This window comes from Bartonella sp. TT29SHDZB (genome assembly GCF_042193395.1).
GTDB lineage: Bacteria > Pseudomonadota > Alphaproteobacteria > Rhizobiales > Rhizobiaceae > Bartonella.
The window spans coordinates 57,672-115,342 of record NZ_JBHILQ010000005.1; the positions used below are offsets into that span (position 1 = coordinate 57,672).

Annotated in this window: 49 protein-coding genes (2 of these 49 cut by a window edge); 18 read left to right on the forward strand and 31 right to left on the reverse strand. The window is 37.2% G+C overall.

What is annotated here, in order from left to right:
• Together hslU and hslV are read right to left on the reverse strand one after the other, a co-directional pair.
• Positions 1-663 carry the 5' portion of an ATP-dependent protease ATPase subunit HslU gene (hslU, locus tag ACFIJJ_RS04045; RefSeq protein ID WP_375623021.1) on the reverse strand. 648 nt of this gene lie to the left of the window's left edge, so only the first 663 of its 1,311 coding nucleotides appear in the window; the start codon lies at positions 661-663; the stop codon falls past the left edge of the window.
• Entirely contained in the window at positions 664-1,245 is a 582-nt protein-coding gene (gene hslV, locus ACFIJJ_RS04050) for an ATP-dependent protease subunit HslV (RefSeq protein WP_375623019.1), read from the reverse strand.
• Positions 1,246-1,465: 220 nt separating this feature from the next.
• On the opposite strand from hslV, the gene ACFIJJ_RS04055 reads away from it, so the two are divergent.
• The 4 genes from ACFIJJ_RS04055 to ACFIJJ_RS04070 all read left to right on the forward strand — a co-directional run bounded on the left by ACFIJJ_RS04055 (position 1,466) and on the right by ACFIJJ_RS04070 (position 5,977).
• Complete coding sequence (locus ACFIJJ_RS04055) at positions 1,466-2,455, forward strand: asparaginase (protein ID WP_375645994.1); 990 nt, start codon at positions 1,466-1,468, stop codon at positions 2,453-2,455.
• Between the two features lie 122 nt (positions 2,456-2,577).
• The gene (gene coaA / locus ACFIJJ_RS04060) at positions 2,578-3,576 is read left to right on the forward strand and encodes a type I pantothenate kinase (RefSeq protein ID WP_273790598.1); all 999 of its coding nucleotides are present in this window, start codon (positions 2,578-2,580) and stop codon (positions 3,574-3,576) included.
• 13 nt (positions 3,577-3,589) lie between these two features.
• Positions 3,590-4,957: a M17 family metallopeptidase gene (locus ACFIJJ_RS04065; protein WP_375623015.1), complete on the forward strand. Its 1,368-nt coding sequence runs from the start codon at positions 3,590-3,592 to the stop codon at positions 4,955-4,957.
• A gap of 165 nt (positions 4,958-5,122) precedes the next feature.
• Positions 5,123-5,977 (forward strand): NlpC/P60 family protein, encoded by an 855-nt coding sequence (locus ACFIJJ_RS04070; RefSeq protein ID WP_375645996.1) that lies wholly within the window; start codon positions 5,123-5,125, stop codon positions 5,975-5,977.
• A gap of 1,457 nt (positions 5,978-7,434) precedes the next feature.
• On the opposite strand, the gene mutT is transcribed toward ACFIJJ_RS04070, so the two are convergent.
• The 3 genes from mutT to ACFIJJ_RS04085 all read right to left on the reverse strand — a co-directional run bounded on the left by mutT (position 7,435) and on the right by ACFIJJ_RS04085 (position 10,290).
• The gene (gene mutT / locus ACFIJJ_RS04075; protein ID WP_375623010.1) at positions 7,435-7,848 is read right to left on the reverse strand and encodes an 8-oxo-dGTP diphosphatase MutT; all 414 of its coding nucleotides are present in this window, start codon (positions 7,846-7,848) and stop codon (positions 7,435-7,437) included.
• Between the two features lie 124 nt (positions 7,849-7,972).
• Positions 7,973-9,205, reverse strand: coding sequence for a bifunctional glutamate N-acetyltransferase/amino-acid acetyltransferase ArgJ (gene argJ / locus ACFIJJ_RS04080; RefSeq protein ID WP_375623008.1), 1,233 nt, complete (start codon positions 9,203-9,205; stop codon positions 7,973-7,975).
• Between the two features lie 131 nt (positions 9,206-9,336).
• Positions 9,337-10,290 carry a peptidylprolyl isomerase gene (locus ACFIJJ_RS04085; protein WP_375645999.1) on the reverse strand — a complete coding sequence of 318 codons (954 nt, stop codon included), beginning with the start codon at positions 10,288-10,290 and terminating at the stop codon, positions 9,337-9,339.
• 434 nt (positions 10,291-10,724) lie between these two features.
• Here ACFIJJ_RS04085 and secA point away from each other — a divergent pair, with 434 nt between their 5' ends.
• The 4 genes from secA to prmC all read left to right on the forward strand — a co-directional run bounded on the left by secA (position 10,725) and on the right by prmC (position 16,032).
• Positions 10,725-13,442: a preprotein translocase subunit SecA gene (gene secA, locus ACFIJJ_RS04090; protein ID WP_375646001.1), complete on the forward strand. Its 2,718-nt coding sequence runs from the start codon at positions 10,725-10,727 to the stop codon at positions 13,440-13,442.
• Complete coding sequence (locus tag ACFIJJ_RS04095; protein ID WP_375623002.1) at positions 13,381-13,878, forward strand: Fur family transcriptional regulator; 498 nt, start codon at positions 13,381-13,383, stop codon at positions 13,876-13,878. The genes secA and ACFIJJ_RS04095 overlap by 62 nt, the downstream gene beginning before the upstream one ends.
• A 214-nt stretch (positions 13,879-14,092) precedes the next feature.
• The gene (gene prfA, locus ACFIJJ_RS04100) at positions 14,093-15,169 is read left to right on the forward strand and encodes a peptide chain release factor 1 (RefSeq protein WP_375646003.1); all 1,077 of its coding nucleotides are present in this window, start codon (positions 14,093-14,095) and stop codon (positions 15,167-15,169) included.
• Complete coding sequence (prmC, locus tag ACFIJJ_RS04105) at positions 15,166-16,032, forward strand: peptide chain release factor N(5)-glutamine methyltransferase (RefSeq protein WP_375646005.1); 867 nt, start codon at positions 15,166-15,168, stop codon at positions 16,030-16,032. The genes prfA and prmC overlap by 4 nt, the downstream gene beginning before the upstream one ends.
• Here the strand turns inward: prmC and nrdF are convergent.
• The 4 genes from nrdF to nrdH are packed head-to-tail and all read right to left on the reverse strand — an operon-like array spanning position 16,029 to position 19,769.
• On the reverse strand, positions 16,029-17,003 hold the full coding sequence (gene nrdF, locus ACFIJJ_RS04110) for a class 1b ribonucleoside-diphosphate reductase subunit beta (protein ID WP_375622996.1): 975 nt from the start codon (positions 17,001-17,003) through the stop codon (positions 16,029-16,031). The genes prmC and nrdF overlap by 4 nt on opposite strands.
• Positions 17,004-17,014: 11 nt before the next feature.
• Positions 17,015-19,165, reverse strand: coding sequence for a class 1b ribonucleoside-diphosphate reductase subunit alpha (gene nrdE / locus ACFIJJ_RS04115; protein WP_375646006.1), 2,151 nt, complete (start codon positions 19,163-19,165; stop codon positions 17,015-17,017).
• Positions 19,147-19,545: a class Ib ribonucleoside-diphosphate reductase assembly flavoprotein NrdI gene (gene nrdI / locus ACFIJJ_RS04120; RefSeq protein WP_375646008.1), complete on the reverse strand. Its 399-nt coding sequence runs from the start codon at positions 19,543-19,545 to the stop codon at positions 19,147-19,149. Before nrdI ends, nrdE begins: the two co-directional genes overlap by 19 nt.
• Positions 19,545-19,769 carry a glutaredoxin-like protein NrdH gene (gene nrdH / locus ACFIJJ_RS04125; protein WP_005774163.1) on the reverse strand — a complete coding sequence of 75 codons (225 nt, stop codon included), beginning with the start codon at positions 19,767-19,769 and terminating at the stop codon, positions 19,545-19,547. The genes nrdI and nrdH overlap by 1 nt, the downstream gene beginning before the upstream one ends.
• A 681-nt stretch (positions 19,770-20,450) precedes the next feature.
• Here nrdH and ACFIJJ_RS04130 point away from each other — a divergent pair.
• The 3 genes from ACFIJJ_RS04130 to ACFIJJ_RS04140 are packed head-to-tail and all read left to right on the forward strand — an operon-like array spanning position 20,451 to position 23,001.
• Positions 20,451-21,203, forward strand: a complete 753-nt coding sequence (locus ACFIJJ_RS04130) for an ABC transporter ATP-binding protein (protein WP_375646010.1) — start codon at positions 20,451-20,453, stop codon at positions 21,201-21,203.
• 3 nt (positions 21,204-21,206) lie between these two features.
• The gene (locus tag ACFIJJ_RS04135; protein WP_375622989.1) at positions 21,207-22,076 is read left to right on the forward strand and encodes a metal ABC transporter permease; all 870 of its coding nucleotides are present in this window, start codon (positions 21,207-21,209) and stop codon (positions 22,074-22,076) included.
• A gap of 10 nt (positions 22,077-22,086) precedes the next feature.
• Positions 22,087-23,001, forward strand: coding sequence for a metal ABC transporter solute-binding protein, Zn/Mn family (locus ACFIJJ_RS04140; protein WP_375646013.1), 915 nt, complete (start codon positions 22,087-22,089; stop codon positions 22,999-23,001).
• A 612-nt stretch (positions 23,002-23,613) separates the two neighbouring features.
• On the opposite strand, the gene ACFIJJ_RS04145 is transcribed toward ACFIJJ_RS04140, so the two are convergent.
• The 7 genes from ACFIJJ_RS04145 to ACFIJJ_RS04175 form a co-directional block, all read right to left on the reverse strand.
• Complete coding sequence (locus tag ACFIJJ_RS04145; protein ID WP_375646015.1) at positions 23,614-24,660, reverse strand: sn-glycerol-3-phosphate import ATP-binding protein UgpC; 1,047 nt, start codon at positions 24,658-24,660, stop codon at positions 23,614-23,616.
• Between the two features lie 2 nt (positions 24,661-24,662).
• On the reverse strand, positions 24,663-25,514 hold the full coding sequence (gene ugpE, locus ACFIJJ_RS04150) for a sn-glycerol-3-phosphate ABC transporter permease UgpE (RefSeq protein ID WP_375646016.1): 852 nt from the start codon (positions 25,512-25,514) through the stop codon (positions 24,663-24,665).
• A 10-nt stretch (positions 25,515-25,524) separates the two neighbouring features.
• Positions 25,525-26,409, reverse strand: a complete 885-nt coding sequence (gene ugpA, locus ACFIJJ_RS04155; protein WP_375622981.1) for a sn-glycerol-3-phosphate ABC transporter permease UgpA — start codon at positions 26,407-26,409, stop codon at positions 25,525-25,527.
• A 95-nt stretch (positions 26,410-26,504) separates the two neighbouring features.
• A complete protein-coding gene (gene ugpB / locus ACFIJJ_RS04160; RefSeq protein WP_375622979.1) occupies positions 26,505-27,839 on the reverse strand; it encodes a sn-glycerol-3-phosphate ABC transporter substrate-binding protein UgpB in 1,335 nt (444 codons plus the stop codon).
• A 754-nt stretch (positions 27,840-28,593) separates the two neighbouring features.
• Positions 28,594-29,316: a glycerophosphodiester phosphodiesterase gene (locus ACFIJJ_RS04165; protein ID WP_375646019.1), complete on the reverse strand. Its 723-nt coding sequence runs from the start codon at positions 29,314-29,316 to the stop codon at positions 28,594-28,596.
• A 169-nt stretch (positions 29,317-29,485) separates the two neighbouring features.
• On the reverse strand, positions 29,486-31,042 hold the full coding sequence (gene guaA, locus ACFIJJ_RS04170) for a glutamine-hydrolyzing GMP synthase (protein ID WP_375646043.1): 1,557 nt from the start codon (positions 31,040-31,042) through the stop codon (positions 29,486-29,488).
• A 132-nt stretch (positions 31,043-31,174) separates the two neighbouring features.
• Positions 31,175-32,461, reverse strand: a complete 1,287-nt coding sequence (locus ACFIJJ_RS04175; protein WP_375646021.1) for an RsmB/NOP family class I SAM-dependent RNA methyltransferase — start codon at positions 32,459-32,461, stop codon at positions 31,175-31,177.
• Positions 32,462-32,971: 510 nt separating this feature from the next.
• On the opposite strand from ACFIJJ_RS04175, the gene ACFIJJ_RS04180 reads away from it, so the two are divergent.
• Positions 32,972-33,118 carry a hypothetical protein gene (locus ACFIJJ_RS04180; RefSeq protein WP_375622973.1) on the forward strand — a complete coding sequence of 49 codons (147 nt, stop codon included), beginning with the start codon at positions 32,972-32,974 and terminating at the stop codon, positions 33,116-33,118.
• A 176-nt stretch (positions 33,119-33,294) separates the two neighbouring features.
• On the opposite strand, the gene guaB is transcribed toward ACFIJJ_RS04180, so the two are convergent.
• The 3 genes from guaB to ACFIJJ_RS04195 form a co-directional block, all read right to left on the reverse strand.
• Positions 33,295-34,794 carry an IMP dehydrogenase gene (guaB, locus tag ACFIJJ_RS04185; protein WP_375646024.1) on the reverse strand — a complete coding sequence of 500 codons (1,500 nt, stop codon included), beginning with the start codon at positions 34,792-34,794 and terminating at the stop codon, positions 33,295-33,297.
• A gap of 150 nt (positions 34,795-34,944) precedes the next feature.
• Positions 34,945-36,516 (reverse strand): phospholipase D family protein, encoded by a 1,572-nt coding sequence (locus ACFIJJ_RS04190; RefSeq protein WP_375622969.1) that lies wholly within the window; start codon positions 36,514-36,516, stop codon positions 34,945-34,947.
• A gap of 401 nt (positions 36,517-36,917) precedes the next feature.
• Positions 36,918-38,303 carry a sigma-54-dependent transcriptional regulator gene (locus ACFIJJ_RS04195; RefSeq protein ID WP_375622967.1) on the reverse strand — a complete coding sequence of 462 codons (1,386 nt, stop codon included), beginning with the start codon at positions 38,301-38,303 and terminating at the stop codon, positions 36,918-36,920.
• Between the two features lie 253 nt (positions 38,304-38,556).
• On the opposite strand from ACFIJJ_RS04195, the gene ACFIJJ_RS04200 reads away from it, so the two are divergent.
• A complete protein-coding gene (locus ACFIJJ_RS04200) occupies positions 38,557-38,916 on the forward strand; it encodes a hypothetical protein (RefSeq protein ID WP_375622965.1) in 360 nt (119 codons plus the stop codon).
• 275 nt (positions 38,917-39,191) lie between these two features.
• Here the strand turns inward: ACFIJJ_RS04200 and ACFIJJ_RS04205 are convergent, their stop codons facing one another.
• Both ACFIJJ_RS04205 and ACFIJJ_RS04210 read right to left on the reverse strand, forming a co-directional pair.
• Positions 39,192-40,184 (reverse strand): SIS domain-containing protein, encoded by a 993-nt coding sequence (locus ACFIJJ_RS04205; RefSeq protein WP_375622963.1) that lies wholly within the window; start codon positions 40,182-40,184, stop codon positions 39,192-39,194.
• Positions 40,185-40,186: 2 nt separating this feature from the next.
• Positions 40,187-41,113: a UTP--glucose-1-phosphate uridylyltransferase gene (locus ACFIJJ_RS04210; RefSeq protein ID WP_375622961.1), complete on the reverse strand. Its 927-nt coding sequence runs from the start codon at positions 41,111-41,113 to the stop codon at positions 40,187-40,189.
• Between the two features lie 266 nt (positions 41,114-41,379).
• On the opposite strand from ACFIJJ_RS04210, the gene ACFIJJ_RS04215 reads away from it, so the two are divergent.
• Both ACFIJJ_RS04215 and ACFIJJ_RS04220 read left to right on the forward strand, forming a co-directional pair.
• Positions 41,380-42,636 carry a lytic murein transglycosylase gene (locus tag ACFIJJ_RS04215; RefSeq protein ID WP_375646026.1) on the forward strand — a complete coding sequence of 419 codons (1,257 nt, stop codon included), beginning with the start codon at positions 41,380-41,382 and terminating at the stop codon, positions 42,634-42,636.
• A 14-nt stretch (positions 42,637-42,650) separates the two neighbouring features.
• Entirely contained in the window at positions 42,651-43,727 is a 1,077-nt protein-coding gene (locus tag ACFIJJ_RS04220) for an SGNH family hydrolase (RefSeq protein ID WP_375622957.1), read from the forward strand.
• A gap of 163 nt (positions 43,728-43,890) precedes the next feature.
• Here ACFIJJ_RS04220 and ACFIJJ_RS04225 read toward each other — a convergent pair whose 3' ends face one another.
• Positions 43,891-45,915, reverse strand: a complete 2,025-nt coding sequence (locus tag ACFIJJ_RS04225; protein WP_375646027.1) for a M3 family metallopeptidase — start codon at positions 45,913-45,915, stop codon at positions 43,891-43,893.
• A 619-nt stretch (positions 45,916-46,534) separates the two neighbouring features.
• On the opposite strand from ACFIJJ_RS04225, the gene mgtE reads away from it, so the two are divergent.
• The 3 genes from mgtE to ppa all read left to right on the forward strand — a co-directional run bounded on the left by mgtE (position 46,535) and on the right by ppa (position 51,405).
• The gene (mgtE, locus tag ACFIJJ_RS04230) at positions 46,535-47,911 is read left to right on the forward strand and encodes a magnesium transporter (RefSeq protein ID WP_375646030.1); all 1,377 of its coding nucleotides are present in this window, start codon (positions 46,535-46,537) and stop codon (positions 47,909-47,911) included.
• Between the two features lie 1,068 nt (positions 47,912-48,979).
• The gene (gene typA, locus ACFIJJ_RS04235; protein WP_375646032.1) at positions 48,980-50,806 is read left to right on the forward strand and encodes a translational GTPase TypA; all 1,827 of its coding nucleotides are present in this window, start codon (positions 48,980-48,982) and stop codon (positions 50,804-50,806) included.
• Positions 50,807-50,874: 68 nt separating this feature from the next.
• Positions 50,875-51,405 (forward strand): inorganic diphosphatase, encoded by a 531-nt coding sequence (gene ppa, locus ACFIJJ_RS04240; RefSeq protein ID WP_375646036.1) that lies wholly within the window; start codon positions 50,875-50,877, stop codon positions 51,403-51,405.
• A gap of 43 nt (positions 51,406-51,448) precedes the next feature.
• Here the strand turns inward: ppa and ACFIJJ_RS04245 are convergent, their stop codons facing one another.
• The 9 genes from ACFIJJ_RS04245 to ACFIJJ_RS04285 all read right to left on the reverse strand — a co-directional run.
• Positions 51,449-51,772, reverse strand: coding sequence for a DUF167 domain-containing protein (locus tag ACFIJJ_RS04245; RefSeq protein WP_375622947.1), 324 nt, complete (start codon positions 51,770-51,772; stop codon positions 51,449-51,451).
• Positions 51,773-51,794: 22 nt separating this feature from the next.
• Complete coding sequence (locus tag ACFIJJ_RS04250) at positions 51,795-52,088, reverse strand: YggT family protein (RefSeq protein ID WP_375622945.1); 294 nt, start codon at positions 52,086-52,088, stop codon at positions 51,795-51,797.
• Between the two features lie 351 nt (positions 52,089-52,439).
• Positions 52,440-53,000 (reverse strand): invasion associated locus B family protein, encoded by a 561-nt coding sequence (locus tag ACFIJJ_RS04255; RefSeq protein ID WP_375622943.1) that lies wholly within the window; start codon positions 52,998-53,000, stop codon positions 52,440-52,442.
• A gap of 100 nt (positions 53,001-53,100) precedes the next feature.
• Positions 53,101-53,628, reverse strand: a complete 528-nt coding sequence (locus ACFIJJ_RS04260; RefSeq protein WP_375622941.1) for an RNA pyrophosphohydrolase — start codon at positions 53,626-53,628, stop codon at positions 53,101-53,103.
• 39 nt (positions 53,629-53,667) lie between these two features.
• Positions 53,668-54,978, reverse strand: coding sequence for a S41 family peptidase (locus tag ACFIJJ_RS04265; protein ID WP_375622939.1), 1,311 nt, complete (start codon positions 54,976-54,978; stop codon positions 53,668-53,670).
• A complete protein-coding gene (locus ACFIJJ_RS04270; protein WP_375623103.1) occupies positions 54,968-56,212 on the reverse strand; it encodes a murein hydrolase activator EnvC family protein in 1,245 nt (414 codons plus the stop codon). The genes ACFIJJ_RS04265 and ACFIJJ_RS04270 overlap by 11 nt, the downstream gene beginning before the upstream one ends.
• A 133-nt stretch (positions 56,213-56,345) precedes the next feature.
• Complete coding sequence (gene rlmH / locus ACFIJJ_RS04275) at positions 56,346-56,828, reverse strand: 23S rRNA (pseudouridine(1915)-N(3))-methyltransferase RlmH (RefSeq protein WP_375622937.1); 483 nt, start codon at positions 56,826-56,828, stop codon at positions 56,346-56,348.
• A gap of 1 nt (position 56,829) precedes the next feature.
• Complete coding sequence (gene rsfS, locus ACFIJJ_RS04280; RefSeq protein WP_375622935.1) at positions 56,830-57,216, reverse strand: ribosome silencing factor; 387 nt, start codon at positions 57,214-57,216, stop codon at positions 56,830-56,832.
• Positions 57,217-57,325: 109 nt separating this feature from the next.
• Positions 57,326-57,671 carry the 3' portion of a nicotinate-nucleotide adenylyltransferase gene (locus ACFIJJ_RS04285; RefSeq protein ID WP_375622933.1) on the reverse strand. It continues 248 nt past the right edge of the window, so 346 of the gene's 594 nt are visible here — the last part of the coding sequence; its start codon lies off the right edge, out of view; its stop codon occupies positions 57,326-57,328.

A 57,671-nucleotide genomic window follows, 5' to 3' on the forward strand; every position in this document is an offset into this window, starting at 1 on the left:
ATCATCAATGAGCGGTTTAAAAGAATCCTTTACTGTCGTTTTACGGACTTTTGTACGACTGCCCATTTTGCCCAAAATATCTGATAAATTCATAATACCCATTTGTGCCCCAGGCATACCAGGAATATCAAAGGTTGAAGCACTATTGCTATTATTATCGGCTACTTCAATTTCAATCTCTTTCTCATCCAATTCACCTTCACGCAATTTTTTACGAAAACTATCACGGGTAGCAGGACTTGCTGTTTTACCAACAAGGGCGTCTAGAACGCGCTCTTCAGCATTCACGTGAGCCTTTTCTTTTATTTCATCCCGTTTCTTTTCACGTACAAGAGAAATGGCAATTTCAACAAGATCTCGAATAATTTGCTCAACATCACGTCCCACATAACCAACTTCAGTAAATTTCGTCGCTTCTACTTTCACAAAAGGTGCTCCAGAAAGTTTTGCTAATCGACGTGCGATTCCTGTTTTACCAACACCTGTTGGCCCTATCATTAAAATATTTTTTGGCATAACTTCTTCACGCATCGGCTCATCAAGCTGTTGCCTACGCCACCGATTGCGCAGTGCAATAGCTACAGAGCGTTTGGCATCATTTTGGCCAATAATAAAACGATCAAGTTCTGAAACAGTCTCACGAGGGGAAAATACAACACACATTTAAATAGCTTTCTCTAAAGAAGATAATTCTGCATCCAATGTTTCAATCGTAAAATGATCATTGGTGTAAACACAAATTTTAGCGGCAATAGCCATAGCTTTACGAGCAATAGTTTCTGCATCCAAATCCAAGTCCATGAGTGCCCGCGCAGCCGAAAGAGCAAAATTTCCTCCAGAGCCAATTGCCATAACCCCATCTTCTGGTTCTAAGACATCACCAAGCCCTGTTAGAGCCAAAGTTACTTTCTTATCAGCCACGAGCATCATCGCTTCAAGACGACGCAAATAGCGATCTGTTCGCCAATCTTTTGCAAGTTCTACACATGCACGCATAAGCTGATCAGGATATTGCTCAAGCTTTGTTTCCAATCTCTCCAGTAATGTAAAAGCATCTGCCGTAGCACCTGCAAAACCAGCAACAACCACTCCGCTTTTTCCAAGACGACGGACTTTACGTGCATTGCCTTTCATAATCGTTTGTCCAAGAGAGACCTGACCGTCGCCAGCCATCACAACTTTGCCACCTTTTCGTACCGTAATAATCGTTGTACCATACATTATATCTGGCTTATGTTCTGTCATAAGGAGACTCCTTAATATTAACTTTACTTTTTAATATTGATTTCTTTTCATACAATGTAAAACTCAATTACTATTGTCCTATTTAAGAACATATACAGAAAAACACAATGATTCAGCATAACTCAATTTTTTAAAATTGAAAAAATGATATCATTGTTGTCAATGTAAATTACTGCTAAATAGCTTTATTTAAACAGTTTGTACCCTTTAGAGGAAAATTATGAAAAAAATAGCCATAGGAACCTTAGGTGGAACAATTGCAATGACTGCTGATAGTTCTGGCCATATGCAACCGACTTTAACCTCAGATAACCTCATAAAAAATGTTCCTAATTTAAATGACGTTGCTGATATTCATGCACAAACATTAATACAAATGCCAAGTGGATCTTTATCTTTTAAAATTCTTTTTGAAATAATCGCTTGGGCAAAACAACAAATAAACGCTGGTGCAGAAGGTATTGTTTTAACGCAAGGTACTGATACTCTGGAAGAAACAGCTTTTTTTCTTTCTCTTTACTGGAAGGAAGCTGAACCACTCATTATAACTGGTGCTATGCGTATGCCTCATGAAGCAGGCGCTGATGGACCAGCTAATATTTTAGCAGCAACTCGTGTCGCGGCAGCCCCACAAAGTCGTAACAGGGGCGTTCTCGTTGTCATCAATGACACAATTCATTCACCTTATTGGCTGTATAAAAGCCATACCGTCAAAATTGAAACATTTCAATCAGGCCTCGCAGGTATTTTGGGAACTATTTTAGAAGGAAAACTCATTTATTTTAATGATCGAAAATTTTTCCCAAAAACGTTTGATCTTCCCCAAAATCACGATCATCAAATTGCACTCCTCTATTCCTCTTTATCATCTGATGCACAATTAATGAGATTCTGCCTTGAAAGTGGGTATTATGCTGGGCTTGTTATAGCTGGTTTTGGTTCAGGACACTGTAGTTTTCAAGAAGCAGACCTTGTACAACAATATGCACAAAAAATACCAATTATTATTGCTAGTCGTTGTTGTAATGGCTCAACAACTCGTATAACTTATGGCTATAAAGGCTCAGAAATCGATATGATTGCTTCTGGTGCTCTCATGTCTGGTTATTTATCAGCTGTAAAAGCGCGTCTACTTTTATGGGCTTTTTTGGCGCAAGGGTACTCATTAGAACAAATCCGTGCAAACTGGAATGACTGGACTATAAGTTAATGAAAAATGATCTATTATCTTAAAAGAAGAGAGCATGCAAAACAAAATTTATTTGAAAATAAAGCCGCTCATCTGTCTGCTCTTAATCAATTGCTGCTGCAAAAAAATCTCGACAAATACAAATGATTGATACGACTATACAAAAAATTAATCAGAAAGATAATCTGGTCAAATCCGTTTCTGACCGATATTCACCCTATCGTGTTTTTACTGCACAAGAATGGTCAGAGTTTCGTGAAGACACACCTCTTACTTTGACTTTTGATGAAATTAAGCGTTTACGCTCTATTGATGATCCTATCGATCTTAAAGAAGTCCAACGCATTTATCTTTCTTTATCGCGTCTGTTATCATGCCATGTTGAAGCAGTACAGGAACTTTTTCACAAACGTCAGCAGTTTCTCCATCAAGAAGAGAGTAGAAAAACGCCCTTTATTATTGGAATTGCTGGTTCTGTAGCTGTAGGAAAATCAACCACGGCTCGCATTCTTCAAGAACTGTTGAAACGTTGGACATCTAGTCTTAAAGTTGATCTAATCACAACGGATGGTTTTCTCTATCCTAACGCAATCTTACAGCAAAAAAATCGTATGAATCGTAAAGGATTTCCTGATTCCTATGACATTAAAAAACTGCTGTGCTTTCTTTCGGCTATAAAAGCAGGTATCGGAAATGTCCGTGCCCCACTTTACTCACATATGACCTATGATGTTCTAGAAAATCAGACAATTACCATTGATCGTCCTGATATTTTAATTGTTGAAGGTATTAATGTATTACAGGTCAGTGATCTTCCTAAAGATGGAAAAGCTATTCCTTTCGTATCAGATTTTTTTGATTTTTCAATCTATGTCGATGCCGAAACAGAAGTCATTCGTCACTGGTATTTGGAGCGCTTTAAACGTTTGCGTAAAACAACTTTTCAAAATCCTGAATCCTATTTTCACCGTTATGCCCACCTCAATGAAAAAGAAGCCTCAAAAATCGCTGAGGATCTTTGGCAAACGATTAATTTAAAAAATTTACAGGAAAATATATTGCCAACACGACCACGGTCCAATCTCATTCTACGAAAGGGAAAAAATCATTTGGTCGAATATGTCGCACTTAGACGACTATAAGGATCTCATAACTATGCAGCACCACCATATTCATTTTACCTCAACGCGTATCGATAACAGTTGCCCTATCATCTTGGTAAACCAAAGAAGTCTTGCTAACTTATCACTTGATGCATCAACAACAGCATGGATAAAAGTTAATGACTTTACTGGCAAAGCAGGACAAATACTCTTTGTTCCTCACGAAACGGGGCATTTAAAAAAAGTTTTATTTGGAATTGGCGATGGTAACGATCCTTTTATCACAGGAGTTCTTGCTCAAAAACTTCCTGCTGGTCAATGGCATTTAGAAGGTACAACCTCTGATGAAATAAATACCTATCTTGGATTGGCATTTGGTAGCTATCAATTTAATCGCTATCGTCAAAATTCTTCTTTCAAATCATTATCCATCCATGTCAATGAGGCCGTTGATCTTAATGAACTCCAACGAATTTATGAAGCTGTCTTTTTCGTCCGTGATCTCATTAATATTCCAGCCAATGATATGAACACTGACGCTCTCGAAGAAGAAACTCGCCAACTAGGGAAAATTTATGGTGCTCATGTCCAAAGTATTTGTGGAGATGATCTCTTAACCCATAACTTTCCAATGATTCATGCCGTGGGACGAGCAGGCAGTACTGCACCACGATTGATTGAGTTACTCTGGGGGCAAGAACATCATCCTAAAATAACGTTGGTGGGCAAAGGCGTAACTTTTGATACTGGAGGACTCGATATTAAATCAGCCAATAACATGTTGCTTATGAAAAAAGACATGGGGGGTGGGGCAAACGTTTTGGGATTGGCTAAACTTATCATGGATGCAAAATTGCCTTTCCGTCTCCGTGTTTTGATTCCAGCCGTAGAAAATGCAATTTCTGCGAATGCTTACCGACCAGGCGATATTCTCAAAAGTCGTAAAGGCTTAAGTGTTGAAGTAGGCAATACAGATGCTGAAGGGCGACTTGTTCTTGCCGATGCACTCACCTATGGTGATGAAGAAAGTCCACAATTCATGCTTTGTATGGCTACTTTAACAGGGGCAGCCCGTATAGCATTAGGACCAGATCTTCCCGCATTTTATTGTAATGATTCAATATGGGCACAACAAATTTCTGAATCTGCTCATGCTGTCTTTGATCCTCTTTGGCAAATGCCCCTTTGGAAACCTTACCAAGAGATGTTATCATCACCAATTGCTGATCTTAACAATGTAACTGGAAATAGCTTTGCTGGTTCTATAACAGCTGCTTTATTTCTTAATTCTTTTGTTGAAAAAGCTGAACATTTTGCGCATTTCGACCTTTATGGGTGGGTTCCAAAAGAAAAACCAGGGTACCCTATTGGTGGATCAGCACAAACTATTCGTGCCCTTTATAATATTTTTAAAAAATGAATTTTGACACAAAATATCCACAAAAATGGACAATTTTGCAATTTCAAGAACAATTGCTATCGTTTTAAACTGTGTTCTTAGTTGTGTTTGAAGATAGAAACCTTACCAATAGAGTTTCCATGAGTTTATTTAAAGGTGAGAAACAAAAAAATGGAAAGCAAAAAGATGAACTCTAAAGACCCAAGACTCCATGCATTCAGAGATGATCTAGCAGATCAACGTCTTGAAACAGAAATTACCGCTCAGCGCTTTGTTCAAGGTGAAAAAAGACGCGTTAATACAGCGGTTGCTGGACTTTTTAAAGAAAATAATAAAAAAAGTGAAAGACAAACAGAATGCTTATTCGGAGAAGAACTTCTCATTTTTGAACAAGGGGAAACAATGTCGTGGGGACAATCACTCAAAGATGGTTATGTTGGTTATATTGATACAAAAGTTCTTTGTACATCAACCATAAAACAAACGCATGTGGTTTCGGTACCACGCACATTTAAATATTTACAAGCTGACTTACATGGACCGATAGAGTTCCCTTTATCTATGGGAAGCAAAGTCAGTGTTGCTGATGAAATTGAAATCCGTGACACACGGTATTCTATTCTTGAAAATGGAACAGCAATCATTACGAACCATCTCAGCCCCATTGGACGCGTATATGAAGATTATGTTACGGTTGCAGAAACCTTTATCCGTACACCTTATCTTTGGGGTGGGGTCAGCGGTTTTGGAATTGATTGTTCAGGACTCATCCAACTCTCGATGATGATGACCGGTCAAATAGTTTTACGTGACACTGATATGCAGCAAAAAACTATAGGCAAGCTTCTTACAGACACTGATAAACTTCAACGAGGCGATTTGATTTTTTGGAAAGGTCATGTTGCTATTATGGTTGATCATGAAAATATTATTCATGCAAGTGGTTTTTCTATGGACGTTATGATCGAGCCATTGGAACAGGCAATTACGCGTATCGCTAAAAAAAATCAATATCCCATCGCAAAACGCCGTCCAATTTAGGAGACTTAATATATACCTCTTATAAAAAATTAATTGAATGTTTTTATTATACAATAAATTGATTTATAAGGATAATTATCCATCATTCACTCTGCGTCAAGCATTTTAAATATCGTAAAATTCTCTTATTTCAAATCTGTTTTTATGTTGAATCAATCAAAATCGCTTGCCTGTTTATCGCAAGCGAAATTGATGTATAAATAAAAATATCCCTTCTGAATGCTCTCAAATACCAAGAGCTATCATAATAACATTGGGACCAGCTTACTCCTTCATAAGCGTAAAGATGGTGGTGCTCAATGGCTTTATCGTTATACCATTCAGGCGCCAGTGCGAAATGGACTTGGGTACTTTAAGAAATGCCTTTTTAAAACAATCTCATAAATATGCAACGCAATAGCGTTCTGTATTATATGAGGGGTGTGCCCCCATTGTTCGAAAAGAGCATTTTTGATCTTTTCTTAAAGCTCATATCCAATATTCATTTAGAAGTCTTTATTAATATTCGCCTATCTTTAAATAGTGTAAAGACTCATCAACAGGCTTACTGAATAATATGTATTAAAATATCATACAGTTAATTATAATCATAAACTCGTATGACACCATTTGAATCAGCGTTTTCGATATTATCATATTTCACTGTTTCAAACACCTTTATTACAAACCAATAGAGAAATGAGCGTATTCTTTTCAAAAAAAATGAAGATTGCACAATTCCTTATATTTTTATCTCTTCCATTCTGAATGAAATATATAAACTTCATAAAACACTCTCACATTAATTTGTATTTCTCATTTATATACTTAAGTCAGATAGCTTTTTCCTCATCTCTCATACTATAATACAATCCCCTAAGTACTCTTCTCTTCATGTTTTTCTTTTATATTTAATAGTTCATTAGCCATATATTTTATTCAGTTTAAAATTATTTTTCACATTACATACTACTCTTTTTATGAGTACGTTATTGAATTTTTTTGATTGAGAAACAATAGAGCATCAAGAGAAATAATGAAACGATAATGTATAATTATCAATCATAAGCTATTATGAAATAAATACTCCTAATATTTTTCGGTGCATCCAAGACAATCTCTCAATGATAATCGCAAAAAGTATAAATCCATTATCTACCACCATTTTTATGCTTATGAAGCGTACAAAGGAACCATTATACACTTTTGCCCATTCTCAATATTGCGATACCCCCTAGTTGTTGGAGAGCGTTTTTTCAGCACGTATTTTATTTTTTTCTTAAATAACTTTATCCACATGACCCTCTCCGCTTGGAACGGGCAAAAGAATGGTTTTGATTAATTTAACATAAAACAGATTTGAAATGAGAAAAATTTTTACGACTCTGAACTTCCTCATTCAACATGAAAATTTAAAATTATCATTTTAAATCAATATATTGAATTATATTTAAACAATATTTGCTTCTTATAACACATTAAAGAAGATGATTTTTCAATACCTGAACCAATGGTTTATCAGCATTAGGCATAGGGTATTTATCAAGATCATTAATAAAAACCCATTCTAAATTTTGCCCTTCTCGTCCTTGCGCAACGCCCTCATAATGGTAACAAAGATACAATGGCATTAAGAGATGAAATGTTTCATAGCTATGGCTCGCAAACGTTAAAGGGTGTAAATTATTTGGTTGAACATAAATACCAAGCTCCTCTTCTAGTTCACGAATCAATGAAATTTCTGGAGTTTCACCTTGCTCAACCTTTCCACCAGGAAACTCCCATAAACCAGCCAGTGATTTTCCTTCAGGACGCTGTGTAAGCAAAACACGATTATTCTGATCGAACAATGCGCATGCAACAACAAGAAGAATGGAACTTTTTATACACATATCACTCCCCAATAGGGAACATAAAGATAACTGTCTTTTCTATCATATCCCCTCTGCTCCTAAAAGAGCTCACATACCCCATTTTCTCTGAAAATAATAAGTTGTTAAATATAAAGTGCATTCGTTAACTTCTATAATCGCTGTTGATCATAACGTACTCTTTTGTTAAATCGCAAGACCAAACTGTCGCCGTACCATTACCCAAACCGATATCAACACGAATTGTTATGTGTTTACTTTGCATATAAGTACCTATTGCTTCTTCACAATACTCAGGATCTCGTTCGCCATTAATCGCCAAACGATGTTCACCAAACCAAATCGTTAACAGATCACGGTCTACTTCAACACCTGCCTTACCCACTGCCATAACAACCCGCCCCCAATTGGCATCTTCACCGGCAATTGCTGTTTTTACAAGGGGTGAATTTGCAATTGAGAGAGCAATCGTTTTTGCAGCATCGTTTGTTGTAGCACCAATTACATTAACTTCAATTAAATGACGAGCACCTTCACCATCACACACCACTTGTAACGCAAGCTCATGCAAAAGTGCACTCAAGTGCTTTGAGAACACTTCATAACGCGGATCTGTTTTACATCTAATGCAAGGAAAATTTTCTTTTCCTGTCGCAAACATCATGAGTGTATCTGAGGTTGAGGTATCGCTATCAACCGTGATTGAATTGAAAGAGCTCTGAACCGCCTCTGACAACATGGATTGGAGTGCATCCGAAGAAATGGTAGCATCACTAACCACAAATGACAGCATTGTCGCCATATCGGGTGCAATCATACCAGCACCTTTTGCAATTCCATTAATGGTAACATGCTCTCCCCCACAGTCAAAAGTGCACGTAGCAAGTTTTGGAAATGTGTCCGTTGTCATTATGGCTTTTGCAGCTTCCAACCAATTTCCCTCTTCTGCTGTCTCTGTCATACTGGGTAACAGATTGACAATACCCGATGCATCCATTGGCTCACCAATAACACCCGTAGAAGCTATAAAAATTTCATCTTCTCTAACCTTTAAAGCGTTCGCTGCTGCACAGATGATTGCATTGGTTGTGTGCTTTCCTTTGCTTCCTGTAAAAGCATTTGCATTTCCAGAATTCACAATAACCCCCCTCGCAACCCCATGAGGAAGCGATGCACGACAATGCTCTACAGGGGCAGATGGACATTTTGAACGGGTAAAAACACCGGCCACACTCACTGGTTTATCGAATATGATGAAAAGAAGATCTGTACGATTTTTATATTTAATCCCAGCTTCAGCTGTTGCTATCCGTACACCAGATAAAGGAGAAAGCTCCTGGATCTTTTGAGGCGACAAAGGAGAAATTTTCAAAACCACAATATGCTTTCTATAAAAACGAATGAAATGATTGCAGATCAATAACCTCTCATAGAAAACTGCTAGTTTTTTTGAACAAAACTAACCTAGCAAATTATCTATTAAAGAGGCTATCCACCTATTTTTCCTAGCTACTCCGTATCTTCTTCATCGGATGTCTCATCGGGAAGTAGCGTCCCATTTTGATGAAGCGATTCCATGATTTTTGTAACATTAGGATCAGGGTATTTCACATCTATCTTGCTACGCAAATCAACAATCAGTTCTTGATAGCGCTTTTTTATCAGCTGTGTCCGCAACATCTCTTTAACATCATCAAATGCAGGCGGTTGTTTTACACGACGATCTTCTAATTTAATAATATGCCAACCAAAAGGACTTTCAACGGGTTGTTTCGTGTATTCGCCAACTTTCAAACCAAATGCTGCATCTTCAAAAGGCTTGACCATTTGACCATGGCTAAAATAACCAAGATCACCCCCAACGGCAGCAGAACCATCTGTTGAACTTTTCTTTGCAATCTCTTCAAAATTTTCGCCTTTATTCAAATGCTTAATGATAGCTTCTGCCTCTTTTCTCGTTTTGACCAAAATATGACGCGCTTTAACCTCATCCTCTTTAGGTAAAGCCGCAACTTCTTGCTTATAAAGAGCTTCCAAATCAGTGTCCGATATTTTGTCAACAATCGCCTGTTTAAAATAAAGCTGCTGAAGAACATTGTCACGCATGACTGCCATACGTTTATCGTAAGCTTCTGTCTTATCAAGACCTTTGCTTCTTGCTGCTTTTGCAAGTGCCTGCATATCTAAATAAGCTTTTAGAACCATCATACGGCGTTGTTCATCAGGAAAACGTGCTAAATTAGGATTTATTTCAAGCGCTAAATCATCTAATTGGCCTGCTGTAATATTTTTCCCATCAATAATCGCCATAATATGAGAAGGAGAAACGGATTTTTCAGAAGCTTTCTCTAAAGTCTTTAAATCATTCGACGATGAATTCAAACCTTCTTGGGCTTTCACCCCTAAACTTGTACTTGCCAATAAAGTTGATGCTAAAAACAGCGTGATAAAGTTAAATTTCATAAATATACTCCTTAAAAATGAAGGCAGGTTCAAGATTCCAATTTTCTTTACCATAACACTTTAATCTTTAAACATAGAGAAATAAATTGGTAATTTATTTCAAAAAAGTATAAAATTGTCCTTTTATCTCAGTTTCTCCAATCCTATCTAATGCAGATGAAAAACATGATAATAGAGAAAAATGACATATTGTATCTTAAATTACTTTGTATTGTATCAATTAAATAGCATACTTAAAGTTGACATAGAGCGCTTAGCCTCTTATCTCTACTTTACAATTAAAGTGGAAAATTGCACACCAGCAAGTATAATGGTACCATCTGCATTTCATGATGTCTCTAATGATATCAGATAACTTGAAAAAAATGTAGAGTATGGGGAAAGCGTATGAATTACCCAACAAGAGTGACAACAATTAAAAGAAAGGGCCAGAGATGGTCAGTTTAGGTGTTTTTGCCCGTAAGTTTTTTGGTTCTGCTCATGAGCGACATCTCAAAGCACTCCGCCAAAAAGTTGCACAAATTAATGCTTTGGAAGAACAATTCGTAAAATTAAGTGATGAGCAGCTTTGCCAAAAAACAGATGCCTTTCGTAAACGTCTTCGTGAAGGTGAAAGTGTTGATTTGCTCTTACCAGAAGCTTTCGCAACTGTTCGTGAAGCCGCAAAACGTGTTTATGACATGCGTCCTTTTGACGTACAACTTATTGGTGGAATGGTCCTTCACGACTGTGGCATAGCTGAAATGCGTACAGGTGAAGGTAAAACATTAATGGCAACTCTACCAATTTATCTCAATGCATTGGAGGGTAAAGGCGTTCATGTTGTGACAGTAAACGATTATCTCGCTAGTCGTGATGCTGAAACAATGGGAAAAATTTTTAGTTTTCTAGGACTTACAACGGGCGTGATTCTTCATGACCTTGATAGTGATGCCCGCCGAGAGGCCTATGCATGCGACATCACCTACGCCACAAATAATGAACTAGGTTTTGATTATTTGCGGGATAATATGGCCTTCGATCGTAGTCAAATGGTCCAACGTGGACATCATTACGCAATTGTCGATGAAGTTGATTCGATTCTTATTGATGAAGCCCGTACCCCCCTTATTATTTCTGGTCCTCTAGAAGATCGTACTGACTTCTATAACCTTATTGATACATTTATTCCTGCCTTAACTCCAGAGGACTATGAAATAGACGAAAAACAAAAAACAACGACCTTTACCGAAGTTGGTACTGAAAAAATTGAAAAACTGCTTGAACAAGCTGGGCATCTTAAAGGTGAAAGTCTTTATGACATAGAAAATGTCGCTATCGTTCATCATGTCAATAATGCTCTAAAAGCCCATAAACTGTTTGCTCGCGATAAAGATTACATTGTTCGCAATGATGAAATCGTTATTATTGACGAATTTACAGGGCGAATGATGCCTGGGCGACGTTATTCTGAAGGACTTCATCAAGCTTTAGAAGCTAAAGAGCATGTTGCTATTCAACCAGAAAACCAGACACTTGCTTCCATCACTTTCCAAAATTACTTCCGTATGTATAGAAAATTATCTGGCATGACTGGAACGGCAACAACAGAAGCCGAAGAATTCAGAAATATTTATGGTCTTGACGTTGTTGAAGTCCCTACAAATTTGCCAATACAACGTATTGATGAAGATGATGAGATTTATCGAACAGCAGAAGAGAAATATCGAGCAATTGTGCGTGATATCCGTCAAGCACACGAAAAAGAACAGCCTATTCTTGTTGGAACAACCTCTATTGAAAAGTCAGAACAATTGGCAGAGCGTTTGCGAAAAGAGGGCATTACCGGTTTTAGAGTCTTAAATGCTCGCTATCACGAGCAAGAAGCATACATCATTGCGCAAGCAGGAGTTCCTGGAGCTCTCACCATCGCAACCAACATGGCGGGACGCGGTACGGATATACAGCTTGGTGGTAATGTTGAAATGCGCATCCGGCAAGAGTTACAGGATATCCCTGAAGGTCCAGAGCGCACAGCTAAAATTGAAGAAATCAAAAAAGATGTTCAGAAGCTTAAAGAAAAAGCTTTAGCAGCTGGAGGGCTTTATGTTATCGCTACTGAACGTCATGAAAGCCGTCGTATTGATAACCAGCTTCGTGGACGTTCTGGTCGCCAAGGTGATCCTGGTCGCTCAAAATTCTTTCTCTCTCTTCAAGATGATCTTATGCGTATCTTTGGCTCTAACCGTATGGATGGTATGCTGCAAAAACTTGGATTGAAAGAAAATGAAGCCATTATCCATCCATGGATTAATAAAGCCCTTGAAAAAGCACAAAAAAAGGTCGAAGCACGAAACTTTGAAATTCGTAAAAATCTGCTAAAATATGATGATGTCATGAATGATCAACGCAAGGTTATTTTTGAACAGCGTATGGAGGTCATGAACGCAGATGATTTAACAGAAATGATCCATGAAATGCGCGATGAAGTCGTAGAGGATCTTGTAGAGGCCTATATTCCTTCAGGGACATATTCTGAAAAATGGGATGCAAAAACTCTCGAAGAAGAGCTTCAACACCTCTTTAATCTTGAGCTTCCAGTGGAAGAATGGGCAAAAGAAGACGGAATTGCCGAAGAGCAAATTCTAGAGCGTATCTCAGATGCTGTTACAAAACTTGAAAATGAGCGTACTGAACGTTACTCTCCAGAAGTTATGGCTTATTTTCACAAAGCAGTATTGCTCGAAACTATTGACACGTTATGGCGTGAACATCTGGTAAGTCTAGATCATTTGCGTTCTGTTGTTGGTTTTCGTGGTTATGCTCAACGGGATCCACTCAATGAATATAAGACAGAATCTTTTGAACTCTTTCAAAGTATGTTGAAAAATTTGCGCAAAATTGTCACTTCTAAACTTATGCGCTTTGAAATTATTCAACACTCCACAGAACCGACCATGCCTGAGCAAACTGATGCTGCTTCTTCTATCTTTAATGATCAAAGTCAAGAAAATGGTCCCACCTTATGGGCAAGATCACAAGAAAATAGATTTGTTAATCCACAAGATCGTGACCCTAATGATATAACCACATGGGGAAAAGTTGGACGTAATGAGCGTTGTCCTTGCGGTTCAGAGAAAAAATACAAACACTGTCATGGAACCTTTGTTTGAAAAGCAAACTATGCAAATGAATAAAAAGCGAAATTATGAGCAAGAATTGCGCACAGCTGGTTTAAGAGTAACACGCCAACGACGTATTATTCTTGATATTTTGAATGATACAAATGATCATCCCAATGCATTTGAAATTTTTCAGCGTGCAAACAAAGTGGATTCGAGTATTTCACTCTCGACGGTTTATCGAACCATGAAAACATTAGAAGGAAATGGAACAATCCATCGGCATACTTTTAGTGGTGGTCCATCTCGTTTTGAACAAGCAGATGGGCAACATCATGATCATCTCATTGATATAGAAACAGGACAAGTTATCGAGTTTCATTCTGATGTTATTGAAAAACTGCAAGAGGAAATTGCAAAATCCCTTGGCTATGATATTATTAATCATCGCCTTGAGCTTTACGGAAAAAAACTCTTAAAAAAATGATTATATATCATTAGATAAAAGACCTCTGGCAAATCAAATTTTATAAAAATTTACCTTTAAAATATAATAGTTTTCATTGGCAAAAAAAAAAAATTGCTTTATTACCTCTTTTTGTATGATGCTATGCGGTAATTCATTGCCAATATTATAACAAAAAATCATTGCAACAAAATACTATAAAAATTGTATTATGAAAAATTAGGCCAATATTATCATGGTTTCTTTGCCACAAGATCGTATGAGACAGCTTGAAAAGCGCTTTGAAATAATTGAAAGCCAAATGACGACGAATCCAAATGCTGAAACATATGTCAAATTAGCTTCTGAATATGCAGAACTACAACCCGTTATTGCCTCTATACGCGCATTAAATGCTCTTTACGAAGAGATTACAGAATTAGAAACGATTATCAACGATAAACAAACAGATATAGAGATGCGTAATCTTGCCCAAGAAGAGCTACCATCGTTATATAAAAAAGTAGAGCAATTTGAAAAAGAACTCCAAATTCTGCTTTTGCCTAAAGATGTTGCTGATGAAAAAAACGCTATTGTTGAAATTCGAGCAGGAACGGGTGGATCAGAAGCAGCACTTTTTTCCGGTGATCTTTTCCGCATGTATGAACGTTATGCCCATGCTCACAATTGGAAAGTAGAGGTTATTTCAATCAGTGAGGGGGAAGTTGGTGGATATAAAGAGATTATTGCTACCATTTCAGGAAAAGGAGTCTTTTCTAAATTGAAATATGAATCAGGGGTTCATCGTGTGCAACGTATCCCCGAAACAGAGACAGGTGGACGTATCCATACATCTGCTTCTACCGTTGCTGTGCTTCCAGAGGCTGAAGAAATTGATATCGATGTTCGTCCTGAAGATATTCGTATCGACACAATGCGTGCATCTGGAGCAGGAGGACAGCATGTTAATACAACGGATTCAGCTGTTCGTATCACGCATATTCCAACAGGAATTATGGTCGTACAAGCAGAAAAATCACAACATCAGAACCGAGCACGAGCCCTTCAAATTTTACGGGCACGCTTATTCGATATCGAACGACAAAAAGCGGAAAGTGAACGTTCAGCTTCCCGTAAAAGTCAAGTTGGTTCTGGTGATCGTTCAGAACGTATTCGTACCTATAATTTTCCACAAGGACGCGTCACGGATCACCGTATTAATCTAACCTTGTATAAGCTTGATCGCATTCTAGAGGGAGATCTTGATGAGCTTATTCATGCACTCATCTCAGATCATCAAACAACACTGCTGATGGAAATGGATAATAATTGAGTAAATATTCTTTCAAGAATGTCATCCAGCAAATGCAAGAAAAATTGCGCACGAAAGGAATTGCTGAAGCCAATCTCGATGCGAAAATACTCGTTGAATGGATAACAGGAATAAATGCTGCTGAAAGAATTTCTCAACCAGATATGCATCTATCTTCTGAGCATATTATACAAATAGAACAAGCTTTACAACGGCGTATTGCAGGCGAACCCGTCTACCGTATTATAGGAGCACGAGAATTTTATGGTATATCTTTTACATTGTCTCAAGAGACGTTAGAACCACGCCCTGATACAGAAACGCTGATAGATCTTGTTCTCCCTTTTCTCCAAAAACAGGTCGAAAATTCAAGAAGAACAACATTCCTTGATATGGGAACAGGAAGTGGCGCCATTGCCATTGCACTCCTTAAACAAATTCCCCAATCCTATGCGGTGGCAGTCGATATTTCTGAAGATGCCCTTAAAACAGCGAAAAAAAATGCAAAAAATGCTGAAGTAGCACACCGCTTCACACCTCTTCTTAGCGACTGGTTTGATTCTGTCGCAGATCGCTTTGATTTCATTATTTCCAATCCACCTTATATTCCCGCAAAAGATATCAAAAAACTTGCAAAAGAAGTGCGCTTATATGATCCATTGCGCGCTCTGATAGGAGGGGAAGATGGTCTTGATTTTTATCGAAAACTCGCCCATGAAGCAGCCAACCACTTAAAAGAAAACGGCTATGTCGCTGTTGAAATTGGTTTCTCTCAAGAAAATGAAGTTTGCAATCTGTTTGAAAAAAATGGTTTTCAATGTTTAGAAGTGCGCAAAGATCTCTGTGGGATACCTCGCGCTCTTCTGTTTACATGCAAATATTAAAATTCCCAATCATCATCCGTAGTAGCAACCGCCTTACCAATGACATAAGAAGAACCAGCCCCTGAAAAAAAGTCATGATTTTCGTCAGAGTTTGGTGATAAAGCTGCCAAAATAGCGGGGTTAACATGACAAACCTCAGGTGGGAAAAGAGCTTCAAAACCCAAATTCATTAAAGCCTTGTTTGCATTATAATGGAGAAAAATTTTAACATCTTCCGTCAATCCAAGTGCATCATAAAGATCTTCAGTATATTTGCACTCGATATGATAAAGGTCAAAGAGCAAGTTAAAAGCAAAATCTTTAATTTCTTGCTTTTTGGCTTCATCAAGCTTTGCAAAGCCTAATTGGAATTTATAACCTATATAATAACCATGAACAGCTTCATCACGAATGATCAGTCGAATGAGATCTGCTGTATTGGTTAACTTAGCTCGGCTGGCCCAATACATTGGTAAATAAAAACCAGAATAAAATAAAAAGCTTTCCAGTAAAGTAGAAGCAATTTTTTTCTTGAGTGGATCATTTGCTTCATAACGTTCAAGTACTAATCTAGCCTTTTTCTGCAAATGAATATTTTCTTCCGACCATCTAAATGCATCATCAACTTCTACCGTCGAGCAAAGGGTTGAAAAAATAGAGGAATAAGAACGTGCATGAACCGCTTCCATAAATGCAATATTCGTTAAAACTGCCTCCTCATGCTCTGTTATCGCATCAGCCAACAGTGAAATGGCTCCTACAGTATTTTGAATTGTATCGAGAAGCGTTAATCCTGTAAAAACACGAATTGTTAGCTTGCGTTCTTCATCCGTTAAGCTTGACCATGAGGGAATATCATTGGAAAGCGGAACCTTTTCAGGCAACCAAAAATTTCCAGTTAAGCGGTTCCATACTTCAAGATCTTTCTCATCATGTAATCTATTCCAATTAACAGCACACACAACAGGATTTTTGGTTGTAATCTTGGTCATACGATGATCTCCTATAAACTACACGAAACACAGCCATCTACTTCTGTTCCACTCAATGCTACTTGCCGTAATCGTACATAGTAAATACTTTTTATCCCCTTTTTCCAGGCATAAATTTGTGCGCGATTAATATCACGTGTAGTAGCCGTATCAGGAAAAAATAATGTTAATGAAAGACCTTGATCAACATGCTGTGTTGCCGCAGCATAGGTATCTATAATTTTTTCAGGGCCAATCTCATAAGCATCTTGGTAAAAATTCAAATTCGTATTATCCATATAAGGAGCGGGATAATAAACGCGCCCAATTTTTCCCTCTTTGCGAATTTCGATTTTTGAAGCAATCGGATGAATAGAGGAAGTGGCATGATTAATATAGGAGATAGATCCCGTGGGAGGAACTGCCTGTAGATTGCGATTATAAAGCCCGTACTCAACAACTAAATCCTTGAGTTCCTGCCAATCCTTTTGACTTGGAATAACAATATTGTTCCGCTCAAAAAGCTCTTGCACAAGCGCAAATTGCGGTTTCCATTCTCTTTCAATATATTTCTCGAAAAAACGTCCATCTGCATAAGCTGATTTTTCAAACCCTGCAAACATTTCTTGACGTTCGCGCGCAATTAAATTGGAAGCACGTATGGCGTGATATGTCACAATATAAAAATAGATATTGGTAAAATCAATCGCTTCTGGAGACCCATAATAGATCTGCTCACGCGCTAGAAACCCATGCAAATTCATTTGTCCCAAACCAATCGCATGACTTTCAGCATTGCCTTTCGCAATGGAAGGCACACAATCAATATTGCTCATATCCGAAACAGCAGTCAGAGCGCGAACAGCAGATTCCACGGTCTGTCCAAAATCAGGACTTTCCATTGCTTTGGCAATATTCATGGATCCAAGATTACAGGATATATCACTTCCAATCGTGCGATAAGTTAAATCTGTCTCCAGTTCACTCGCCTCACTCACCTGCAAAATTTCTGAACATAAATTGCTCATACTTATGCGCCCAGCTATCGGATTCGATCGATTAGCAGTATCCTCAAATAAAATATAGGGATAGCCCGACTCAAATTGAATTTCCGCTAATGTCTGGAAAAAAACGCGTGCACTTATTTTCTTTTTACGAATCTTTGCATTATCAACAAAAGAACGATAATGCTCCGTTAAAGAAATATCGCTAAAGGGCTTACCTGTCACACGCTCGATGTCATACGATGAGAAGAGATACATATCCTCATTATTCCGTGCAAGCTCAAAAGTAATATCAGGAATAACAACACCAAGCGAAAGCGTTTTAATTCTAACTTTTTCATCAGCATTTTCACGCTTTGTATCCAAAAACTTCATAATATCTAAATGATGAGCATGCAAATAAACAGCTCCAGCCCCCTGACGTGCCCCAAGCTGATTGGCGTAAGAAAAAGAATCTTCCAAAAGTTTCATCACTGGTAAAACACCTGAGGACTGATTTTCTATTTGCTTAATTGGCGCTCCAGCTTCCCGCAAATTCGTTAAACAAAGCGCCACACCTCCACCACGTTTTGAAAGCTGCAAAGCCGAATTAACCGCACGACCTATCGATTCCATATTATCTTCAACACGTAGCAAAAAACACGAAACCAATTCACCTCGTTGTTTTTTCCCAGCATTTAAAAATGTCGGTGTTGCCGGTTGAAAACGTCCTGTAATAATTTCATCCACAAAACTTTCAGCAAGAGCTTTATTCCCTTGTGCCAAATATAAAGCCACAAGACAGACACGATCTTCATAACGTTCAAGATAACGTTTCCCATCAAAAGTCTTCAGTGTATAGCTGGTATAGTACTTAAATGCGCCTAAAAAGGTAGGAAAACGAAACTTAAATGCATAAGCACGTTTAAAAAGCTTTTTAATAAAAGAAAAATCATAAAGCTCAAATAAAGCTTTTTCATAATAACCTTCTTCTATTAAGTAATCTATTTTTTCCTTCAGGTTATGAAAAAAAACTGTATTTTGATTAACATGCTGAAGAAAATATTGCCGTGCAGCAAGCCGATCCATATCAAATTGAATATGACCATTTTCATCATAAAGATTAAGCATTGCATTCAACGCATGATAATCTGTAATCTGATCCGATTTCTGCGATTGTCCTATACCAATTGTTTCCAAAATCTTTCCAATCCCTTTTTTACATAAATAACGTCTTCATCAGTTCCACGCAGCTCAAAACGATAAAGGCAAGGTACACAACATTTTTCAGCAATAATTTTACTTGCTAAATTATAATAGCGACCAAAATTACGATTCCCACCGCCAATAACACCACAAATTAATTTTCGGTTCTCAGCTTCATCAAGAAACTGGACAACGGCTTTCGGCACGGCCCCTCTTCCTTCGCCATCTGCATATGTAGGAACAACCAATACATAAGGTTCACCAACCAATGCAGAAGGCTTTCTTTTATCAATTTTGAAGAGTCGTTGACCAAGCTGCGAGACAAAATGTTCTGTATTACCCGTTGCACTCGAATAATAAACAATAAGCCCCATTAAGCACAAAGACCACTAATCATATCTGGTCTAAAACCAGACCAATGATTTTCACCACAAACAACGACAGGAACCTGACGATACCCCAGAGATTGAACAAAACTGTATGCTTGTTCATCACAAGAAATATCAACAACACGATAATGAATGCCTTTTGCATCAAAAGCGCGGCGTGTAGCATCACATTGGACACAAGATGGTTTGCTATAAATAGTGATCGACATTTTCTTCAACTTTCACAATTCCAAACAATCAACCCTGAAAGGTCAATCTAATAATTTTATAGGTACTCAAGAATAACAAAAAACAGAAATTGTACGCAAAACATGTGGTTATTTTCAAATAATACACTGCTTCCTGAACATAACAGAATTCCTCATCAAATAACTTCAAAAACTATGATGAGAATAAGCGATTATTCTACAACTTAAATGGCAAAGCCCCCTAGTTATAAAACAATCTTTTGTTTGCATTACAATTCCCTCCTGCTGTCTAAAAAACTAACGTTCTAAACCACCGTTTTTCAAGAGCTCTGTTTTACTCTTTTACGGCAAAAATCAATTACAAAAACGAAAGGGAATCCTTCCAAAAGAGATTCTTCAGTAAAAATACTGCTATACCTTTGGCCAATAAACTCTTTACAATAATGGAAATAACTTAGATACCAAACGAAACACACTAACACCCTCTCTTGTGCTTATTTAGAATCACCAATCATTTTGATACTATATATAGTATATACTCTCTCTCTTTCGTCAAGGTGAATTCAATTATTATTTTTAATTTTCCACGATCTTCACACTAAAATTTTCAGTACTCAAAACTATGTAATAATATAACATTTTGTTGACAAACGTTATATTATTACATAGTTTCCCAAATAATAAGCAATGATGGTAAAAAATATGGATCTGCACTTCAATAAGACAACATTAGGCTATAGGAATAGAATAGCAATAAAGAACTTTTCAGCAAAGTTAAAAGCTGGTTCATTGGTTGCAATAACAGGTGATAATGGCGCTGGAAAATCAACACTGCTAAAAGCCATCGCCGGATTGATTAAACCTCTTAAAGGAAAAATTACAAAACCAAAAAAAAGCCGCATTGCTTATCTTGCTCAGCAATGTGATGTAGATCAAACATTTCCAATTGATGTGAAAACGCTTGTAAAAACAGGATTGTGGTCTTTTTGTGGATTATGGAAAAACCAGCGCCCTTATGATTCTAAGATTCAAAATGCTCTTAAAATGGTTGGGCTTACAGAACTCGCACCCCGTTCGCTTGAAACATTATCAGGCGGGCAATTGCAACGCGCTCTTTTTGCACGTATCATTGTACAAGATGCCAATATTATTTTGCTTGATGAACCTTTCAATGGTGTAGATCATAATACCCAAAAAGATCTTCTTGCACTGATTACATGCTGGCAACAGCAAGGACGCACAATTCTCACCGCACTCCATAACCCTCTCATCGTGCAAGAATTTTTCCCCCAAATGATTCAAATTGATCAACAAAACGCCTTTTATGGAGAAACAACACAGTTTTTAAACAACACCATTCATCACGTTATGCCATCTCTCACATCCAATTCTTTCCCTATTAGCGCACAAAAACAAAATCTTCCCATCAATGATCCTCTCTTTCTTAGGTTATAAGACGTGTATGCATTTTTTCTTGCCCCCTTTGTTGATTTCCAATTTATGCAAAACGCCCTTATCGGTTCTATTTTCCTGTCTATTAGCGCTTGTCCTGTTGGTGTATTTTTGATGCTCCGTGGAATGAGCTTGACAGGAGATGCTATTTCTCATGCCATTCTTCCTGGTGTTGCAACTGCTTTTCTGATTTGTGGTTTTTCCCTCATATCTATGACTCTTGGTGGCATCTTCGCTGGTATTATTGTTGCTTTAGCAACCATTTTGATTTCACGAAACAGCTTTCAGAAAGAAGATGCATCAATGACCGTCTTTTATCTTATTGCACTCGCGTCAGGTGTTATTATTATCTCACTGAAAGACTCAACAATTGAGTTGCTTCATCTCTTATTCGGATCGGTTCTTGCACTTGATGCACAAGCCCTTTGGTTAATCACTACTATAATGCTGATTACACTCTGCAGCCTTTGTATTTTTTGGCGTGCACTCGTTTTAGAAAGCTTTGACCCCCTCTTTTTTAAATCACTCTCTCCATTGAGTAAATATATTCATATTTCATTGCTTGGACTTGTGGTGTTGAATCTGGTTGGAGGCTTTCAATCACTAGGAACATTACTCTCCGTTGGCATTATGATGATTCCAGCCATTACAGCCCGTTTTTGGTTTTCACGGCTAGGCCCTATTTGCGCGCTTTCCACTCTTTTTGGAATCATTTCTAGCGTATGTGGTCTCCTGCTTTCTTTTCATCTTTCACTTCCCTCCGGCCCAGCTATCATCATGGCCGCAGGATTTATTTATCTTGTTTCCTGTTTGATAAGCCCACGTGGCTTTATTGTAACATGGTTTCCCCACCTCTTCTATACCTCCTCACTTTAAGGAAAAAAATGTGCCTAAGTTTGCTCAAAAATTTGCTCTTCTTGGAGCTTTATTGCTTGCCCTTTCTCCATTTTCTGCTTCTGCACACAATAAAATAAAAGTTGTTGCGAGCTTTTCCATTCTCGCAGATCTCGTAAAAAATGTAGGAGACAACCATATCTCTATGACCACTTTTGTAGGTCCCAATGCGAATACCCACACTTATGAACCTACTCCTCATGATGCTCAAGCTCTTAGAAATGCTCAAATTATTTTCATCAACGGACTTCATTTAGAGGGGTTCATTGACCGCCTCATCACAGCAAGCGGTACAAAAGCACTTCTTGTCAAAGTTAGTGATAATATACCCCCTCTCGAAATGAAAAAACAAGAACATGATGCCCATCATCACAGCGTTATTGATCCACACGCTTGGCAAACAATTCCCAATGTCGAAATCTATGTGAAGAATATCGCTGCTGCTTTTTGTAAAATCGATCCACAATCCTGTACCAGCTACAAAAAAAATGCCGAAACCTACATTCAAAAACTTAAAATAGCACAAGATACCCTGAAAACAAAAATTGCTGCCATTCCTAAAGATAAACGTATCATTATCACATCTCATGATGCCTTTGGCTATTTTGCCAAGGAATATGGTTTTACTATCCTTGCCCCTCAAAGTGCTTCAACAGAAGCTGAAGCAACCGCAGCCGATGTAGCCAAGCTTATCAAACAAATTAAAGCGAATAAAGCAGCTGCCCTATTCGTTGAAAATATCTCTAATCCCCGTCTCATAAAACAGATTGCAAAAGAAACAGGTTTAACAATTGGTGGAACACTTTATTCTGATGCATTGTCAAACAAAAATGGCCCTGCAGCAACTTATCTCGATATGATGGAACATAATGTAAATACCATCATTGATGCTATCACGAAACCTTAAAAAATCTTCTACGAAAGAGAGAAGAAAAAATTCATAAAATCATAGATCTATGATTATGTTACCAATAATACTCAATCCTCATGATTGGTGACAATGATATAAAACAAAGTTGATTTTACAGAAAAAATTTATACCCTATAGATGCTAAAATGGATCAAAGTTAAGATATAAGGTGCATAGTGCCATCATCTATGAATAATTTTCTCTCTCTATTTTTCTTATTCATTCTTTATAAGATACATAAATTATTACATCAGGAAATATATAATAATAGATTGTTTTTTATTGATAAAGTACCTTTCTAAATGAGAAGAAATATGGTTAATAAATGGTTATTATCTCTTGATGTTTTTCTACAATGAAAAGAACTTTATTATGTTTGATGTTTGAAAATAATATCCTTCTTATAGACCATAAAAGTGCAAGATTTCATTATATGAGTGTTTCGAATATTCTCAACATCATGTGACAATGGACCATTACCAAAACTTTTAAAATTTTATTTTTAATCTCATCGGTTATACTCTGATTTTGTGAATGTAATCGAGAAAGTCAAAACACAACATTATCATGACGCAGCATAAAAGAGAGTCGTATCACATCAATTAATGCTTACTTATTATTTGTGCGCTTTCCTGTGTTTTTATTAAAAGTATGAAAATTCTGATGAGCAACAGTGAAACTTAGTTTTTGACCATAGTCGTGTGTCAAGCGCTCTTTTATTTCAATCGTAAAGATGATACCATTCCAACGCGTTAAAACATGGCAACCTGTTCCAATAGGCTTGATAAGCTCAATTTTTGTGTGAAAGACTGGTCCTTTATCTGGATGTTCGCCCAATAAGATTATCTCAGGTCTGAAGGCTAAAAGATCTGTTTCTTCGCTATAAGTAAATGAATGCCCAAAATGTTGTTCTAAGACATGGCGATCAAGAAAATTCATAGGAGGAGAACCAATAAAATCAGCAACAAATGTTGTTGCTGGAGTATCGTAAATTTCCATTGGTGTTCCAATTTGCTCGATAGCTCCTTTATTCAAAACGACTATTCTATCAGCTAATGTCATAGCTTCTAGTTGATCATGGGTAACATAGAGGCTGGTTGTTCCTAATGAACGCTGTAGTGTTTTTATCTCAATACACATTTGTGCCCGTAATTTTGCATCAAGATTTGAAAGAGGTTCATCAAAGAGAAAAACACGGGGTTGACGTACAATCACACGCCCCATTGCTACACGCTGGCGTTGTCCTCCTGATAATTGTCGTGGTTTACGATCAAGAAATGGTTCTATTTCCAAAAGTTTTGCAGCATGTGCGATACGTTTTTTAATTTCTTCTTTAGGGGTTTTTCGATTTTTAAGACCATATTCTAAATTTCCACGAACTGTCATATGGGGATAAAGAGCATAATTTTGAAAAACCATAGCAACATCACGATCAGCGGGTTCACGATCATTGATACGTTCGTTATCAATACGTAGTTCACCTGAGGTAACTTGTTCAAGCCCTGCAATAATACGTAATAAGGTTGATTTTCCACACCCTGAAGGACCAACAAGAACAAGAAGTTCTTTATCGGCAATAGTTAAGTTTAAATCATCAATGACCAGAATGCCGTTGTCATACTGTTTTTTTATATTTGATAACTGGATTATGGCCACAATTACTTCTCCGTTTCAATAAGGCCTTTGATAAAAAGCCGCTGCATGAAGATAACAACAAGAACAGGGGGAACCATGGCAACAACCGATACTGCCATGAGTATATTCCATTGAGGATCATGTTGAAGTGATTCGACAATAAGCTGTTTTAAAATAATAAGGATCGTTTGATGATTTTGATCCGTTGTGATGATAAGAGGCCAGAGATATTGTATCCATCCATAAATGAACATAATGATAAATAAAGCAGCGATATTGCTTTTACTAAGAGGAAGAAGAATATCCTTAAAAAATTTAACTGGACCTGCACCATCAACACGTGCCGCCTCTAAGAGTTCATCTGGAACAGTCAAAAAAAACTGGCGAAATAAAAATGTAGCAGTTGCAGATGCAATAAGTGGAATAATCATTCCACTATAAGTGTTAACCATCCCCAATTTCGCAACAATCTCATAGGTTGGAAGAATACGAACTTCGACAGGGAGCATCAATGTAACAAAAATAAGAACAAAAGCAGTTTTTCGGAAGGGAAAACGCATGTAAACAATTGCATAAGCAGACAAAAGTGAAATAATAATTTTTCCAATACTAATCCCAAGAGCCATAATGAGTGAATTCATTAAGAGTGGCCAGAGGTTGGGCAAACCCAGCTGTGCAAGGCCATCACCAAAGATTGTTTTATAATTTTCCAGAGCATACTTCCCAGGCAAAAGAGGAAGTGTTCCTGAGTTAAATGCTGCTGAACTATGAGTTGATGCAATGATAGCAACATAAACTGGAAAGCAAATAATGATAATACCAACAATAAGCGTTATATGGGTTAGAAATTTCAAAACAGGGCGATTTTCAACCATAACTTATTTCCTAATATTGTACACGACGCTCAATCCAGCGAAATTGGATAAACGTTAAGACAATAACCATCAACATCAATAGTGTTGATTGTACTGCCGATGCACCGATTATTTGATTTCTAAAGCCATCATCATATACTTTATAGACGAGGATGCTCGTTGCACGCGCAGGACCTCCAGAAGTTGTGCTATCAATGATACCAAAAGTATCAAACATAACATAATTGACATTAACGATAAGAAGAAAAAATGTCGTTGGTGAAATTTGCGGAAAGACCACCGTCCAAAATCGTTTAAAGGGACCAGCACCATCAATAGCTGCGGCTTCTATTTGAGAACGCGGAACGGACTGAAGACCTGTAAGAAAAAAGAGAAAATTGTAAGAAATCTGTTTCCAGCTAGCCGCAATGACAATAAGAAGCATCGCTTGATTGCCATTAATACGATAATTCCATAAAACCCCTATTTTTTCGAGAAGAAAAGGGATAATCCCAATAGTGGGATGAAAGATAAACAACCATAATATACCTGCCAATACTGGAGCAACAGCATAGGGCCAAAGCAAAAGCATTGTATAAGCCTTTTTTGCACAGATGACACGATCAACACAGACAGCTAAAAGAAGCGATATTGTCATTGATACGACAGTAACTGAGATGGAAAATACTGCGGTTGTAAGAAGTGATTGCAGATAAGCAGGATCAGAAAGAACGGTTAGATAATTTTCAAAACCAATAAAGGTTGCTGTAAAGCCAAAAGGGTCTTCACGCTCAAAAGATGATTTTATTGCTTGAGCAGCAGGCCAAAAGAAAAACAAAAAAGTCACAAGAAGCTGAGGAAAAAGCAATCCGTAAGAAAGGAGACTATTTTTAAAATATGCATGTTTTTCTTGCATTCGTAGGGCTCTTTAAATGTAGAGACTTTAAAAAGACAAACAAAAAGGACTCAACTGTTTTTGTTGAGTCTTTAATGTTTAACAATAAAACGAAATTAATGATTAGATTTTTCAAATTCACGCAAAAGTTTATTTCCACGTTTAACGGTCTCATCTAAACCATCTTTCGGTGTTTTTGAACCACTAAGAACAGCTTCCAACTCTTGATCAAGAATGGCACGGATTTGTGGTAAATTACCAAATCTTATCCCTTTTGAGTTAACTGTTGGTGGATTAAGATTGATCTGCTTGATAGCTATATCGGCACCTGGCGTTTTCTCATAGAAATGTTGTTTTTTGCTCAATTCATAAGTTGCTTTTGTGGTTGGAAGATAACCTGTCTCCTGATGCCATCTTGCTTGATTTTCTGTTTTTGAAAGAAATTTAAGAAAAGCGGCTGCCCCCGCATATTCCTTTGCGGTATGGCCCTTAAACGTCCAAATAGAAGCTCCCCCAATAACTGAATTTTGCGGTGCTCCTTCTACATCCTTATAGTACGGTAGCATACCAACCCCCACATTAAACTGAGCTTCAGAAACAATTCCAGCATATGATCCTGAAGATTGCATTAAAATTGCACAATTTTGTGCCATAAACATTGGTGTTGAATCTAATGCGCCAGCAGGACCACCATAGCGGAAAATACCTTGATCAGACCACTTTTTTAGGTCAGTCCACATATGTACTTGTAAAGGTCCATTAAATGTAAGTTCTGAATCAAATCCTTTAAAGCCATTTTCCTTCGTTCCAAAAGGAACATTATGCAACGCTGAAAAGTTTTCTATACCAATCCATTGAGCGGCATAAGTCATTGTAAAACCACACGTTGCCGCTTTAGTCTCAAGAATTTTTTTGGAAAAATCTTCTATATCTTGCCACGTTTTAGGAGGCTGTTCTGGATCAAGCCCTGCTTTTTTAAAGATATCTTTGTTATAATAAAGGATTGGTGTTGAAATATTGAATGGCATAGAAACCATACGCCCCTGTTCATCGGAGTAATAGCCACTAATAGCAGGAAAATAATCTGTAGAATCGAACTCTTGTTTTGTATCAGCCATAAGTTGATAAAATGGATAGATTGCGCCTTTTGCTGCCATCATAGTTCCAGTACCAACGTCATAAATTTGAGCGAGCACTGGCTGTTTCTTTCCACGAAATGCTGCAATGAGTGAAATCAAACCCTCTTCATACTCACCGCGATATGAAGAAATAACTTTATATTCAGACTGACTCGCATTAAAATCGTTAATAAGACTTTCAGTTTGCTTTCCTAATTCACCACTCATAGAATGCCAAAAGCTGATTTTTGTCTGTGCAAAACTTGCTGTCACCCCCGCTGTAGACATTATGATAGCAACCGTGGCCGCTATGGAAAGATAAAAACGACTCATGGTTCACCCTTTCTGAAGTGATGGAATACAAACTACCCCTAAATTTATAGTATTACACATGAACATGCTATGACAGTTTTATTTCAGAAACATATTCTCTCATTTAAACAGGAACCACCAAAAGGTCAAATGAATTTGTTTAAATTTATTCATTTTCTTTTATAAGCTTTCTTATGTATTAACGAAGAGACAAATAGAATTTCTCTTAAAATTAAAAAAATCATTTTGAGCGCCTAATAGTCTCTTTCCCTGTAACGAGATCACACCCCTCACGCAAAACAAAATGACACTGTATTACCAATTTCCATGCTGTTAAAAAATCTTTCAATACCTCTACATTTCATGATAGCTCCTATAAAATAAGCCATAAAGCCTCTCCACTAAAGTGTCTAAGACTTTTTGTATGCCATCATTTTACACTTCATAAAAGTGCAAAAGAACATCATCATATGAGACCCTCACGCTTCAACAAGTCTTGCATTTGAAATACGTTAAATGAATATTTTTATTCTTTTCTCAATAATTTTTTATCCACACACCAACCCTGCTTGTGATGTGAAAACGAATGATTTTGATTGATTCATTGTAAAAATATTTGAAATAAGAGAAACTGACGTATTAAGGTCTCTTATTTATATGAAAAAACTATTAATTAGCATTATAAATCAATGTATTATTGTTATATATTAGATATTTTTTCCATCATACTAGCTTTATGAAGGTACAGGAGTTTCTTTTATAAAATATATATTTTTTACCTTTGTGCTCGCAATTTCAATGCAAGATCAGGTTGATCTGTCGTAATATAATGTACAGGCATATCAAGCCAATGTGATAACCGAGCTTTTCCGTTGATCGTCCATACTCCTACAGTAAAACCAGCCCCAAGAGCTGATTCAATAAAGTTCTGTGAAACAATAGAACCATTTAAACTGAGATCAGAATATCCCAATTGTTTCCATTCAGAAAAATGACGGTCCATATCACCTTCAAAATTATCAACACATGGACCAGATGGTATTCCTGCTTCAATAAAAGGACGAAGGATAAAAGGATCAAAACTAATTGCAGAAACCCGTTCTGTTAAATTGCGGCTTTTTATGAGCGCAAGCGCTTTTTGGGATAATATTGTTTCACGCTCCACTTCACCACATGTTTTGATTTCAAGATGTAACGCAACATTCGTTGGCGCTAGAAGATCAAGCACCTCTTCTAATAAAGGAGGTGCTTCTCGGCTTCCTTTCACGCAGAGTTGTTTGCGTGTTTCATTATCGATGTCGTGAATATATCCCTTTTTGCCAACCAATTGCTCTAGATAAAAATCGTGAAAGACAACCACCTCACCGCTTTTCAGTAAGTGAACATCACATTCAACTTCATCAACACCTAACGCTATGGCATTATTAAATGCAGAAAGAGTATTTTCAGGATAAAGATGAGCTCCACCACGATGTGCAACAATTTTTTTCTCAGACATGCAAAATTTCATACTTCTCACTTTTCAATATATTGACGTACAGATTTTCAGATAAAGACTTATATCACATGAAAATGCACAATCATTTTTAAAGATTTTTTCTACATTTTTCTGAATATCAAACCCTCAGTCATATTTTATTCTGAAAAAGGCTTATCCTTCATTTCAATTATTCCCATTCAATGGTACCAGGAGGCTTGGAGGTTACATCATACACAACACGATTAATTCCTCTAACTTCGTTAATAATACGTGCTGCTGTCTTACTTAAAAATGCCATATCATAAGGATAAAAATCCGCAGTCATTCCATCTACAGATGTGACAGCGCGAAGAGCACAAACAAATTCATAAGTGCGACCATCCCCCATCACGCCAACAGTTTGAACAGGAAGAAGAACAGCAAAAGCTTGCCAAATTTCATCATAAAGACCAGCTTTACGGATTTCCTCAAGATAGATAGCATCTGCTTCGCGTAAAATTTCTAATTTTTCACGTGTTACAGCACCTGGACACCGAATTGCAAGGCCGGGACCTGGAAAAGGATGGCGACCAATAAATTGCTCCGGTAGCCCTAACTCTCGCCCTAGCGAGCGAACCTCATCCTTAAAGAGTTCACGCAACGGTTCTACAAGCTTCATATTCATCTGTTCTGGTAACCCTCCCACATTATGATGGCTTTTAATGGTTACCGATTCCCCAATAGCAGATACACTCTCAATAACATCTGGATAAAGTGTTCCTTGTGCTAAAAACTCTGCACCTCCTATTTTTTTCGTTTCTTCTTCAAAAACTTCAATAAAAAGACGACCAATTGTTTTGCGTTTTTTTTCTGGATCTATCTCACCTTCTAAAGCATTAAGAAACACATCAGCAGCATTAACGTGAATAAGCTCTATATTATAGTGATCACGGAATAATGTAAGAACCTCCTGAGCCTCATTCTTACGCATCAATCCATGATCTACCAAGATGCATGTCAGTTGATCTCCTATGGCTTCGTGAAGGAGTACCGCTACAACAGATGAATCCACTCCCCCTGAAAGACCACAAATCACACGACTTTTCCCAACTTTTTGTCGTATCGTAGCAATTGCCTGCTCACGATAAGAAGCCATTGACCAATTGCCTTTAATAGCAGAGATCTTATGAACAAAATTTTGCAAAAGTTTTGTACCATTGTGTGTATGGATAACTTCAGGATGAAACTGTACCGCATAAAAATGTCTTTTTTCATCCGCAATAGCCGCATAGGGAGCTCCTTTTGAGGTTCCTATGACACGAAAACCTTCTGGTAAAGCTGCCACACGGTCACCATGGCTCATCCATACTTGATAACGAGAACCTTTTTTCCACACTCCATCAAAAAGGGCACTCTCTTCTTGCACTTCCAAAAAAGCACGCCCAAATTCACGCTCATGCCCAACTTCAACCTTTCCTCCAAGCTGAACACACATGACTTGTTCACCATAGCAAATACCCAGAATCGGAATACCCGCCTCAAAAATTTCCATTGGAGCACGCGGAGAGCCCTCATCAATAACGGAATAAGGACTCCCTGATAAAACAATAGCTTTAGGATTGATCCGTCTAATAGCTTCTAAAGCTAATTGAAAAGGAACAATTTCACAGTATACCCCCATTGCTCGCACCCGTCGTGCAATAAGTTGTGTAACTTGTGAACCAAAGTCAATAATAAGAACAGTGTCTGGATGTGATATGCTCATAGAAAACCAATCAACAATTGTAAAAGAAAACTCATGAGAGTTATGATTCAATCTTTCTCTTTTCACAAGCCTGTTTTCTTAAGAAAAAGATTATTCTCGTAAAGTTTATGATAAAAAGTGCAAAAATATGGATCAATGTTTTTTTTGCAACACAGATAAAAAGAACCCATCTGTTTGTGTTGTGGCCGGCGACAAAGTAAGTCCATAATTTGAAAAAACTGGTTGCACAGGAGAAAAACTAAAATGTTTTTGCCAAAGCGCTGGCATATCTATTGGAGAAAAATGAGAATGTTGTTGAAGAAAATGGGAAATTTGTTCCTCATTTTCATCTGTAAAAAGAGAACAGGTAATATAGATTAAGCGCCCATTTGGCTTAAGATAAGCTATCGCTTCATTCAAAATAGCCCTCTGTTCTGTTTGGCGTTGTTTCACTTGTTCTAATGTTAAACGCCATTTCGCATCTGGACGACGACGCCATGTTCCTGTCCCACTACATGGTGCATCTAGTAGAACTCTATCCATCTGGCCTATTAATGGCTTCAATTCTTCTTTTTGTGCTCGTGTTTGTACATTACGAACACCAGCACGTCGAAGACGATCAAAAATAGGAGCTAGGCGCACTTTATCAAAATCATAAGCATAAATTTGCCCACGATTGTTCATATCGGAAGCTAAAGCTAATGTTTTGCCCCCAGCACCTGCACAATAATCTAATACCTGCATGCCCTCTTGCGCTTCCACAAGGTGAGCAACAATTTGAGATCCTAAATCCTGTATTTCAAAGTGTCCTTTTTGAAAAGCTGGTTCCACTTGAACATTGGGATGACGATTAAACTTTTCAATCGGTGCAATTCTTAAAGCTTGTCTAAACCATGGAAAAGATTTAAGTTTGGTTTTTGCTAATTCTTTCAGCACCTTTTCTGGTGTTGCCTTTAGGTTATTTACCCGTAGGTCTAAAGAAGGACGCGTTGCTAACGCAGCCGCTTCAGTGATCCAATTATCACCAAATAAAGGACGCAGATGCGCTTGACACCATTGCGGAATATCACCACGAATATAGTCTGGAGCATCCACTAATTGCTGACCTTGCCATGATTTACGCTGTTTAACCCCTAATAACTGCGGAGCAAACCGATCTTCGGCCAACTCACCGTCAATTTGCTCCAGCGTCATTTTTCCAGAATCTAATAAAGCACCAAAAACGATATCTCGGATATCATCACTCTCCATACGCCATTGTAAAGAATATCGTCGTCTTAAAACATCATAAACGATTGTACCAATGGCTGCGCGATCACCTGCTCCAGCAAAGCGATGAGAAAGACCCCAATCTTTTAAAGCTTCTCCTACTGGGCGATACCTAATTTCTATCTCTTTGAGAACATCTATTGCCGCTTGCAAACGCCCACCTAATCGCATTCATTTCTCCCATTAAAATAATAAAATTTTAAATCATCTAAAAAAATAATATTACCTCCTTCTTGCCAATGAAACCTTCTCAAAGCCATCAAAAATTTATATTCAATATTAAAATGATTTGACCATACTTTTTTATAAAATCTAATTTAGAGTATCTAGATTTTTCCCTTTATCTTCTGCCCAGTCGCTTTTTATCCTTCTACCTCTTATGTTAAAAGATACGTAGCCATCCATAAAGAACTTATTTCCTCCATGCATTACGAAAAAAACAAACTCTTTAATTATTTGCGTAAAATAATTTACGAGAATTGTCTGAACAACAGAAAAAAATATCTCCCATCTTTGTATGGATATCCTTCTAAAAAATAGAAAAAATATTCTCATAAAATTAAACAAGTTCATCTTACGTTTAACAAAAAATTAACTTTTTAGAAAATGCTTGGAACCACTATTTGGCATGACCGTTTTTATTGTACTGGCAATTGCCAGACAATTTAAAAGGAGAAAATAATGACTTATAATAATGGAAAAACAACCTCATCTAAAAGTCGTCACAATACAATGCCCTCAAACAATGCAAAGAAATCCGTCCAAAGTGATCAGACAAACACTCGCCAACGTGCGTCAAAGACAGGACGGAAGACAACAAAAAGTTAATTCTAATTTTATATAACTTATTTCACATAGTCTTGAAGAAAGAATTAGAGTTTTCGCCTCTAATTCTTTCCTTTTAGGATTATTATTCCAAATCACAAACAGAAAAAGAACAGCCTCTCTTCCTTGTTTGCGGAAGATTTTATATTGATGCAATATGACATTAGGCTCTTGTATCTTTAAACTGGCCCACGATAGTTTGGACTCTCCCGTGTGATAGAAACATCATGCGTATGACTTTCATGGAGTCCTGCATTCGTAATACGAACAAACGTTGCTTTTTCACGAAACTCTACGAGATCTTTTGCCCCAACATACCCCATCGAAGCACGAAGTCCACCAGCAAGCTGATGTAGAACTGATGCTATAGGACCTTTATAAGCCACCTGCCCCTCCACACCTTCAGGAACCAACTTAAGTTCATCACGAACGTCATCTTGAAAATAGCGATCAGCCGATCCTCGTGCCATAGCACCAACAGATCCCATACCGCGATAGGCTTTAAAAGATCGACCTTGATATAGATAAACTTCACCAGGACTTTCTTCTGTACCTGCTAAAAGAGAACCAATCATCGCTGCACAAGCCCCACCCGCTAAAGCTTTAGCAAAATCACCCGAAGCTTTGATCCCTCCATCTGCAATTATGGGAATGCCCGCTTTTTCAGCAACTTCTGCAGCATTCATAATGGCTGCAAGTTGAGGTACACCGACACCAGCAACTATACGCGTTGTGCAAATAGAGCCAGGACCAATCCCAACTTTTACCGCATCTGCACCACTGTCAATCAATGCCTGCGTTGCTTGAGCAGTCGCCACATTCCCAGCAATAACAGCTGGAGAGGAAGTCATCTTTTTAATTCGTTCAACAGTTTCTAGCACACGTTGAGAATGTCCATGTGCTGTATCAATGACCAGAACATCAACGCCTGCGTCAATGAGACGTTCAGCACGCTCAATCCCATCATTCCCAACACTACTAGCCGCTGCAGCACGCAAACGCCCTTGAGAATCTTTAGCAGCATTCGGATTTAATTTCGCTTTTTCGATATCCTTAACTGTTATCAGTCCGACACAACGATTTTGTTCATCCACAACCAATAATTTTTCAATACGGTGATGATGTAAAAGATATTTTGCTTCATTGAGCTGGACATTTTCACGCACTGTGATTAAATTTTCATGCGTCATTAATTCATAAATTTTTTGTTTGGGATCCGATGCAAAACGCACATCCCTATTTGTCAAAATGCCAACAAGCCGTCCAGCAGTTTCACCTTTAGCACCATTTTCAACAACCGGAATACCGGAAATACCATGAGAGCGCATCAAAGATTTTGCTTCTTCAAGTGTTGCATCTGGTCCAATGGTGACTGGATTAACAACCATACCAGATTCAAACTTTTTTACTTGGCGGACCTCTTCTGCCTGCTCTGCAGGAGACATATTACGATGAATAACTCCAAGACCACCAGCTTGAGCCATCGCAATAGCCAAACGCGATTCTGTTACCGTATCCATTGCTGCAGAAAGCAATGGCAAATTGAGCTTAATATCCGCTGCAATGCGCGTACTGAGATCCACTTGACTAGGCATAACAAGAGAATGACCGGGTTGTAAAAGTACATCATCAAAAGTCAGTGCCAATGCACCTGTCCCCGTTTCAACAATCTTTGCCATAGCAAAATTCCTTTTATAATAAAACACCGCAAGGAGCTTTAAAATACAACTGCGGTTCTCATACATGGTAGATTGGCAAAAAATTATGCCATGCTACAAACAAAATGAAAAGAAAAATAAAATATTTTTTTAAGTGTGGTTTATAAAAATTTACAATTGTGATTCAATAGGTAACCAACTTATTATTTTTGCAAATGCGCGACGCCAAAAATTGCTTTCTGGCTCATAGTCAATGCTATATTTTTTTTCATTTTCAATAAAATCCCAATAAATACGATTATTATCACCAAGACGCAGATGATAGCTCATTTCCCCTGTGGTTTCTTCAGAAAACAACAAATCTAATCTTGCTGTAATGGGAGCACATTCAAAAAGAATGCCCATTTCTGTATTTAATGATGCTGATCTTGGATCAAAATTTAAAGATCCAATAAAAGCTGTTTTACGATCAATTAAAAAAGCTTTGGCATGTAAACTTGCCTTACTCGATCGAAACAATCGTAACCCATGAGTATTGCCTTCCGCTTTTAATTCATAAAGATTAACACCACTTTTCAACAATGCCTTACGATACGGTACATAACCACCATGCACTAATGCGACATCAGTAGCAGCTAAAGAATTTGTCAGAATTTTGACATTAACACCCTTTGAAACCAAATTACTAAAATTCTGCGTGCCAACCTTACCAGGAACAAAATAAGGTGACGTAATCTGAACCGTTTTTTGGGCATTTCCAATAACCTTTGAAAGTGCCTTCATAAGCCAATTGCTTGCTTTTTTACGCAATGCTTTTTCTGGAGGGTCAGAAAGAACAACAACTTTGTCTGCTAAAAATAACCGCTTTCCTGTTTGGATAAAACAATTAAAGTTAATGTGCTCTTTGACATAATCTAAATAAACTTTTGCAACCGTGGAATCACGAAACTTTCGTAATTTATCTTTCCAATAGCTAAGATCACTTGCGCTTTTAGGAACAACCAAAGTATGAATTGGCAAAACAACAGCACTATTCCAAAAATCATCAAAGATACTTTCTACCTTTTTAACAGAGGGACCGATTAACATCAAATCTAAATCTCGAAAATGGGATTTTTTACCAGCATCAAAATAAGAATCTGCAAGATTACGTCCTCCTACAAAAGCGACCCTGCCATCAACAATAAAAGCTTTATTATGCATTCTACGTGTTACAGTAATTGCCCGTAATATAATTTCTAAACCACGGCGCAAACCACCTTTACGCGATCGCCCTGGATTAAACATTCTCACCTCAATATGAGGATGTTTATCTAGCGCAATATAAGCTGGATCACGTGCTTGAGCATTAATATCATCCAAAAGAAGCCGTACCCGAACACCCCGATCTGCTGCCTCAACTATTTCACTTAATAATAGGCGCCCCGTTAAATCATCGTCCCAAATATAATACATCAGATCAAGGCTACGCCCAGCCTCTGCTGCTCCTATTGCCCGAACACAAAACGCATCCAAATTGCTGATAATGAGGGAAAGGGCATCTTTATCAATCCCCAATCCATTTTCTTTCTCAGCTAATTGACTGACAATACGATCAAGCTTAGTTTCATCTTTCTGAATAGGCAACGCATAAGAACATTGCCCCCTAGCACTTTTCACAAAACGCCCATACGTATAAATTGCCAACATAGATGCAATAAAAAAAAAGAGGACAAAACCAATAACAATTTGTAAAAAAGGCAAAGAGGGCAAACTTTCTATTTTAAACTATCGCATCATCAGTAATGCAAACGATAACACTAATCACTTTATCTTAATCATGTAGCAGATAAAATGCCACTTTTTGCTTAAGAGAGTATAAATTTAATATTGATGACACAAAAATTTTAGCGGTAGTATTTAAAAGTTTTTAAAATGCCTCTCTGCTTTAATAAATGTAAACTTAACTAAAATTGTATAAATTGAAACAAACAATTAAAATAGTCACAATAAAATTTATATTTGATTTAAATCTCAAAATTATACTCTATAGATAAATTTTACAATAAATGATTGTTTTCTTAAGCCCCCCCACGGACTTTATCAAAATCCACTCTATTTTTTTGAAACTCATGCTTGTCATGAAGAGAGATTTGTTATGAATTTTACTTTCGTTCTTGATTTCTTATTGCTCTCAATTCTTCCATTTTTCTATAAAGTGTAGAGCGACCAATGTGAAGGCGGCGTGCAATCTCACTCATATGTCCTTTATAATGTTTAACCGCTTTCTCGATAATATCATGTTCCATCTCTGCAAAAGTACGCACATGCCCATCAGTATTCAAAAATTTTATCGATTCTTGTTCATCATCTTCTTGCATATTACCCTCAATGATATTGGGAACATTCATTAATGAATTTCCCATTAATTGCGGAAAATCTCGAACAGTTAATAACGGTCCTTCACTGAGTAAAATCGCACGAAATAAAAAGGTTTCAAGCTCATTTCTATTGCCAGGCCAATCATACTGCATAAGCAAGGAAAGAGCAGAGCCTGCTAAACCATGGACATGTGATCGCCCTGTTTCTGTAATAATGCGATCAATCAAACGTTGTGTGATCTCTGGAAAATCATCCCTTAATTCTCGTAAAGCAGGGACGCTAATAGACAAATGAGAAAATTGTTCAAACAAACTATGCAAAAAAAAGTTCTCATTAACCAAGTCCTTTAAACGCGATGTTGAAATAGCGATGATCCGGAAAGGAAAAAAATCTCCTTTTGTATCCCTTTCCCTTTCTTTAAGGTAATGAGCAAACCGTTTTTGCTGTATGGGCTCAAGTCGATCAATATCACAAAGGCAAAGTGTCCCTTTTTCAAGAGAAGAAACCAATGGCAGGAATTCTTTAAACCACTGCTGATTTTCTTCTTCTGGATCAACGATAGCTGAACATTGAAAGCGAATAAAAACACCCTCCGAGAATAATCCCTCATGATGAATAATCCGAGCTAATGTCTCACGTCCTGTTCCAGCTTCCCCCTCTATCAAAAGATTCTGTAAAGAAGTTGCTGCTTGTCTCGATTGTTCTAACACTATCTGCATAGCTCTACTTTTTACGCAAAGATCAGAAAACCGTAAATGATTCTCTTTTTTTCGCCGAATATCTCGCACCTCATGCTCCAAGGCAGAAATAAGAGCAAGGATATCCAAAGTAACTCTTACGCGTAATAATGTTACTGGATGGATCCAATAATCAATCGCTCCAGCTGTTAAAGCTTTCTGGAGTAAATGCTGATTCTCTTGTTGTGCTATAACGACAATAGGAACAGAAACACCAGCAACTCTAATCATTTTAATCAAATCGCTCACACTCAAATCACTCATAACGACATCAAGGAGTGCAAGCACAATGTTTTTACGCCTATGTAAAAGATCAATCGTACGGAGACCATTTTCTGCTTCAATGACACGATAACCAAAACCTCGCAGCATAGCAGAAAGTTCTATACGTCTTCCATAATCTTCACTCGCAACAAGAATGGGACCAACCATAATGTCAATAATCTCCTTTGAGACTACTCAGCAGCTTAATATAAAAATTGTTGTAAACCATAAGAAATATTTCACCTCTTGTGTTTCACTTACGAACTTTATCAAGCTGTCAATTAAATACAACATTAAGGCATTTTTTTCCATTTTTTTGCTTTTTCATTGATTTTCATCAAATTTTTCATATTGACTCATGAGGTAATTTAATAATGTTATAGAAACTAGAGAGCAAAATAATCTAAATAGAGTGCAATAAATGAAACATACCTATCATATTTTATGTCTTACAATCACCACCTTGCTGTTAAGTGCCTGTAACTTTTCGCAATATTATAACTCAAATATGCCAACTGGAATTGATGGAAAATGGATTGATGAGAATGGTATTATTTCTTCTTTCCACAATGGTGTTTTTGAAACGCATGCAGCAGATACAGAAGAAAAACTATCAGAAGGGACATATAATTATCTCAATGCTCAAAATATAGAAATTGAAATACGCTCTATTCTCCGTGGAACAATTTCTAGAGTCAATTGTACAATGTCATATGACGCCACACAACTTCTCTGCACCTCACATACAGGAGCTCAGTTTTTTCTTCAGAGAAAATCTTAACAAAGTACAAGGGAAGCCTCTCTTAAGAACAGAGGGAGCACATACATTAAGCAGGAGGCGATATCCTTTCTCCTCCTAATAGGAAATCCTCTCTAAAATATGCAAAGAGACTGTTACAATCTCTATCCATAGGATTTTTTAAACATTATGAAATGCGCAAAACACTCATTTTCTTCTACAAAACATAAGCAAACTCATTTCACAAAAAATTATAACTTTGTATCATTCAATCTATTTTAACCTAAAATAACATTTTTTTGGTAGGGAACTTTAATCTAAGCAGCGCCAATGCGCAAAAGATCATGAAAATGAACAATTCCTATCGGTTTTTTATCTTCAACCACAAAAAATGCACCAATCTGATGATCATTAATAAAAGCTGTTGCTGCACCAACAAGTGTATTTGGCTTTACAACTTTAGGAGCTTTGGTCATCACCTCGTCAACATTAAATTTTGATAAATTAAAATGAATGTTACGTGCAAGATCGCCATCAGTTACAATGCCGATTAGTTCACCTTCCTGATTCACAACACCAACACAACCAAAATGTTTTTTTACCAAAACATTCATCGCTTCAGTCATAGCTGTTCCCTGCATAACCAAAGGAATACTATCACCCTCATGCATAATATCACGCACATATTTGAGGCTTGCACCAAGAGAACCACCAGGATGATATATTTTGAAATCCGTTGCGGTAAAACCACGCATTTCTAAGAGAGAAACCGCTAATGCATCTCCCATTGCCAATTGCATAATTGTTGAAGTTGTAGGCGCTAAACCATGGGGACAAGCCTCTTCTATCTTTGGTAATAATAGCACAATATCAGCTTGTCGTCCTAACACAGAATGCTCACTTGATGTCATTGCAATAAGGGGGATACGAAAACGTGCAGCATAGCTCATAATGCCACTTAACTCTTGAGTTTCACCAGACCATGATAAAGCAAGAATAACATCATCAGATCCAATCATACCAAGATCACCATGATTGGCTTCTGCAGCATGAACAAAAAAAGCCGGTGTTCCTGTTGAAGCTAAGGTTGCTGCAATTTTTGTCCCTATATGACCACTTTTCCCAAGACCAGTAATGACCACATGTCCACGGGCATTTCTAATAGTTTGAACAGCTGCTTCAAAAGAAGAAGAAAGACTTCCAAGAAGAGCTTCTTCAAGGGCTTTAAGCCCTTGCTTTTCACTTGCAAGTGTTTTAAGCGCCGATGCAACAGCACCTTGCAAAGCCACATGAGGAGATGGTCTGGTCATAATCAAATTCGATCAATAAAATTAAATGAGAAATCTACATCATTTTCAATTTTAATGGTTTCCAATAAATTTTTCAATGAGGCAGAAATGTGACTGTGCATATCAGCGCGGGCTAAAGAAAATGCAACATTAGCTTCAATAAAACCAGCTTTAGAACCGCAATCAAAAGTGCGCCCTTCTAATTGCAAACCCCAAAAATTCTGTTCGTTTGAAAGCCGTATCATCGCATCTGTTAATTGAATTTCATTTCCTGCTCCTCTTTCTTGAGTGGAAAGAATATTAAAAATTTCTGGCTGCAAAATATAACGTCCATTGATATATAAATTTGATGGTGCCGTTCCTTGTGCTGGTTTCTCTACCATTTTTGTGATTTCAAAACCATTTGCAATCTGTTTGCCTTTCCCAACAATACCATATTTATGAGTTTCTCTAGGATCGCATTCCTGAACTGCTATAATATTTCCCCCACCCACCTTTTCATAAAGGCTCATCATTTCAGAAAGACAGCCCTTTTTCGCTTGTATCAACATATCCGGTAATAACAAAGCAAAAGGTTCCCCTGCAACTAATTCACGTGCACACCAAAGAGCATGCCCTAATCCCAAAGGTTGTTGTTGCCGAGTGAAAGAAGTTGACCCTGGTAATGGCTGTAAACGGTATAAATGTGCAAGATCTTCTTTCTTTCCACATTCAGCAAGTGTCGTATATAATTCAACTTGCTCATCAAAATAATCCTCAATAACGGCTTTGTTACGTCCAGTTACAAAAATAAAATGCTCAATACCAGCTTCCCTCGCCTCATCCATAACATATTGAATAACAGGTTTATCAACAACTGTTAGCATTTCTTTAGGAATCGTTTTTGTCGCAGGAAGAAAACGCGTACCAAGACCTGCTACTGGGAATACTGCTTTCCGGATTTTACGCACACTCACCCTCCTCAATGAATTCATATAACTTTTTTGTTTTATTTATCATATGTTTTTACGAAATGGTAAAAAAGATATCTTATTGTTTTGATTATCATTATAATGGGCAATCAAAAATGTAAAAAGAGTCTGAGAATTTATTGAAGGGATTAAAACGAATTATTTATTTCAGTTTTCTCCTCTTCTTGATCATATTATCGATTAAACTAAATACAAAATAAAGTTATTGCACATCTAATGAATTGAATATTAATGGGGATTTCAAAATGCAAAAAACAGAATTGAAGACTTTCTCTTTTTTAGAGAAGTCAATAGCTTGGAGAACTCTTCTCACTGGCTCTGCCGTTATTTTTTCTGCTTTTTTAATGTTTTTTGCACCCCTTTCATATGCTGACAGCGGATTTAAACATTGGATTCAAGAGTTTAAAAAAATAGCTATTGCTCAAAATATTACTCCTTCTACGTTTCATATGGCGTTTAAAGGTGTTAATGCCATTGATCCAGAAGTTCTAAAAAGCGCCGCATACCAACCGGAATTTGTTGCTCCTTCATGGAACTATTTCGATAATCGTGTCCATGATATTGCAATTGAGGAAGGACGGCGCCAAACTCAAAAATGGAACAAATGGCTTCTTCAAATTGAAAAACGTTTTGGTGTGGACCGCAATATTCTGCTTGCTATTTGGTCAATGGAAAGCAATTATGGGAAAGTTTTAACCAATAAAAGTGTAATGCGTGATACCATTCGCTCTCTTGCAACGCTAGCCTATGCTGATAAAAAACGTGCAAAATATGCATATACACAGCTGATTGCTGCTCTGAAAATTCTACAAAGTGGCGAAATTAACCGCTCTCAACTTACTGGATCTTGGGCCGGCGCATTGGGGCATACACAATTTATTCCAAGCAGTTATCTCGCCTATGCTGTTGATATGGACCAAGATGGACGGCGTGATATTTGGAACTCTGTTCCCGATGCTCTTGCTACTGCTGCTAACCTTCTCCATAAAAATGGCTGGCAACCTAATCTTATTTGGGGAGTAGAAGTAAAAGTGCCGCAGGGGAAAAACCTTCCTGAAGGCTGGTATTCCTTTGAACAATGGAAAAAATTAGGTGTAAAACACGCAAATGGGCATCCTCTTCCTACATTAGCTGAACAAGCAATATTAAAATATCCAGATGGAGAAAAAGGACCTATATTTTTAGTCACAAAAAATTTCTTTGTTCTGAAACATTATAATAATGCCGATCGTTATGCTCTTGCTGTTGCCCTTCTTGCTGATCGCATCGCTGGATATCCTGGATTGGTGCATGATTGGCAAAGACCTTTTCAATCTATTACTTTCCAAGAATGTAAAGAACTGCAATCGCGCTTAAGGGCACTGGGCTATTATAAAGGGAATGTTGATGGAAAAATCGGAACAGCCTCTCGCGAAGCAATTAAAGCTTTTCAACTCCGTCACGGACTAAAAGCAAATGGATATCCATCATCTCAAGTGCTTTTTCTCCTTCGCAAACAATAAGAGAGACTAAGGTTTTGTCTTCTTTTCGCCTGATATACTTGACATTATTGCTGTTTTCACTTTCTATTGTGGGGATCTTACAGCCATCCCCAAGTAAAGCAACGAACTTCTTCAAATGGTTGTCACAACAAAACAAACAGACACAGCAGCCACCGCAAATTATAGAACAAAAAATAGACAAGCCGCAAAAAAAGATCGTAACACAAAAAAACATACAAAAGCTAAAAAATGAGAATGCAAAGCGCATTCTTGTCATAGGGGATTTTGCAGCTTCTGCTGTTGCCGATGCACTTAAGAAGTCTTTTATAAATAATAGCGATATCGTTATCATGAACAACACAGTACCAGCTTCCGGCTTAGTTCGAACGGATTATTATTCTTGGCAAGGCAATATTTCTAAACTCATTGATCAAAATAATCCCGATGTTATTATCATGATGATCGGTGCAAATGATAATCAACCCATCACAGACTCTCATAACATGATTAACACAGATCAGTCAGAATGGATGCGCATCTACAAACAAAGAATTATCGAAATTGCTGAAAGTCTTCATGCCTCTGGAAAATCATGGATATGGATAGGTCAGCCTTCTTTTGGAAATGATCTTTTGACACAAAAAATGAAAATTTTTAATGCGCTCTATAAACAAGAAACCGAAACAGCAGGAGGGTATTTTCTCGATATCTGGAGCGGCTTTAGTGATGAAGAAGGAAATTTTTCTTTTTCAGGCTATGATATTAATGGGAAAATAACCAAATTACGCACCAATAATGGCATGTATTTCACCTCTGAAGGAAAGAAAAAACTTGCCTCTTATTTAGAAAAACCATTGAAAAATATTTTAAATTTTCATGCCTTTTCTCATGAAAATTCATACTCAACCGATAAAGCTATTCAAAAACTTATACAAGAGCCAAATAATCAAGAGTCAAGTAATATTATACGCCAGCCTCCAATGAGCCTCGATGATATGGTACAACAAAATACCCACCTTCTAGGCAGAAGAACGTCAAGTTTTATAAAAAAATCATGGTTTCCACCAAATGGGCATCAAAAAGATCGGGCTGATAATTTTTCTTTCCCATAATGTCTATTTAAAATACAAAATCTAATTTCCTCTATAAACAAAAAGCGAATAAGATAAAAAACTCTGTTTACAGAGCTATAATGCAGAGAGAATTTGCATAAATCGCAACCACATCCTTCCAAAGAATATGAAAACGGCATGGTGCTAACCATACCGTTATATCTTACAGACCACGTTTGTTAATCATTGCCTCTGGTAAAGGCATCCGTCCCCGAAAAGCTTTATAAAGCTCCTCTGGATCACGACTTCCTCCAGCGGAGTAAATAAAACGTTTCAACTTATCAGCAAGTTCTGAATTAAAAACATCTCCCGTTTCTTCAAAAGCCTGAAAAGCATCAGCATCAAGCACTTCTGACCACATATAAGAATAGTAACCAGCGGCATAACCATCCCCTGCAAATACATGCATAAAATGTGGAGGACGATGACGCATAATAATTGTATCTGGCATTTGTAACTTTTCCAATTCTTTATGTTCAAAAATTGTTGGATCAGTTACTGTTTCGCCTTGATGAAAAGCCATATCCACTAAAGCTGATGAAATAAATTCAACCGCAGAAAATCCAGCATTAAATGTCTGTGCTGCTAAAACTTTATCTATCAACTCTTGTGGCATAGGAAGACCTGTTTTTGTATGTATAGCATAAGATTTTAATATCTCTGGTACGGTTAACCAATGTTCGTAAAGTTGAGAAGGTAGCTCAACAAAATCACGTGAAACAGATGTTCCCGACACAGATGGCCATGTTACATCAGAAAGCAAACCATGCAATGCATGCCCAAATTCATGGAAAAGCGTACGTGCATCATCAAGTGATAAAAGAGCAACTTCCCCTTTGGGTGGTTTAGCAAAATTACAAACATTGTAGATAATAGGCTTTTGGCCGCCATCCAATTTATGTTGTGATTGCAAACTACTCATCCACGCACCAGAGCGTTTTGAAGAACGCGCAAAATAATCACCAATAAAATGCCCAAGCAAGCTTCCATCAGATTTCTTTACTTCCCACAAACGTGCATCAGGATGCCAAAGTGTAATAGAATTTTTTTCTTCAAATGTAATGCCAAAGAGTTTTTCTGCTACTCCAAAAGCTGCTTTAATCATACGATCAAGCTGAAAATAATATTTAATTTCAGCGCCATCGAAAGAAAATTTTTCAGTGCGAAGTTTTTCAGAATAATAACGCCAATCTGAAGCGGCTAAAGATTCATTGCTGCCCTGATTATTGGCAAAATTTTGTAATTCAATTTGCTCAGTAGAAGCCTTCACTCTTGCTCGCTCCCATACAGGCATAAGCAAATCCATAACTGAATCAACACTTTTAGCCATGGTATTATCGAGTTTTAAATCTGCAAAAGATTTATATCCCAATAATTTAGCTTGCTCATCTCGAAGCGCAACAATCTCTAAAATAATGGTTCGATTATCATTCTTGTTATTATTTTCACCACGTTTAGCCCAAGCTTGGAATGCAACCTCACGCAAATCACGACGATCAGAGAATTTTAAAAAAGGTTCAATAATCGAGCGTGCTAATGTTAATGCATAGGCTTCTTCATTGCCTCTTTCGCACGCAATTTCTTTCATTGAAGCAATGAGATCTTGCGGTAAACCAGATAAATCCGTTTGTTTTAAAAATAGAATCCATTCAGCTTCATCGTTTAAGACATTTTGCCCAAAAGTAGCATTTAAAAATGCAAGCCTTTCATTAATTTCCACAAGTCGTTTTTTAGCTTTTTCATCGAGTTTTGCACCATGACAAACGAACTTTTTCCACCATAATTCAAGAACACGTGTTGTTTCACTCTCAAATATTCCCTGTTGCGACTGTTTATAAAGCACATCTATTTTTGCAAATACCCGTGCATCCATCATCATTTTTGAAGAATAACGAGAAAGTTTTACAACGAACTCTTGCTCTAGCTGTTGAATTAATACATTCGTATGAGCACTGGCGCGCAAGAAAAATATTGAACAGACACGATCAAGCGCTTTGCCGCAAAGTTCAAAAGGCTGTAAAAAATTCTCAAGCGTCGGTGGTTCTTGCACCATCGCAATCGCTTCTAGTTCTTCTTCGGCTTCTTGAAGAGCCTGTTTAAAAGCAGGTTTAAAATCTTCATCACTTATAGAAGAAAAATCAGGAAGACCTGAAAATCCCTTCCAGTCCAGCACGGATTCTTTTGTCATAATACTTTATGTCTCCATTATAAATTTAAGCTGTAATAATTATCTTTACGACACAAATTGGTAATATACTAAAATTATTTCGTGAGTTTCAAAACTACCTGTCAAAGCTCTATTGAATCAAAAAATTAAAAGTATCTTCAACTTCAGGAGATAAATAAAAATAAGAATTTCCACAATTATGAAACAAGATATTAATTTATAATGATAATTTATTTTTTTATATATTGATTGAGAAACCTGAAAATCATAAGATTTTCTCATTTCAAACTCTATTATAATTGAAGCAATAAAAACACTTGAAGAAAGGCATAATTTCTATTCTTTACAAAATATTGCTGTAGATTCTTTTGAAAATTGCAAAACGGCATTGAAGAAATGATGGTAGAAATTAGAATTGATTTTTACATTTACGCCTATATTATCCCTCAATTAGGCTGTATTTTCGTTTCGATGATTCAGAAACTTGTTCATAACTAATAATTTATCCTTGACTTTACTTCAAATATTAATAATTGGAATATATCGGGGGAGGTTTTTTCAAATCTTCCATAAACTTTTGTTTTTATCTCATCTATTATCTAGATTTATAACTCTCCAACTCTTCAGGAGGTACTTTATCATGACTGAAATCAAAACGGCCTTCGACTTCAAAAATTTTTCTCCTGAAGCTCTCGCTGAAAAATTAAAAAATCAGCATTTTGCCGACTCTATTGATATCATCAATGATCTCGATATCATGGAACGTGTCACTATTCTCAGTCTTCTACCTCTTGATTATGTTATCGAACTGTTTGACAAACCAGAGCTTGAGCAACCTGCTGCTATTCTAGAACTTCTTCCTATAAATCACGCTGTTAAAATTCTTGATGGCATGTCTGCAGATGCTGCCGCAGACGTCTTTCAAGAAATGGATAAAGAAACCCGCACACGACTTTATGCCTTGCTTAAACCCTTAACGCGCGCTGAACTTAAAAAACTCACCAGTTATCCTGATCATACAGCAGGAGCACTGATGACAACAGAGTTTATAGCCGTTCCTTCAAACTGGACCATACAAAAAACTTTGGATCACATTCGTGAAGTCGAGCGAACACGTGAAACAGTTTATACCAGCTATGTGATTGATCCTAAAACAGGTACTCTTCTCAAAGCTGTTTCACTGCGTAACCTTATTCTTGCCTCACCTGATGAACAAATTCTCAATGTCCCTACTCATGACTCGCCCATTACAATATCGCCCTTCACGCATCATGAAGATATCGCACGCCTTTTCCAGCGCCATGATCTTCTCTCTGTGCCCGTCGTTGATGAAAACAACCATGTCATTGGCATTGTAACCGTCGATGACGTACTTGATACTATGGTTGATGAGATGAATGAAGATGCCTATAAATTTGGGGGTATGGAAGCGCTTAATAAACCCTATATGCAAATTAAGTTTCCTGAAATGATGAAAAAACGTGGCGGCTGGCTTGCTTTGCTCTTTATTGGTGAAATGCTGACAGCAAGCGCTATGCAATATTTCGAAACAGAACTCGAAAAAGCGATTATTCTTACACTGTTCATACCTCTCATTATGAGCTCGGGAGGCAATTCCGGCTCACAGGCGACATCCCTTATTATCCGTGCACTAGCTTTACGTGAACTTACGCTGAAAGACTGGTGGAAAGTTATCATTCGTGAAATTCCAACGGGGCTATCCCTTGGTCTTTTACTCGGAATTATTGGCATTGCACGTATTGCTCTTTGGCAACAACTCGGTATCTACGATTATGGACAACATTGGATTGCTGTTTCAACAACAGTAGGTACAGCTTTAGTTGGAATCGTTACCTTCGGTTCTCTTTCTGGATCTATGCTGCCTTTTATTCTTAAAGGTTTAAAATTTGATCCAGCAAGTGCTTCTGCTCCTTTTGTGGCAACTTTAGTCGATGTCATGGGCATTATAATTTATTTTTCTGTAGCTTCCCTCATTTTGTCAGGAACTCTTCTTTAAACATGTGAAGTAAAAATATACCCTTATGGAAAGATCTTGTCATGTAACCTAAAATCTATCCATAAGAAAACAAACTCTCGTATTTTTTCTAGCGCACCATTTTATAATGATAATTCATCATTTTTATATCGAATAATAGCTCTGAATACCGTAAAATTACCTCATGATAGTCTTCTCATAAAATCATCTTCTTACCTGTCACAAGTAAGATGAATGTATGGATGGAAATTATTCGAGAAAGGAGTAAAATGCTCCTTATGCCCTCTCTCAAATACAAAAGCTGTCGCAATATTGACCGCTGAGAACGAATAATAATGGAGGTGATATAAGGGGGGGTACACACTTCACAAAAGCATTGATAGTATTACCATTCACGTATATTATAGCATTTATTGGCCCTATCATGAAATGGATGTGTAATATTAAGGTATCTTTCTTTTAATGCTTTTATATTCTTTATAAATCAAGCTGTGTTCCTGTTTCATAAATAAATCAAACAGATAATAACTCTTCCCCTAATCTGCATACAAAAGTTAGAACTTCTTATAAAATTCTTAATCTTCTCAATATTTATCTCAAACTCAAATATGCGGTTGCATTAGATCTGAATATTGATTTACAAGCTCCAGAAAAAGCAAAAGCTTTATTAGAAGAAAAATACCAGAAAGCTGTTAATAGATTAGCTATGGATTGAGAGATATTCCGGATTTTTATCAATCTCTTTGCAAAACAACAAGCATAACACAACTAGCTTTACATTTACTTAATTTTTATAGACATCACATAAATTTCTCGCGTCATATTCATAAAGATCACATTGATGATGATTTATGGACAATTTTTGACTCGAGAATAGAACACACCCATACTATAAAATGCTTTTACGAAACTCCAGCAATTGAGGATTCATAGAGCATTAAAGACTTTGGTGAATCGTTTTGCCATAAAAATATGGACTCCATCTTCCAAAATTATAAAAAAACATGTAAAAGGCTTTTTAATAGTCAGGCAGAGAATGTAAAGACTTTGCCTCAAATGAAATTTCATTAAACGAAAAGAAGAAAATTTATGCAATTGCGTAACATTGCCATCATTGCTCACGTTGACCATGGGAAAACAACACTTGTAGACGGACTCCTTAAACAATCAGGAAATTTCCGTGACAATCAGCGCACAAGCGAACGTATGATGGATTCAAATGATATTGAAAAAGAACGTGGAATTACAATTCTAGCGAAAGTGACATCTGTTGTTTGGAAAGATACTCGAATTAATATTGTTGATACACCAGGACATGCTGATTTTGGTGGAGAAGTTGAACGCATTCTAAACATGGTTGATGGAGCCATTGTACTTGTTGATGCTGCTGAAGGACCAATGCCACAAACAAAATTTGTCGTTGGCAAAGCATTGAAAGTGGGATTGCGCCCTATTGTTGCTATTAATAAAATTGACCGACCGGATGCACGCGTTGATGAAGTCATTAATGAGGTTTTTGACCTTTTCGCTGCTCTTGATGCAACCGATGAACAGCTTGATTTTCCTATTCTTTATGGATCTGGACGCGATGGATGGATGGCTGAAGCCCCAGAGGGACCAAAAGATCAGGGATTAGGTCCTTTATTTGATCTTGTAACGCAGCATGTCCCTTCTCCTAGTGTAGCAGAAGGACCTTTTCGCATGATTGGAACTATTCTTGAAGCGGATCCGTTTTTGGGACGAATTATTACAGGGCGAATTCATTCTGGATCTCTAAAACCCAATCAAAATGTCAAAGTTCTTGGACAAGATGGAAAACTTTTAGAAACTGGGCGTATTTCAAAAATTTTAGCATTTCGTGGTCTAGAACGGCAACCTATTGAAGAAGGAAGTGCGGGTGATATTGTTGCGATTGCTGGTCTACAAAAAGGTACCGTTGCGGATACTTTCTGTGATCCAGCTGTCAATGAACCCCTTACTGCGCAACCAATTGATCCTCCTACTGTTACTATGAGTTTTCTTGTCAACGATAGTCCCCTTGCTGGAACTGAAGGCGATAAAGTAACAAGCCGTGTCATCCGTGACCGTTTGTTAAAAGAAGCAGAAGGCAATGTCGCTCTTAAAATTGAAGAATCTGCCGATAAAGATTCTTTCTACGTTTCAGGACGAGGAGAATTACAGCTTGCAGTTCTCATTGAAAATATGCGCCGTGAAGGATTTGAACTTAGTGTTTCACGTCCACGTGTTGTTATGCAAAAAGATGAAAATGGAATAACTCTTGAGCCAATCGAAGAAGTTGTTATCGATGTTGATGAAGAATATTCCGGTACTGTTGTACAAAAAATGTCTGAACGTAAAGGTGAAATGGTGGAATTACGTCCTTCTGGAGGTAATCGTGTCCGCCTTGTCTTTTATGCACCAACCCGAGGACTCATTGGTTATCAATCTGAACTTTTAACGGACACACGTGGTACAGCAATTATGAATCGCCTTTTCCATGCATATGAACCCTATAAAGGAGACATTGCTGGTCGTGTTAATGGTGTTATGATTTCAAATGACAACGGTGAATCTGTCGCTTATGCTCTTTTTAATCTTGAAGATCGTGGACCTATGATTATCGATGCGGGTGTGAAAGTCTATCAAGGTATGATTATTGGCATCCACTCACGGGATAATGACTTAGAAGTCAATGTGTTAAAAGGAAAAAAACTCACCAATATGCGCGCTTCTGGAAAAGATGAAGCCGTAAAGCTAACGCCTCCCATTAAAATGACGTTAGAACGCGCCTTATCGTGGATACAAGATGATGAACTTGTGGAGGTGACCCCTAAAAATATTCGTCTCCGCAAGCTCTATCTTGATCCCAATGAACGTAAACGTTTTGAAAAAACACGTGCATCAATTTCAAGCTAATTTTACAATCTCTTTGGTAAAACACTTGATTGTATTGAGCCCCACCCTATCCCAGAAAGGATGTCTTTATGAATATTAAGGAAATACCCGTGGGTAAAAACCCACCAGAAGATATTAATGTTATTGTGGAAGTCTCTCTTGGTGGTCAACCAATAAAATATGAGATGGATAAAAAGTCGGGCGCATTATTTGTTGACCGTTTTATTCATACATCGATGGTTTATCCTGGAAATTACGGTTTTGTCCCTCATACACTTTCAGATGATGGTGATCCTATTGATGTCCTTATCTGTAATACCCGTCCACTTATGCCTGGTTGTGTGATCAATGTTCGCCCCATCGGAGCTCTAATGATGGAAGATGATGGTGGTAAAGATGAAAAAATTATTGCCATTCCCACTACAAAATTAACAAAACGCTATATCAATATTCATGACTATACAGATCTGCCCGAGATTACACTCAAACAAATTGAACATTTCTTCAAGCATTACAAAGATCTGGAACCTGGAAAATGGGCTAAAATTGAAGGATGGCGTGATAAAAACTTTGCTTATGAATTGATTAAGCAAGCTGTTGAACGCAATAAAGAAATATAACAATTCTAATAAAATAAAGCCTGTTTTTTATAGGCTTTATTATTTATTTCTTCTGCGACATATACTCTGTGAGGGATTGCCATATCTGCTGTAATTCTTCTAAATGTGTCGAAAAGTAAAGTTGTTTGTAGCGAGATGTTGCGCCGCTTTTCAGAGAAATAGAAGAAGCTGAAATCTTCCACTGCTTCGCAAGAAATTTAATGAGAGCTTTATTCGCTTTTCCATCTTCAGGAACAGCACGAAGGCGTATAACCAGATATTGTTTTTCACCATCCCTACATTCAATCCCTATTATTTTGTCAACGGATGATTTGGGAATGAGATATACAAACAAAATCAAGTTATTTTTATCAACTTGATAAAACATGTATTCGCCTCAAGTAATATTTCTATACATATATGTTTGCGTAAACGCGCCACATGAAAACACGAATAAAATAAATAATAATGAACACTACAATAGGTGAAATATCAATCGTTCCCAAATTTGGTAAAATTTTCCGGATACGGCTTAGAACGGGATTTGTAAGACGATATAGAAAGCTTCCTATCAAAACAACAAAGCGATTGCGCGAATTTATGATATTAAAGACATAAAGCCAAGAAAAAACGACACTAGCGATTAAAATATCAATATAAATTTCAAAAATCAAATCAATTGCTCTAAGCAATGCATAAATCATGCGTTATCCCTTTCAATCAAGGAAACAGAAGAGCGTATAGAAGGCCTTCATTAAAGTAAATATGTGTATCAAACAATGGTTTTATATTTTAATATTCTTTTTTCTTGAATAAAAACCAGACATCTAAATTCTTCATCTCTCTACTTAATGACGATGCAGTTAAAAAACAAATATCAAAATTAAAAATAGCACATAAAAATAGAAGAAACGGCAAAAAATCTGAGAACTTAAAAAAACTCTGAATATCCCTTATAGAATTAATCTTAAATCTCATCGTTTTAATTATTAATATATAAAAAACAAACAAACTAAAAACGGACTTAAAAGGCCGTTTTTAGTTTATTTTTAAAATTATTTCTGCAAAGCAGTTAAACGGTTAAGAGCATTGCTAAAACCATCTAGCTGAACAAATAAATCATTCAAAGCTGGTTCACCTGCAGCAGCAATTGTCATCGCCAACTTTAACTGTTTTCCAGAACGTAAAGCTGCTACGTGATTTTTGTCAAAAACGACAGGAACCACACAACCTGCTGGTACACAAGTCCGGATACCGGTTTCGATAACAGCTTTTCCCTCATCAACTTGTAAACGAACAGGCTTAGAAACCAAAATGCCAAAAGGAACTGTTAAATTACCAGATACAACACCCTCAGCATCGAGAGTAAGGCCCATAGCCACAACAACACGCCCCTGCTCATTCACTTCTTGACGGTGCATAAAACAAATTCTTTTCCCTTCTTGTATACCACAGTTAATAGTCCACAAACCGTAGGTTTCAGTCAAAGAAGAAGCTCCATTTGGCAATGTTGCTGCCGCATCTTTTGATGCAGGAGGTTTTGAACTTGTTGCAAATGCAACAGATGAAATACTCAAGAGAGTAAAAACTATAAGTAAATTAAATAATTTTTTCATTTTATATTCCTGTTCTTTACATAAAAGAGAAACATGGTTATTATTTATAAATAATATAAAGCACCTTAATAAAAAATACTTTCTCATAATCATATAGCTTTTATAATGGTCTAAGGCTACCTCGAAATTCACTGACAACTTTCGTATAAACGTGCTTTTTAAAAGAAACAGCAATCAACGGAAGGGTTTCTAGATCAATCCATTTCCATTGATCGAATTCCGCTTTATTGCCATCTGGTGGCGGATTAATCGCAATTTCAGAAAGCTTTCCTGTAAACTGGAAAGCAAACCACTTTTGTATTTGCCCACGATATTTATTGCTTAATGTGCACCCAATAAGTTCTTGTGGAAAATCATAATGGAACCAATTTTGTGCTTCTTTAATCAACTTTACAGATCGAATACCCGTTTCTTCATAAAGTTCACGATATGCCGCATCTAATGGTTTTTCATCTTCATCAATCCCTCCTTGAGGAAGCTGCCAACGATGAGATATGTCAATATCTGCATCTGCATGAATGGGCATCATTAAACGACGCCCAACCCACACTTTACCCTCATGATTAAAGATAACAATCCCAACACATTTGCGATATGGAAGAATCTTCAAATTAATACCTGCATCCATTTAATATTCCTCAAAATCGCAAGCTATAGATATCAATTCTCACTTTAACACATCCTTATTGGGATCTGGTGGAAATGCTGCATTTGCCATTTCACCTCGTAATAATTTATAAGCCTCATTCAATTGAATATCATCCTTAGGGTCTTGGGGAACAAAAGCAGCTGAACCAGATCCTTTATTACTCTCTCGTTTTCCTTTGATATGTCCTTTTAATGCAGACTCACCAACTTTTACATCATAACCCTTATATTTTTCAGGAAGTGGCTGCTCTACAATAATATCAGGCGTGATCCCTGTTCCTTGAATAGAAGTGCCAGATGGCGTATAATAAAGTGCTGTTGTTAAGCGTAAAGCTCCATTTTCACCCAAAGGAATAATTGTTTGAACAGACCCTTTACCAAAAGACTGCGTCCCTAAAATTGTTGCACGACGATGATCTTGTAATGCACCCGCAACAATTTCAGAAGCACTTGCCGAACCACCATTAATGAGAACAATGAGCGGTTTTCCATTGATGACATCACCTGGCTTCGCATCAAATCTCGTCACATCACTTTTTTTGCGCCCACGAGTTGACACAATCTCACCCTTATTGAGAAAAGCGCTCGAAACATTAACAGCTTGATCTAAAAGCCCACCCGGATTAAGCCGCAAATCAAGAACGTAACCTTTTAGCTTGTCTTCAGGAATTTTAGATTGGATATCTTTAATTGCCGCTAGAAGATTATTTAATGTCTGCTCAGAAAACTGAATAACTCTCACATATCCAATGTCACCCTCAACCCGATATTTTACCGCTTTTACTTTGATAATATCACGAATAATCTTCACTTCAAATGGCTTATCAACGCCAGAACGAATAATTGTTAAGGTAATTGGTGTTCCAGGAGCACCTCGCATCTTATTAACAGCTTCATTCAATGTTTGACCATTCGTTTGTACATCATCAATTTTTGAAATAAGGTCTCCTGCTAGAATACCTGCTTTTGAAGCGGGAGTATCATCCATTGGTGAAACAACTTTAATTAAGTTTTTTTCCATAGTGACCTCAATACCAAGACCTCCGAATTCTCCTTTCGTAGAATCCCGCATATCCTTGGCTTCTTCAGCATTCAAATAAGATGAATGAGGGTCAAGCGATGTGAGCATGCCATTGATAGCATTTTCAATCAGCTTTTTATCATCTGGAACTGTAACATATTGCATACGCACGCGCTCAAAAACATCGCCAAATATAGCTAGCTTTTTATATGCATTATCTTCATTATTCGCAGCAACAGACTGCACCATAACCATTGAACAGGCGCCGAGCAATACCCCAGCGACCAAAAGAATAACTTTACGAATCATTTTGGCTCCTTCTTATTTTTTCAGTCTGCCACCAAGGAGTTGGATTTACAGGTTTTCCCTGCTTTCTAAACTCAATGTAAAGCATTGGAGAAGTTTTTCCTATATCCAATGCAACACTGTTTGAAATAAATTGCATCTCCATTATACCCAGAGGCTCACCTGAAAGAACAAACTGCCCCTGTTTTACATTAATTCTCGACATTCCAGTAAGAATGATATGATAACCATTTCCAACATTGAGAATGATTAAATGTCCGTAAGAACGAAATGGCCCAGCAAAAGCAACAAAAGCATCTACAGGTGATATAACAACAGCTCCTGACTCTGTTTCTATCGTTTCACCAAAGCGCGTAATCTGCGAACTTTTGCTAGAATGATATATTCTTTTTCCGGAAACAGGAAAAAGTAAAGAACCTTTTCGGCTTTCAAAATTGGACTGTTCTAACAATTGCAAACTTTTCCGTACCTGTACTGATGCATCAGAGCTAAGTTTTGACTGACGGTCGAGCTCTAAAATCAATTCTTCCAAAGACTGCGCTTTTTTAGCAAGAGCAATATTTTTTCGTTGCTGTTCTGTAAGTTCTTTTTCTGATTTTGTTTGTAGTTTGTTTTTTTTGTCTAATAAAAGCTCTAAACGTTTTCGCTGCTCTGCTTGATTTTGCAGTTTTGTCTTTAATGCTGTATATTCCCTAGTAATGGAATTACTCAAATTGGTCAACTCCTTGAGTTTTACTGTTAAATCTCGTGTTTTCTCCTGCATCTGAGGAATAACAGTACCTAATAAAACAGAACTACGTATAGAAGCCAACGCGTCCTCTGGCTGTATCATAAGAGCAGGAGGCGGATTCAATCCCATACGTTCCAAAATTGCAAGAACTTCCGCAAATTCAGAACGACGATTTTTTAAACTTTGATAGACTTGTACCCGCTTTTCTATCATTTTTTCAAGCTTTTCTTCCCTTTTAGCAATATCATCTGCTACTGTACGTTCTTCTTTAGCCGCCTTTATGAGTGCATCTCTCAAAACACGTTGATCTTTTTTTAAATGCTCAACTTGATGCATAAGAAAAGCAACACGCTCACGCGAAAGTGAAATATTTTGGCGAATCTCTTCCAATTCTTTATGTGCTTCCGTACTCCTCATTGTATCTTCCGCATGCGATACAGAAAAGCAAAAAAACATACTCAAGAGCAGGATGACAAATATCACGCATTCCCCATATAAATATCGCATCTTTCTATGAAGAAGCTTTTTCATTTGCGAACACCATGACACCTCATCGTATACATTAGAGATGTTGTAAATGGTGTCGGCTAAAACACTATTAATAAATATATAAATAAGTGCTAAAAATTGCACAAAAATATTAAAAACGATGATACGGATGATTATTTTCAATTGTTACAGCGCGGTAAAGTTGTTCTGTAAGAAGAATACGTGCAATTTGATGTGGCCACGTCATCAAACCAAAAGATAAAAGAAAATCAGCACGCTTCCTTATTTGTTCATTATGCCCATCAGGTCCTCCCAAAGCAATGACGACATCTCGAATGCCTTCATCACGATAACACCTCAATTTTTCAGAAAAAGAAGTTGAAGAAATCGATTCTCCACGCTCATCTAACACAATTAATCGACATTTTTCAGGTAAAAATTCAATAAGTTTTCTCCCCTCTTCCTCCATACGTTGACAAGCTGTTTGAGCACGACTTTCTGGTATCTCTTGTAACTTTTTTAAATGAAAGCCTACATCTCCAGAAATTTTAGAAAAACGATCCAAATAATGCTGAACCAATTTTTGCTCCGCCCCACTTTTCATACGACCAACCGCAAAAATAGAAATTTGCATTTTAATGATCTCCGAAAAGAACCGATTTTGTATTGTTTAAATCCGGAGTCATCCATATCTTTTCTAAATTATAAAAAAGACGAATTTCTGGACGAAAAAGATGAATGATAATATCACCTGTATCAATCAATACCCAGTCACCTCCAGCAAGCCCTTCTACACGCGCAAGCCCCTGCCCACTATCTTTCCAAGTACGTAATAAATGATCAGCAACAGAAGATACATGACGCTGCGAATGTGCTGAAGCTATGATCATATAATCAGCTAAAGATGTCTTCTCTTGAATATCAATAGCAACAATATCTTCTGCTTTTGTATCTTCCAAACTCTTGAGAATAACTTCAAGACTCCCCTTAACAGAAAAAACTTCTTTTTCTGTTAAGGGCATAATATCGTAAGAGTGGTTTTTTACAACTTTTTTCAGATCAATATTCCTTTCTTATTGTTGTAGAATGTAAAAAGTTTTCTCTAAAGAGAAGCAGAATCTTATAAATTGTTCAAGAAAAATTATTCTTCTTCAAACGAAGCTTTGTTGAAGATTGAAAAGATAAAGGTCCATGCAAATAAGTCCAAACTGGTGGTTTTATAAAAGGTAATCGCTCACTTTCTCTCTCGTCCAAACGAAACTGGCTATAAATGTGCGCCATAGGAGAAGAAAGTGCCGACCGATTGCCTAAAGGACGATCAATAATCGCAATAGGAAGCATAGAAACAATATCATGCCATCGATACCAATGATGTATCGTCGTAAAACTATCTGCCCCCATAATCCATACAAAATTTACACCACTGCAATGGGTAAGAATATGAAAAATCGTATCTACAGATACTTTGCTCCCTATA

What these genes read in the sequence shown, in the direction of transcription:
- ACFIJJ_RS04225 (WP_375646027.1), bottom strand. Translation starts at nt 45,915, where the DNA reads ATGACAAAAGAATCCGTGCTGGACTGGAAGGGATTTTCAGGTCTTCCT.
- ACFIJJ_RS04200 (WP_375622965.1), top strand. Translation starts at nt 38,557, where the DNA reads ATGAAACATACCTATCATATTTTATGTCTTACAATCACCACCTTGCTG.
- ACFIJJ_RS04130 (WP_375646010.1), top strand. Translation starts at nt 20,451, where the DNA reads ATGGATCTGCACTTCAATAAGACAACATTAGGCTATAGGAATAGAATA.
- ACFIJJ_RS04250 (WP_375622945.1), bottom strand. Translation starts at nt 52,088, where the DNA reads ATGATTTATGCATTGCTTAGAGCAATTGATTTGATTTTTGAAATTTAT.
- ACFIJJ_RS04165 (WP_375646019.1), bottom strand. Translation starts at nt 29,316, where the DNA reads ATGTCTGAGAAAAAAATTGTTGCACATCGTGGTGGAGCTCATCTTTAT.
- ACFIJJ_RS04180 (WP_375622973.1), top strand. Translation starts at nt 32,972, where the DNA reads ATGACTTATAATAATGGAAAAACAACCTCATCTAAAAGTCGTCACAAT.
- guaB (WP_375646024.1), bottom strand. Translation starts at nt 34,794, where the DNA reads ATGGCAAAGATTGTTGAAACGGGGACAGGTGCATTGGCACTGACTTTT.
- ACFIJJ_RS04195 (WP_375622967.1), bottom strand. Translation starts at nt 38,303, where the DNA reads ATGGTTGGTCCCATTCTTGTTGCGAGTGAAGATTATGGAAGACGTATA.
- mutT (WP_375623010.1), bottom strand. Translation starts at nt 7,848, where the DNA reads ATGTGTATAAAAAGTTCCATTCTTCTTGTTGTTGCATGCGCATTGTTC.
- hslV (WP_375623019.1), bottom strand. Translation starts at nt 1,245, where the DNA reads ATGACAGAACATAAGCCAGATATAATGTATGGTACAACGATTATTACG.
- ugpB (WP_375622979.1), bottom strand. Translation starts at nt 27,839, where the DNA reads ATGAGTCGTTTTTATCTTTCCATAGCGGCCACGGTTGCTATCATAATG.
- ACFIJJ_RS04255 (WP_375622943.1), bottom strand. Translation starts at nt 53,000, where the DNA reads ATGAAAAAATTATTTAATTTACTTATAGTTTTTACTCTCTTGAGTATT.
- prfA (WP_375646003.1), top strand. Translation starts at nt 14,093, where the DNA reads ATGGTTTCTTTGCCACAAGATCGTATGAGACAGCTTGAAAAGCGCTTT.
- nrdH (WP_005774163.1), bottom strand. Translation starts at nt 19,769, where the DNA reads ATGTCGATCACTATTTATAGCAAACCATCTTGTGTCCAATGTGATGCT.
- rlmH (WP_375622937.1), bottom strand. Translation starts at nt 56,828, where the DNA reads ATGCAAATTTCTATTTTTGCGGTTGGTCGTATGAAAAGTGGGGCGGAG.
- ugpE (WP_375646016.1), bottom strand. Translation starts at nt 25,514, where the DNA reads ATGGTTGAAAATCGCCCTGTTTTGAAATTTCTAACCCATATAACGCTT.
- ACFIJJ_RS04175 (WP_375646021.1), bottom strand. Translation starts at nt 32,461, where the DNA reads ATGCGATTAGGTGGGCGTTTGCAAGCGGCAATAGATGTTCTCAAAGAG.
- secA (WP_375646001.1), top strand. Translation starts at nt 10,725, where the DNA reads ATGGTCAGTTTAGGTGTTTTTGCCCGTAAGTTTTTTGGTTCTGCTCAT.
- rsfS (WP_375622935.1), bottom strand. Translation starts at nt 57,216, where the DNA reads ATGCCCTTAACAGAAAAAGAAGTTTTTTCTGTTAAGGGGAGTCTTGAA.
- ACFIJJ_RS04265 (WP_375622939.1), bottom strand. Translation starts at nt 54,978, where the DNA reads ATGATTCGTAAAGTTATTCTTTTGGTCGCTGGGGTATTGCTCGGCGCC.
- ppa (WP_375646036.1), top strand. Translation starts at nt 50,875, where the DNA reads ATGAATATTAAGGAAATACCCGTGGGTAAAAACCCACCAGAAGATATT.
- nrdF (WP_375622996.1), bottom strand. Translation starts at nt 17,003, where the DNA reads ATGACCAAGATTACAACCAAAAATCCTGTTGTGTGTGCTGTTAATTGG.
- ACFIJJ_RS04260 (WP_375622941.1), bottom strand. Translation starts at nt 53,628, where the DNA reads ATGGATGCAGGTATTAATTTGAAGATTCTTCCATATCGCAAATGTGTT.
- guaA (WP_375646043.1), bottom strand. Translation starts at nt 31,042, where the DNA reads ATGAGCATATCACATCCAGACACTGTTCTTATTATTGACTTTGGTTCA.
- ACFIJJ_RS04070 (WP_375645996.1), top strand. Translation starts at nt 5,123, where the DNA reads ATGAACTCTAAAGACCCAAGACTCCATGCATTCAGAGATGATCTAGCA.
- mgtE (WP_375646030.1), top strand. Translation starts at nt 46,535, where the DNA reads ATGACTGAAATCAAAACGGCCTTCGACTTCAAAAATTTTTCTCCTGAA.
- ugpA (WP_375622981.1), bottom strand. Translation starts at nt 26,409, where the DNA reads ATGCAAGAAAAACATGCATATTTTAAAAATAGTCTCCTTTCTTACGGA.
- ACFIJJ_RS04205 (WP_375622963.1), bottom strand. Translation starts at nt 40,184, where the DNA reads ATGACCAGACCATCTCCTCATGTGGCTTTGCAAGGTGCTGTTGCATCG.
- ACFIJJ_RS04215 (WP_375646026.1), top strand. Translation starts at nt 41,380, where the DNA reads ATGCAAAAAACAGAATTGAAGACTTTCTCTTTTTTAGAGAAGTCAATA.
- ACFIJJ_RS04270 (WP_375623103.1), bottom strand. Translation starts at nt 56,212, where the DNA reads ATGCGATATTTATATGGGGAATGCGTGATATTTGTCATCCTGCTCTTG.
- typA (WP_375646032.1), top strand. Translation starts at nt 48,980, where the DNA reads ATGCAATTGCGTAACATTGCCATCATTGCTCACGTTGACCATGGGAAA.
- ACFIJJ_RS04245 (WP_375622947.1), bottom strand. Translation starts at nt 51,772, where the DNA reads ATGTTTTATCAAGTTGATAAAAATAACTTGATTTTGTTTGTATATCTC.
- ACFIJJ_RS04095 (WP_375623002.1), top strand. Translation starts at nt 13,381, where the DNA reads ATGAGCGTTGTCCTTGCGGTTCAGAGAAAAAATACAAACACTGTCATG.
- coaA (WP_273790598.1), top strand. Translation starts at nt 2,578, where the DNA reads ATGATTGATACGACTATACAAAAAATTAATCAGAAAGATAATCTGGTC.
- ACFIJJ_RS04085 (WP_375645999.1), bottom strand. Translation starts at nt 10,290, where the DNA reads ATGAAATTTAACTTTATCACGCTGTTTTTAGCATCAACTTTATTGGCA.
- ACFIJJ_RS04065 (WP_375623015.1), top strand. Translation starts at nt 3,590, where the DNA reads ATGCAGCACCACCATATTCATTTTACCTCAACGCGTATCGATAACAGT.
- nrdI (WP_375646008.1), bottom strand. Translation starts at nt 19,545, where the DNA reads ATGGGGCTTATTGTTTATTATTCGAGTGCAACGGGTAATACAGAACAT.
- ACFIJJ_RS04055 (WP_375645994.1), top strand. Translation starts at nt 1,466, where the DNA reads ATGAAAAAAATAGCCATAGGAACCTTAGGTGGAACAATTGCAATGACT.